This is a genomic window from Halomonas sp. NPDC076908, from assembly GCF_050269715.1.
Lineage (GTDB): Bacteria > Pseudomonadota > Gammaproteobacteria > Pseudomonadales > Halomonadaceae > Vreelandella.
Genome location: NZ_JBNNIW010000030.1, coordinates 1 through 51,590, shown reverse-complemented (window position 1 = coordinate 51,590; position 51,590 = coordinate 1). Strand labels below are relative to the sequence as shown.

Genomic DNA, 51,590 nt, shown 5'->3' with positions numbered 1-51,590 from the left:
GGGCTTGCGAAAGCCAACTTGCACGGGGCGAATGATCAAAAAGTGCTCGCTGGCGGTGATAGGGAAAGTGTCGGCGCCGGCTTCACGGATTCAGGATTAACGTAGCTCCTCTTTTCCCAGGTCTTTGTCTGAGGTAAGCGCTGAGGTTATCTGTTCTCGTAGCAGCGCTTCTTCGACGGTTTGTACGGCTTCCCCGGCGGCTCGGTCAGCTTCATTAATCCTTGGGGAGAGCTGTGTACGGAAATACATCTGGTTACCTTCCATCACCCATATCTGACTGCCCCAACGTGCATCAGGCCGTTCATGAATAGTGATAGTGGCGTTACCAATAATCAGGTTGTCCATCGCCTGTTGGCTAAAGGCGCGGTAAAACGTTTTACCTGCCATAGTGATCGTGCGGTCCACCATGACCCCGGTCAGCTCACTACTTCTGTTAGAACTGCCTAGCACCTCGGGGCCATCAGGACTTGAAAGTTGGTTAATAGCTTCAATTGCCTGTTGTTCGTCTTCTGGCATAGCCTCGGCTGGGGGGGCGGGCTCGTTAGCCATTACTATTGATGTGCATACCCACATCAACAGTGCAAAAGCGGTTCTGGATAATCGGTTTAAACACAACATAGCGAGCTACCTTGCGCGTAAGCGCTACCGATGGCGCTGCAAACTGCGCGCGGTTTCAATATTGGGTAAAATGGGGCCAAGATTTTGGTGGATCCAGTTAAGCGCCTGAATACGGTTATGCACGTTGATTTTGCGAAAGATGTTGTAAAGGTGGGACTTAACGGTGTGTTCACTTACAAATAGCTTTTCAGCAATTGTTGGTTAGAGGAGCCGGCACTTAACAGAGAAATAATTTCCATTTCCCGGTTGGTTAATCCACAAGCGGGACGGAAAGCATTGCTTTGATATTTGCGATAAAACAGGATTAGCCGGGCCATTAAGTCCCGCGACATCCATAACTCTCCTTCTAGTAAAGCGTGTATCCCCTTACAAATAACTTCGAGGCTTTCATTGCGGTAAAAAACCCCTTTTAACTGGGCACAAGAAAGTGCCTCTAGCGCGTGATCCATATCGTGGATATTGAATGCTGCCAAGGGTGTTTTAGCCAATGCCTCGGGTAACTTATCTTGCCACTCTGGCAGAGCTTCAATGCCGATATGATCACTATCAATCAGAATCAACACATTCCCCGAACCAGTGATAGGAAGTGCTGCGTGGGGAGCATGGATAGTGATTTGACAACCAGTGTGCTGATTCAAGTATTCAGCGAATAACTGCGCCTGGGGACTTTTCTCGGTCACGATATACACCGAACCGGTAGATTTTTCCTGTGACATTGGGTAGCCCTCGTGGAAAGAAAGAGTGAGCAGGTAACCTCTGAAGTGTTATCCATAAGATATGTTTCGTAAAGTTTTGTTATTAAATATTTGATGAAAATAAATGGTATAAAAAACTTGGTTTTTGTTATATGTTTTATAAACAATAACTTAATTTGTTTTTTTGATAAATTAGTTGTTGTTAAAGCAACTGTTTTATAGATACGTTTAGTAACATTTTGCTGGTTTTTGATACGTCTCATCAGAGCGTAAACTGTGGTTCTACTGTTTGGAGTGTGTGTCATGGCATCAGTTAATACGCTTGTTCTTGCTAGCGGAAATGCTGGAAAGTTAAGAGAATTCAATCAATTACTTTCACCTTTAGGGTTTGATGTCCGTCCCCAGGCAGATTTCGGCGTTAAAGATGTTGAAGAAACAGGCTTAACCTTCGTTGAAAACGCTCTGTTAAAAGCGCGTGAAGCCAGTCTTATCAGTGGATTACCGGCACTGGCGGATGACTCAGGTCTTGAAGTCGATGCACTGCACGGGGCACCAGGTATTTATTCGGCCCGTTATGGTGGCGAACCCAAAAGCGATGAAAAAAATAATGAAAAATTATTAGAGGCGTTAAGTGAATGCGCTGAGGGTCAGCGGAGTGGGCGCTACTGGTGTGTGCTGGTGTACTTACGCCACCCAAAAGACCCAGTCCCCATCATTGTGCAGTGCAGTTGGGAAGGTGAGATCCTTGCCCACCCAAGGGGGAAAGAAGGGTTTGGTTATGATCCGCTTTTCTGGTTACCGGACCAAGGGATGAGTGTTGCTGAGCTTCCCAGCGAAACCAAAAATCGCTTGAGTCATCGAGGACGCGCTTTGCAAGGCTTGGTAGACTTTCTGAAGGTGGCGCATGGCTGATAAGCTGCCACCGTTATCACTTTATATCCACACACCTTGGTGTGTACGTAAATGCCCCTATTGTGATTTCAACTCTCACGAACCGGGTACACATGGCTTCACGCCTCGGGACTTGCCTGAGGCAGCTTATCTTAACGCGTTGCTACAAGATCTGGACGGGGATCTTGCTTTAGCAGCGGGTCGGGAAATACAGACTATTTTTATCGGTGGCGGAACACCAAGCCTGCTATCACCAGCGTTCTATCAGCGTTTATTGAGCGAAATTGAAGCGCGTTTACCGTTTGCTGTTAATGCCGAAATTACCCTTGAAGCAAATCCGGGTACGACTGAGCAGTCGCGCTTTATAGGTTACCGTGAAGCTGGCATTAATCGGCTTTCTTTGGGTATCCAGAGTTTTCAGGAGGCTCAGTTAGAGGCACTTGGTCGTATCCATAGCGGTCACGAAGCTGTCACGGCGGTTGAGCAAGCGCGCCAAGCTGGCTTTATCAATATCAATATTGATCTTATGCATGGTTTGCCCCAGCAGACGCCCCAACTGGCGTTGGATGACATTGAGCAAGCGTTAGCATTGGCGCCAAATCATCTCTCCTGGTATCAACTTACTCTGGAACCCAATACCGCTTTTCATTCCCAGCCACCGAGTCTGCCTGAAGAAGAAGCGCTTTGGGATATCCAGGATAGTGGCCACACTCTGTTAGAAAGTGCAGGTTTTGAGCGGTACGAAATTTCGGCGTATGCAAAAATCGGCCATCAGAGTCGTCATAACCTTAACTATTGGCAGTTTGGTGACTATTTAGGCATTGGTGCCGGTGCACATGGCAAGCTCAGTGTTATTGATCCGCTGGGGAATTGGCACATAGAGCGCCGCTGGAAAACGCGCCAACCTGATGCTTACTTAAGGCGAATGAATGACCCGCGTGGGTTTATAGCGGGTAAGCAGTTGATTGAAATAGAAGAGTTGCCGTTAGAATTCGCCATGAATGCGCTCCGTCTGACGGAAGGCGTTGCGCTGGATAGATGGATGGCGAATACAGGCCAGCCTAGTGGATTGTTACTGGCACGGTTACAAACCGCCGATAAAAAAGGACTTTTGATGGAAATGCCGGAAAAACTGCGTGCATCACCTCAAGGTCTATTATTCTTGAATGAGTTGCTGGCTTCGATTAGCAATGATTAAGCTGCGATTTAAAAAAAGCGTGAACACAAAAGCTTGAAGACAAACAAGGAGTGAGTGATGCGAATTTCTCGACTACTGACACCGTTAGCAGCCGCTATTTTAGTAGCGGGTTGCGCCACATCGGATCCTTATGGTGGCCAAACGCAGCGCTCTAGCACCGCGATGGGGTCTGGTATTGGTGCAGCCGTCGGTGCTGCCGCAGGTGCACTGTCAGGCGATGGCAGTACCAGCCGTCGTGACCGTGCTTTAATTGGCGCCGCCGTTGGTGCTGCCGCAGGCGCAGGTATTGGTGTTTATATGGATCGCCAAGAGCAGCAGCTGCGTGAAAATCTGCAGGGGTCGCGCATTGAGATTGATCGTCAGGGCGACGACATCGTGCTTAATATGCCCAGTGGTGTGACGTTCGGCTTTGATTCAGCAGATCTCACCAGCGAAGCGCGTAATGCGCTTAATGAAGTGGCTAACGTTCTAACCCAGTATCAAGACACACGGGTTAACGTCGCAGGCCATACTGATAGCGTGGGCGACGCCAGCTACAACCAGCGTCTTTCTGAGCGTCGCGCTCAAGCGGTAGGCAGCTACTTAACACAGAACGGTGTTTCGTCCATGCGTCTTAACACATCGGGCTACGGTGCTACTCGACCAGTGGCCAGCAATGACAATGAGCAAGGCCGTGCGCAGAATCGTCGCGTAGAAATTACCTTAACACCCACAGGTAACGGTCAAGGTTAATACCCTTAAGGTTAAAATCTGGCTATTGCCGCTTAAAGCCCGCTATGCTCCCATAGCGGGTTTTTTTATTCTCTAGCTGATGAGTTGCCATGCTGTCCTACCAACATGCCTACCATGCCGGTAATTTCGCCGATGTTCATAAGCATCTTACGCTTTATGCGGTAGCTGAATATTTATTACGTAAAAAAACAGCCATTACATATGTCGATACGCACGCGGGTCGAGGACTCTATCCACTTAGTGGCCTAGAGACCCAGCGCTTGCAAGAGTACCGCGAGGGAATATGGCCACTGTGGCAGGCGAGTACGGTCTTTATTGACCCGTTACTAAGTGCGTGGAAAGCGGCATTGGCATGCGCGCAGCCTGACACAAACACATTAACCCACTACCCAGGTTCTCCATGGTGGTTGAGCCTTGGGTTACGCGATCAGGATCAGCTGCGGCTGTTTGAACTGCATCCTGGTGAACACAAGCAACTTAATACTCAAGGGCTAGCCCCCCAGGCACAGCGTGTGTTTGGTGATGGATTAGCGGGCCTTACGGCCATGCTCCCTGTTATTACGCCAAGGTTATGCGTGCTTATTGACCCTAGTTACGAGCGTAAAGTGGAGTATCATGAGGTTGCTGAGACGGTGGCGTATACGTTAGAAAAAGCGCGCCATGGGGTGGTATTAATTTGGTACCCGCTGCTGCCAGCAGGCCATCATCACACCCTATTAAGCAGTCTCAAGGAGAGCGGTATACGAAACATCTGGCGTAGCGAGCTGCTGTTGCGTGAGCCCACTGAGCAGACGCACGGTATGTTTGGCAGCGGCATGTTGGTGATTAACCCGCCCTGGGGGCTAGATCAACGCCTAGCTGCTGCGATGGCAGAGATTACACCGCTGTTGGGTGCCACCAGCCGCTATCAGGCTGACTGGTGGGTGGGTGAGTAGCCGTTGTAGATAGATAATCGCTATCGATTATTTGCCGATACAGAAGCTACCAAAAATTTCACCCAATAAATCATCAGCGCTGAACTCGCCGGTGATTTCCCCCAATGCCTGCTGGGCATCGCGGAGATCTTCTGCCAGTAGCTCGCCAGCACCGTAACCGTCGAGTTGGGCGCGCCCTGTTTCCAGTGCGGCCATGGCACGATCAAGGGCATCTAAATGGCGTCGGCGAGCAGAGAACCGCCCTTCAGTGGTGGCAGCAAAGCCCATGACGTCTTTCAAGTGAGCTCTTAAGTTATCCACACCCTCACCTGTTTTTGCCGAAAGACGTACCGTAGGCGTGGCTGTGGACAAATCTAAGCCTGCGGGTTCCTCGCTGGTATCAATCTTATTTCGTACCAGGGTCAGGCGCTGCTGGTCGGGGAGCCTGGCTACGAACTCGGGCCAGATGGTCATAGGGTCGGTTGAGGCAGTACTGCTGGCATCCACCAGTAATAGCACCCGGTCGGCTTTTTCTATTTCGGCCCAAGCACGTGCGACACCTATTTGCTCTACCGCGTCTGGCGTATCACGCAGCCCGGCGGTATCGATAATATGTAGCGGCATACCATCGATATGGATATGTTCGCGCAGTACATCCCGCGTGGTGCCAGCGATATCCGTCACAATCGCGGTATCCTGCTCAGTGAGGGCGTTAAGCAGGCTGGATTTGCCCGCATTGGGGCGCCCGGCAATGACCACGCTCATGCCTTCGCGCAGCAGTGCGCCTTGGCCTGCTGCCTGGCGTACGGCGCTTAATGCTTGCTGCACATCGCTTAAATGCTGAGCTACATGGCCATCGGCAAGAAAATCAATTTCCTCTTCAGGGAAGTCGATGGCTGCCTCTACATAAACACGTAGCTCAATCAGCCGCGTTACTAGCGCAGCAACACGCTTTGAAAATTCACCTTGCAGCGACCGCACCGCGTTTTCAGCGGCTGAGCGGGAGGTGGCATCAATTAAGTCGGCAATCGCTTCGGCCTGTGCCAAGTCGAGCTTATCATTTAAAAATGCCCGCTCAGAAAATTCTCCAGGGCGCGCTAACCGGGCACCCAAGGCTACGCAGTGTTCCAACAGCATGTCCATAATGATAGGGCCGCCATGGCCCTGCAGTTCCAGTACGTCCTCGCCGGTAAACGAGTGAGGGCCGTTAAACAGTAGAGCGATACCTTCATCGATAGTGCCGTCAGCGCCCTGGAAAGGGCCATAGTGGGCGTAACGAGGCGCGGGACAATGCCCGATCATCGCTTGGGCTATCTTGCGGCAGGCGGGGCCGGAGACGCGGATAATACCTACGCCACCGCGGCCGGGAGGCGTTGCCAGTGCTGCAATGGTGTCAGGCGTGTAGAGGCGTTCGGCCATGGTAAATCTCTTTTAAATTGGCAAGTCACTGAGAGGGACGATTCAATATTGATAGGCATAGTGTGAATTTGTCGGCTTCAAAACGCCAGACCCCCGCACAGGGCGGGGGTCTGGAGATGTTACTCAAACGGCGGACTTATTTGGTTCTCATGCCTTTGCCGACATTTGGATCGTTCTCGATTTTGCGCGTGATGTAGTACTGCTGTGCCACCGAAATGATGTTGTTGACTACCCAGTAGATAACCAGACCCGCCGGGAACCACAGGAAGAAGAAGGTGAAGATAATGGGCAGCATCTTCATGATCTTCGCCTGCATGGGATCCGGAGGCGTTGGGTTCAACATCTGCTGAACAAACATCGAAATGCCCATCAGAATCGGCAGGATGAAGTAGGGATCCTTCACCGATAGATCCTGAATCCAGAACATAAACGGTGCATGACGCAGTTCAACGGATTCCAGCAGCATCCAGTAGAGGGCGATGAAGACGGGCATCTGGATCAAAATCGGCAGACAGCCCCCCAGCGGATTAATCTTCTCCTTCTGGTAAAACTTCATCATCTCTTGGGACATTTTTTGGCGGTCGTCGCCATACATCTCTTTCAGCCGCTGCATTTCTGGGCCGAGTTTACGCATTCGAGCCATCGACTTATAAGCCTTGGCCGAGAGCGGGAACAGGATGGTCTTAACCAGTACGGTTAATAGCACAATCGACCAACCCCAGTTACCCACGATGTCGTGAATCTTATCCAGTAGCCAGAACAGCGGGTTAGCAATAAACCAAAGCCAGCCGTAATCGACTGTTAAGCGTAGGTTGGGGGCAACTTGCTCTAAGTTGTCCTGAACCTTTGGGCCCATGTAGAGCGTGGCGCCCAAGGTGGCTTCACTCTCTGCCGCAATACTGCTGGTCGGGCCAGCAAATGCCACTACGTTACGATTGCTGGAGTCAGTCGTTACGTAGTAAAGGTTCTGCTGATCCTGCTGAGGCGCCCATGCTGAGACGAAATAGTGCTGAATGATCGCAATCCAGCCACCCTGAGCTTCGCGGTTTTCAAAGCTACGGCTTTGAATATCACCAAAATCGATCTTCTCGTAGCGAGCGTCCGGCGTTGAGTAAGCTGCACCCAAGTAGGAGCTCATACCCATCGCAACACCGCTTGACGGGTCAGGGGTGTTATCACGTGCCAACTGACCAATAAAGCGCGCGCTAACAGGTGCATCAGTATTATTGGCAAGGTAGTAATTAACGTTTACCGCGTAACTGCCACGCTCAAAGGTAAGGCGCTTAATGACATCAACACCATTCACCTCGGCGGTTAAGTCTACGTTCAACTGATCATCGTTATCGCCTAAACGGTACTCTGAATTCTCAGGTGTGAACGCAATACGGTTCGCCTGACCATCGAGCTGCAAACCTGAGCGTGCCACGTAGCTACGATTGTCGTTATCTGACAGCAGTACGTAGTTACGGTCTGAGTCGAGCGTTAGCTTATGCTGCGGTAAAGCAGCGTAAACGATATCACCGCCGTGGGGATCGATGCGTACATCAAGGACATCGGTGGTAACTGCAATAAAGTCACGGCTCGCGGTTTCGCTTTCGGTGTCCCCAGAAATACCTTCGCTCACTGCACTTTGCTGCGGAGAGCTACTAGGAACCGCTAAGCCATTGCCGTCATCAATATCGCTGGAAGGCACCGCATTGCTGCGTTGCGTCATTTCAGGTGTCGAATCGTAATTCGGCTGCCCGTAATCCTGATTCCACTGGACGACGAGCAAGTAGGCAAGTACGGCTAGTGGAATCAGTAATAAAAGTCGTTTTACGTCCATGAGGGTTCTGCCCGCTGGGTGGTGAACATGCTAATGGCGCAGTGTCATTTACTCGACCCTTGACACACGAAAGCCTGCCAGGCGGCAGGCCGAGGTCGAGCGGTGAAGAGTGCACCAAATGTCACGTGTTACGCGTTAACGGAGATGCTGAAGGCACCGCCTGTGCGTCACGCTGAAGTCGCTTCCACATGCCATGTAGCTGGCGATGTAAGGTTTCGTTATCGATATCCTGAACGCCGCGCCGAGCAAGAACCACAATATCCACAGAGGGTAGGTGATCTTGGCGGAGACGGATGGATTCTCTCACGAGACGCTTAAAACGGTTGCGATCTACGGCGCGTTTGACGTTTTTCTTGCTGACCACCAGTCCAAGGCGAGGATAACCTCGAGTAGTTAAGCGAACTAACGCCATCATACCTTTGCCATGCACTTTCAAGTCGGCTTGCTCAAACACGTGACTGAAATCCCCAGCATTTAGTAACCGTAATTGCCGGGGAAAGCCTTGCTGCGGCACACGCAATCCGAGATCAGGCGCTCAGACGCTTGCGGCCTTTAGCACGGCGGCGTGCGAGGACGGCGCGACCATTTTTGGTTGCCATACGAGCACGGAAGCCATGCGCGCGCTTGCGCTTGAGAACGCTAGGTTGAAAAGTGCGTTTCATAACTCGTTATTCCCACGTGGTTTAGGACGGAAAGTGAATTCCAAAAAGCCCGGTCCAGTGGAGAACTAGCCGGGGAGATTCAATTCAAGACCGGAAATTGTAGAGACTTCCTCCGCTCGGTGCAATTTTTCCTTGCACAAAAAGCTTCAAAGCCGCAATGCACATTTGTTTAAAAGACCTGAATGCAGATTTAACAGGACTACTACTATTACTAGTTAGTAGTTCTAAACCTGTTGTTATTAATAGTGGGGATACTATTTGTGGATAAGTACTTTAAGTTGTTTTTTATTAATAGCTTATAGATATAAAAAAACTGTGTGTAAGTCGCGCATAAGCAGGCTATAAGCTGTTGGTTTGATGTGATTAACGTCAGTGTAAGTACCCTTTTTAGAATTTATCCCCGCTCCTCCACAGGCTTGTCCCGTGGGCTTACTCTAAGTTGTCCACAGGCGGATATTGAAGGATAAACCCATGTGGATAACCAGCGCTTTGAGCGCTACAATGGTCGGCCGTTTTCAACCGATGGTGAGATGAGTGTCACTCACGCTTTGGCAACAGTGCCTGGACAACCTGCAGGATGAGCTGAATTCTCAGCAGTTCAACACCTGGATACGCCCACTGCAGGCAGAGGAAGGAGAGTCCAACGAGCTGCGCTTATTAGCGCCGAATCGCTTTGTGCGCGATTGGGTGAGTGATAAGTATGCCAAGCGGATTAGTGAGCTGATGCGTGAACTCGCGCCAGCTAAACCGCCTAAGGTCAGCTTGACGGTAGGTAGCCGCCGCCCAGCAGCACAGGCGCCGCAGCACCGTGATTTAGGTCATCCTGTCTCTGCTTCTCCTACGCGGCCTTCAGCGCCTGCAGTCCATACGTCGCAACGTGGCGATATTGCTGATGAGCGCGAAATTGATAAGATGCGTGAAGAAGCCCCTAGGCGTGGTAACGAACGCCAAGTACAGGTAGAAGGCAGCCTTAAGCACGGCAGTGGACTGAATCCAAATTTTACCTTTGATACGTTTGTAGAAGGTAAATCTAACCAATTAGCGCGTGCGGCATCACGGCAAGTATCAGAAAACCCAGGGGGAGCTTATAACCCCTTGTTTTTATACGGCGGCGTGGGGCTTGGTAAAACCCACTTAATGCATGCGGTGGGAAATGCGTTAGCAACACGGCGTGAAAACGCCCGGGTCGTTTATTTACATTCAGAACGCTTTGTTGCCGACATGGTGAAGGCGTTGCAGCTCAATGCGATTAACGATTTCAAGCGCTTTTATCGCAGCGTCGATGCGTTACTTATTGATGATATTCAGTTTTTTGCCGGAAAAGAGCGTTCTCAAGAAGAGTTTTTTCATACCTTCAATGCGCTTTTAGAAGGTGGTCAGCAGATGATCCTGACCTCTGATCGCTATCCTAAAGAGATTAGCGGTGTTGAAGAGCGTCTTAAATCGCGTTTTGGTTGGGGCCTTACGGTAGCGATTGAACCGCCGGAGCTTGAAACCCGCGTGGCCATCTTGATGAAAAAGGCCGACCAAGCTAAGGTCGATTTGCCCCACGATGCGGCTTTCTTTATTGCTCAGAAGATTCGTTCTAACGTGCGCGAATTGGAAGGAGCATTGAAAAAAGTCATCGCTGATTCGCACTTTATGGGTAAAACGATTACCCAAGATTTTATTCGTGAGTCGCTTAAAGACCTGTTGGCCCTTCAAGATAAGCAGGTAGGGGTAGATAATATCCAGCGCACGGTAGCCGAGTACTACAAGATAAAAGTAGCGGATTTACTATCCAAGCGTCGTTCGCGTTCCGTTGCACGCCCACGCCAAGTGGCAATGGCGCTCGCTAAAGAGCTCACCAATCACAGTTTGCCGGAGATTGGGGATGCGTTTGGCGGTCGCGACCACACAACGGTGTTGCATGCCTGTCGCAAGGTTAAATCCTTACAGGAAGAGAGCGCTGATATTCGCGAAGACTATAAGAATTTGCTGCGCCTTTTGACCAGTTAATCATCCCATAGGACGGGCCTGTCACAGGCAGGTCTTTCAGGATATAGAACCGGAGTATTGATGAAATTTTCGATTTCCCGAGAGGCGCTGCTACGTCCGCTGACGCTGGTCGCAGGCGTTGTTGAAAGGCGTCAAACGCTTCCAGTACTTTCTAACGTGTTGATTCAAGTAGAGGGTGACCAAGTGTCGCTCACCGGCACGGATTTAGAGGTGGAGCTTATTGGTCGTACTGTGGCTAGCCAAGTTGATCAGGAAGGGTCAGCTACCGTTCCTGCTCGTAAGCTGATGGATATTTGTAAATCGCTGCCTGATCAGTCAGATATTCAACTAGCTGTTGAAGAGGGACGCGCCGTACTGCGTAGTGGCCGCTCGCGTTTTACACTGTCGACACTGCCAGTTGCTGAATTTCCCAATATCGAAGATGCGGACGGTAGTCAGGAAATTAGCGTGCCCCGTGGCACCTTAAAGCACCTGATTGAAGCCACTTCATTTGCTATGGCCCAGCAGGATGTACGTTATTACCTCAATGGCATGCTGCTGGAAATTCAAAGCAATTTGCTGCGTACGGTAGCAACTGATGGCCACCGTTTAGCCATGTGTTCGCGTCCGGTTGAGGTTTCCGTTAGCCAGTCTCAAAAGCTGATCGTACCGCGTAAAGGCATTTTAGAGCTTTCACGCTTGCTAGATGATAGCGATGAACCGGTGAGCCTCACGCTGGGTTCAAGCCATGTACGCGCGCATACCGGCGACTTCACCTTTACCTCAAAGCTAATTGACGGCAAATTTCCTGATTATGAACGTGTAGTGCCGCGCAACGGCGATAAAGTGTTGATTGCTGAGCGTGCAGAGCTGCGCCAAGTACTTTCTCGCACGGCGATCTTGTCTAATGAAAAATACCGCGGTGTACGCCTCTATCTTGAGGAAAATAACTTAAAGGTAATGGCAAATAACCCGGAGCAGGAAGAAGCTGAGGAGAACATCGCCATTGAGTATAACGGTGGGGCGATGGAGGTTGGTTTTAATGTTGGCTACCTTGTAGATGTATTGACGGTGTTAAATGAGGAGCGGGTGCAAATTACCCTAGCTGATCCGAATAGCAGCGCACTGCTTGAAGAGCCAGGTGGTGGCGACGCTCTGTATGTTGTCATGCCGATGCGCTTGTAAGCGGCTTACGTTTGCACTATAGGCAAGCTAATTTTTTAGCGGCGCTTCTGATCTCAGAAGCGCCGCTTCCTCGTTGGGTTCAGTGCCTTCTTTTTTCGATGATCTTTAAGTGGTGATGATGCCATGAGCCTGACACTGCTTAATTTTAATGGGCTGCGCAATTTACAGCCGATTGAGATGTCCCCATCCTCACGTATTAATATTATTAGCGGCTCGAATAGCAGTGGTAAAACTAGTCTATTGGAAGGAATACATATTCTTGGTATGGGGCGTTCGTTTCGTACCCGACAATTGAAGAATGCGATTCAATCCGACCAGCCCTATATGACCCTATATGGGCGATTGGCGGGCGAGCCGGAGGTTACCCTTGGGGTCCGTCGCCTACGCGCCCAGAGAGAGCTAGAGCTGCGTCTTAAAGGTGATAAAAATACTCGGTTGGCACAGCTCGTCGAAGCGATGCCATTACAGTTGATTAACCCTGACGCCTTTCGATTGCTTGAAGGTTCGCCAGCAGGGCGCCGTGAATTTCTCGATTGGGGAGTGTTTCACGTGAAACATGACTTTTTGGGAATATGGAAGCGAACCCGACGCGCGTTGAAACATCGGAATGCGCTTCTTAGGCGTGGTAGAATACAACCTCAGGAAATGGCAGTGTGGGAGCAAGAGCTTGCTAGTTGGGGCGAGCAAATGGATACATTGCGACGCGCGTGGTTTAGTGAGTTTCTCCCTGTATTTGAGGAAACATTGAAGGTGCTGCTGCCTTCATCAGAACTCTCTTTGCACTATGCTCGTGGCTGGGATAAACAGCGCTCATTGTCGTCCGTGCTACACGATAGTCGTGCGACGGACCAGCAGATGGGGTTTACTCAGCAAGGGCCGCAGCGCGCCGATTTACGCATAAGAGTCAATAAGCAGCCTGCTGTAGAAGTGCTTTCCAGAGGCCAGCAAAAATTAGTGGTCAGCGCTTTGAAGCTTGCCCAGGGGCGGTTTCTGGAAAGAACAGCACAGCGTCACTGTATTTATCTTATCGACGATTTACCTGCAGAACTTGACGAGCAAAATCGTCACCAGTTTTGCCAATTGCTTGAAGATATGCAGTGCCAAGCATTTATTACCAGCGTCGAATCTTCTGCATTAAGTAGCACTTGGCGCACTAATACCTCTGTAAAAATGTTTCACGTGAAACATAGTGATCAGGGGCTAAGTCAATTAGTGCAGGTCAGTTAGTGCAAGCCAGTCAGAGTGGCAGCTAATGCAAAGGTAGGCGATACGGAACGAGACAGACTTCACGACGGAGTGGTCAATGAGCGAGCAGGCTTACGATTCATCAAGCATCAAGGTGCTCAAGGGATTGGACGCGGTACGTAAGCGTCCAGGTATGTATATTGGTGACACCGACGACGGTACCGGGCTGCACCACATGGTCTTCGAGTTGGTGGATAATTCCATCGACGAGGCCTTGGCAGGGCACTGCAGCGAAATTCGTGTTGTCATTCACCCGGATGAGTCGGTGACTGTTAGTGATAACGGTCGTGGCGTCCCTACTGAACTGCACGAAGGCGAAGGTGTTTCAGCAGCTGAAGTCATCATGACCGTACTACACGCGGGCGGTAAATTTGATGACAACTCTTATAAGGTTTCCGGCGGCCTACACGGCGTTGGTGTTTCCGTTGTTAACGCCCTCTCGGCAGAGTTACGCTTAACCATCTGGCGCCAGGGTGAAGTGTTTGAACAAATGTATCGCCACGGTGTGCCTCAAGCGCCGCTCAGTGTAGTGGGTAAAACAGAAAAGAGTGGAACCAAGGTACATTTCCGCCCCTCTCCTGAAACCTTTGGGAATATTGAATTTCATTTCGATATTCTAGCGAAGCGTTTACGCGAACTCTCCTTTTTGAACTCTGGCGTAGCCATTCGCCTGCTGGATGAGCGTAGCGGTAAAGAGGAGCTGTTCCATTACGAGGGCGGTTTAAAAGCTTTTGTTGATCACCTGAACACCAATAAAAGCGTGATTAACCCGGTTTTCCACTTTAATGCTGAGCGAGATGATGGCGTTGAAGTTGAAGTGGCCATGCAGTGGAGCGAGGCCTTCACGGAAAACATTTTCTGCTATACCAATAATATTCCTCAACGGGATGGTGGTGCGCACTTAGCGGGCTTCCGAGCGGGTCTTACTCGTACGTTGAACAACTATATTGAAGCGGAAAATCTGCTTAAAAAAGCCAAGGTTAATACGACGGGTGATGATGCCCGTGAAGGCTTGACTGCAATTATTTCTGTAAAAGTGCCTGATCCAAAGTTCTCATCACAAACTAAAGACAAGCTTGTTTCTAGTGAAGTGAAAACGGCAGTTGAGCAGGAAATGAGTCGTCTGTTTTCAGAATATCTCATTGAAAAACCGAATGAAGCCAAAGCTATCGTTAATAAGATGCTTGATGCTGCCCGGGCTCGTGAAGCGGCCCGTAAAGCCCGCGATATGACACGCCGTAAAGGTGCATTAGATATTGCCGGTTTACCCGGAAAATTAGCCGATTGCCAAGAAAAAGACCCTAGCCGTTCTGAGCTTTACTTGGTAGAGGGTGATTCAGCCGGTGGTAGCGCCAAGCAGGGGCGCGATCGCCGCACTCAGGCTATTTTGCCACTCAAAGGTAAAATTTTGAACGTTGAGAAGGCACGCTTCGATAAGATGCTTTCTTCAGCTGAAGTAGGTACGTTGATTACCGCGCTGGGCTGTGGCATTGGCCGCGAAGAGTTCAATCCCGATAAGCTTCGCTACCACTCCGTTATTATCATGACGGATGCGGACGTGGATGGTTCGCATATTCGCACTCTGCTATTAACGTTCTTCTTCCGCCAAATGCCGGAGCTTATTGAGCGTGGGCATATCTTTATCGCCCAGCCCCCGCTTTATAAAATCAAGCGTGGTAAGCAAGAGCTCTATCTTAAAGATGAGCAGGCAATGGTTGATTACTTAACCACCACGGCTCTTGATGGCGCAGGCCTGCATGTTAATGCGAATGCGCCCGGTATTTCAGGGGCTCCGCTGGAAGCGTTGGTAAATCAGTACCGCAATGTGATGAAACGTATTGATCGCTTGTCGCGAGTTTATCCTAATGAAGTACTTAAGCAAATTATCCATACCTCTGCATTAAAAGGAGAGGCGAGTCTTAAAGATCGCGTCACCATGCAGAACTGGATTGATGAGCTGCAGAAGACCATGGACGACATGGTGGCGTATGAAGGTGGGCCGCGCTACCACTTCCATCTTCAGGAAGATACTGAGCGGGCTTTATTCTTACCCACGGTGTCATTAATCGCCCATGGCGTGACGACTGAATATGTATGGGGTCTCGACTTCTTTGAAAGCACTGACTATCGGGGAATCGCTGAATTAGGTGAAACCTTAAATGGCTTCCTGGAAGAGGGCGCCTACATCGCCCGTGGAGAACGTCAAAAGCCTGTGGAGCATTTTTCAGAAGTGTTGGTATGGCTAATGCAGGAAGGCCAGCGTGGTCTATCCTTCCAGCGTTATAAGGGTCTAGGCGAAATGAACCCAGACCAGCTATGGGATACTACGATGGATCCTGAAACACGGCGCATGCTGAGAGTTACCATCGAAGATGCAGTGGGTGCGGATATGATGTTTAACACGCTGATGGGGGATGATGTTGAGCCTCGTCGCGAGTTCATTGAGACCAATGCTCTGGTAGCTAATCTGGACGTTTAAGAATCTAATGTTTTAAGAGTGTTTCACGTGAAACACTCTTCGATTAAGCATTAATTTCTTTAAAAAACTTTCAGTAAAAAGAAGCGCCGCTAGGGCTAAGATAGCGGCGCTTCTTTTATTTTAAAACGGTTATTCGTTACCTGTAGCAGCTACACGAAACAGTAGCTATACGAAACAGTAGCTATACGAAACAGCTAATTAATCACCTGCTGCATAACCAATCAGTGAATTCCGCCAAATCATTAAAAATACGTGACTTTTCAAGGCCAATGCTTTTCATCTCAGTTTTCGCACCTTTCCCCGTCCTGACGAGTACTGTACTGCAGCCCATCGCTTCGCCCGCCTGAAGGTCGCGTAAACTGTCGCCCACCATCCAGCTGCCTTCCAGGGTATTGATGCCCAACTGTTGCTTAATTTCTAGCAGTAGCCCTGGCAGTGGTTTACGGCAATCACAATGATCTTCCGGTCCATGGGGGCAGTAAGCAATATGGGCAATATGTCCGCCCTGCGCTTCAACAAGCGCGACTAAGCGCTCATGCATGGTGTTAAGGGTTGCCACATCATAATAGCCCCGGCTAATACCTGATTGGTTAGTCGCAACTGCGACGGTATAACCTGAGTGGGTTAGCCTCGCGATGGCGCTGATAGCGGCAGGGTAGGGTATCCACTCTTCTAACGATTTAATGTAAGCGTCTGAGTCGTGATTGATGACACCATCACGATCTAGTATGACGAGTTTATCTGGGGCCAGCGCTGCTTCATGGGAATTTGAAATGGGGGGCATTCAATGGCTCTATTTTTTGCGTAACTGATTATCCAACACTGACAGCGCCTGAAGCGTGATAGCAATTTTTTTGCCATCACTGCCAAACAGCTGAAAGGGGAATCGCTTTAAACGTTTAAGGCGCGGTAATGTGGAGAGAAAGCGTTCTCGAACGGCGGGCTGCGCTTGGCGTAAGCCGTTGAGCAGCGCAGGTGCTAGGCGCTCTCGGTGGAGCTGGCGTTTACTGAGTTTGCCATACAGTGAAAATATAAAGCAGTGCCAGTCTCGTACCATACAATTGGTTAGCTCATGAACCTCACCTGGGTCCGTTTCAAAATCGATAAAGACGACACCCTCTTTATTGACCAGAATATTACGCGCGAAAGCTTCACTTAAATAGCACTGCCGAGCGTGAACGTCATTCAGCGCCTGAGTACCCATCAATAAGAAATGATCTATCTCCTCTGCGCTGTGTACAGAAAGTAATTTATGCAGCAGCGTTTCAGACGGTTGGTCCTGATTACCTGCATCTGCAAGTAGCAAACCTTCAGATGTCTCGGCTAATATAAGAGGAACCGCTATTCCTGCCTCTGAAAGCGCTTTAATTCTCGCTGCCTCCTTAGCAATGCTATGTTCCCCTCCTAAATTTGGCACCGGCTTGAGCGCATCAATTCCCAACCATCGGGCTAATAAAGTGAGTGGTAAATAGGCAAACCGAGAGTTACGTTTAGCGGCTTTTTTTAGCCACACTTTTTGGCCATTGATGATATGGGGTTCCATCGACGCTTGCTGACGGTGGAGGGTATCAAAAAGGAAGGTATCGTACATAACCACTCCTTAGAGGAAGCATATATCACCGCCTTTTCCTAAGACGGAGCCATTTTAATAAAGGTTTCATTAATTTTACATTGATGTTTCACGTGAAACAAAAAAATCGTCAGGAACGATTTTTAACGTCGCGCAGCGACGGCCCATTGGGTAGCTGCCATGGATGGCAGCTATCAAAAAATCGTCAGGAACGATTTTTAACGTCGCCCCGCGACGGCCCAAAGAGTAGCTGCCAAGATGGCAGCTATAAAAAAAATGGTGAAATAAAAAAAACGGCAGCGATGAGCTGCCGGTTTCTTGACTACCTATTATTGTTTATTGAGGGAGCAAGGAAATATCGGCTATGCCAAGGAACAGCGCTTGAAGACTTGCTAGCAGCGCTAATCGATTACGCTGAATAGCAGGGTCTTCGACCATTACCATCACTTGATCAAAGAAGGCATCGACAGGCTCACGCAAAGTGGCTAAGGCGTCCAGCGCCTGCTGATAATTGCCTTCAGTAAATAGCGGTTCAACTTTTTGTTGGCTGGCCGTAATTGCCTTAAATAGCGTTAGCTCAGCCTCTTCCTGTAGTAGCGCTTGATCGACCTGGATGTTTCCATCATGGGCTTGCTTCGCCAAAATATTCGATACCCGCTTATTCGCTGAAGCCAGCGCCGCGGCTTCATCACGCTGGGCAAATGCTTTAACTGCCCGCAAGCGTCGTGCGAAATCGAGAGGCTTGGTAACGGGGCGTGCGCGTACCGCGAGGTACATCTCGGCGCTAATGCCCTCATCCTGGCCCCAGGCGCGGAAGCGGTCCAGCATGTAGGTCATTACGTCATCAACTAAACCGTCGGCCTTAGGAAGGTCTTGATGCTGTTCAGCGGCAACGGTGAGTAGCTTGCGCAGATCAAGATTAAGCTCGCCTTTCACCAGAATGTTGAGCACACCAATCGAAGCACGACGCAGAGCGAAGGGGTCTTTTGCGCCAGTGGGGCGCTGACCAATGCCAAAAATACCTACCAGAGTATCCAGGCGATCGGCTAACGCCAGCGCTTGGCCGGTTAAGGTTTGCGGGATAACGTCGGTAGCAAAGCGTGGCAGGTACTGCTCTTCAATTGCCTGGGCAACCTCTGTCGGCTCCCCATCTTGCACCGCATAGTAGCGCCCCATAATCCCTTGTAGCTCTGGGAATTCAAGCACCATCTCGGTGACAAGATCGCACTTGGCCAGCGCTACAGCGCGCTGGGCCTGAGCGACATCACCGTTGATCTGTTGAGCGATAAACGTCGCAATAGCGGTACTGCGCCGGGCTTTATCGGCCAAGGTGCCTAGTTGCTGCTGAAAAACGACGCTTTCTAGCTGAGGAACGCGTGAGGCTAGGGTGCGCTTACGGTCAGTCTCATAGAAAAATGCCGCATCGGCCAGGCGTGGGCGAATGACTTTCTCGTTACCGGAAATCACCTGTTCAGGGTCAGCACTGTCGATATTGGCAATGGTGATAAACAACGGTTTCAGCTTGCCAGCGTCGTCGAGCAGGTGAAAATATTTCTGGTTAGCCTTCATTGACGAGATTAAGCACTCTGCAGGTACCGCTAAGAAGCGCTCGTCAAAACTGCCCGTGAGGGCGACCGGCCATTCCACCAGACCGCTAACTTCTACTAATAAATCGTCATCGATAACCGCGGTGGCTTCTTGGACCTCGGCTTCTGAGAGCACCTGCTCGCGAATACGCTCACGCCGCTTTAAGCGATCAACCAATACATAGGCGTTTTCCAAACTCTCAACATACTCATCGGCATGGGCTAGCTGGATGGCATCTGGAGCGTGGAAGCGGTGGCCAAACGTGGTACGGCTAGCCTGTAAGCCCAGCGCTTCGGCAGCGACTACTTCGCTACCGTAGAGTGCGACAAGCCAATGAACGGGCCGCGAGAACTCCACTCGTGAAGCACCCCAGCGCATATTTTTAGGCACGGGCAGAGTGCTAACCGCCTTATGCAGGATCTCTGGCAGGAGCGCTTGAATGGATTCGCCTTGCTGTTGTTCACGGAACGCCAGCCAAGTGCCTTTATCGGTTTCCAGGTGAATCAGCTCATCTACGCTGACACCGCAGGAGCGGGCAAAACCTTCCGCTGCCTTGGTTGCAACGCCATCTTTAAAAGCGGCAGCCAGTGCTGGTCCCCGGCGCTCCACTTCACGATCAGGCTGTTTGTCGGCAAGCTCTGCCACCTGTACCGCTAAACGACGTGGTGTTGCAAAAGCGGTCACGCTGCTAAAAGGAACATCCGTTTCTTGCAGCCCTTTTTGGATACCAGCAGCGAAAGCATCGGATAGTGCATCCAGGGCTGTGGGCGGAAGCTCTTCAGCACCAAGCTCTAATAAAAGCGTATTAACAGCCATTTATGCGTCTCCCTGTTCGGCAGGTAGCTCTTGTAACAGTTCACGGCGAAGTGTTTCTGGCGCCATAGGGAAACCTTCGGCCTTACGTGACTCAAAGTAGGCGGTGGCGACATCACGGGCCATCGTGCGAACGCGGAGAATAAAGCGCTGCCGCTCGGTGACCGAAATAGCGTGGCGGGCGTCTAACAAGTTAAACGTGTGAGATGCCTTGAGAACCTGCTCATAGGCAGGCAGTGGCAGGCTTGCTGCTAGCAGCTTTCCGCACTCTTTCTCTTGATGATCGAAAGCGCTAAATAGCTGATCGACATCGGCGTGCTCGAAATTGTAGGCCGACTGTTCACGTTCATTTTGCAGGTACACGTCGCCATAGGTGACCTTGCTGCCATCGGGCGCTATTGCCCAGATAAGGTCATAAACACTATCGACGTTTTGCAAGTACATCGCGATGCGCTCAAGGCCGTAGGTCAGCTCGCCGGTCACGGGGTAACATTCAATGCCCCCGGCCTGCTGGAAATAGGTAAACTGGGTAACTTCCATACCGTTTAGCCAGATTTCCCAGCCCAGGCCCCAGGCGCCAAGGGTGGGGGATTCCCAGTTATCTTCAACAAAGCGCACATCGTGAACCAGCGGATCAAGACCCAGGCGCTTAAGGGAGCCTAGATAAAGATCTTGCAGGTTACTCGGTGATGGCTTCATCACTACCTGAAACTGGTAGTAGTGCTGAAGACGGTTTGGGTTCTCGCCATAGCGGCCATCAGTAGGACGGCGGGAAGGCTGTACATAGGCAGCGTTCCAGGTTTCGGGGCCAATGGCCCGCAGAAACGTTGCCGGGTGGAAGGTGCCCGCACCGACTTCCATATCTAGTGGCTGAAGGATGACACAGCCCTGTTCTGCCCAGTACTGTTGCAGAGCCAGGATCAAGCCCTGAAAGGTCGACACATCGGGTGTCGATTGGTTTGTCGAGACACTCATCGCGGAAAGCACCGTTGGCCATGAATTCATTAGGCGTCAAGTATACAATCCTAGGCAGATGGGTTATAGGCACGTATGCCAACTGAGCCGCTTTTGGTAAGGAGAACGAGATGATCGTTGTAACAGGCGGTGCCGGTTTTATCGGCGCCAACATCGTCAAAGCGCTTAATGTCCGTGGTCGAAATGACGTAATGGTCGTTGATGACCTGCGCGATGGCACTAAATTCGTTAACTTAGCCGACTGCACGTTAGCGGATTATCTGGATAAAGATGATTTTCTTGCCAGGGTAAAAGCTGCCCTGCGGGGCGAAAGCGTTGACCTGCCTAAGATTGAAGCCATTTTCCATGAAGGCGCCTGCTCGGATACCACCGAGTGGGACGGCCACTATATGATGGAAAATAACTTCGAGTACTCCAAGGTACTGCTGAATTACTGTGAGCAGCAGGGTATTGCGTTTTTATACGCCTCTTCAGCGGCCACTTATGGCGGCAGCGAAGTGTTTAAAGAAGTGCCCGAGTGTGAAAAGCCGTTAAACGTGTACGGGTATTCGAAGCTACTGTTTGATCAGCACGTGCGTTCGCGTTGGAGCGAGTTAACCACCCAAGTCGTTGGTTTTCGCTATTTCAATGTTTACGGCCCGCGGGAGCAGCACAAAGGCAAGATGGCTAGTGTGGCGTATCACAACCATCTGCAAATCCGTAACGGCGAAACCTTAAAGTTGTTTGGAGCCTACGGCGGCTATGAAGCAGGTATGCAGAGCCGCGACTTTGTGTATGTCGGCGATGTGGTGGATGTGAATCTTTGGTTTTTGGATCATCCTGATCAGTCAGGAATTTTCAATCTGGGCACTGGCCGCGCAGAGCCATTCAAAGCCATTGGCGAAGCGGTGATCGATTTCTACGCTAAAGGTGAGATTGATTACATTGCTTTCCCGGAAGAGCTAAAAGGGCGCTATCAAAGCTATACCCGTGCCGACATTAGTAACCTACGCGCAAGCGGCTGCGACATTGAGTTTAAAACCGTAGCGCAAGGGGTTAGCGCTTACTTGGAGTGGTTGAATGGCTAACTCAGCCCCACGGCTGCTGGTGATTGGCCCTTCATGGGTGGGCGATATGGTTATGGCACAGAGTCTGTTCATGACCTTAAAAGCCCGTCAGCCCGGCGCCACCATAGGCGTGGTGGCGCCCGCATGGTCACAGCCTATTCTTGAGCGGATGCCTGAAGTGGATGAAGTGTTGCCACTGGCGGTAGGTCATGGCGAGTTTGGCTTGGCTAGCCGCCGTGAACTCGCTAGCCGCCTGCGGGGGCGGTTCGATCGCGCTATTGTGCTGCCTCGCTCTTGGAAGGCGGCCCTAGTGCCGTTCATGGCGCGTATTCCCGAGCGTGTTGGCTTTTTAGGGGAACACCGCTACGGCCTACTTAAAGAGCGCCGCAAGCTTGATAAGAAGGTGCTTGATCAAACGGTAAAACGTTTTGTGTCGCTGGGTTTGCCGTTAAAAGAAGCCACTAGCGGCAATTTCGAACTGCCCAAGCCGCGGCTGCAAATTGACCGCGATAATCTGGTTAATTTGCGCTTAACGCACTCGCTGTCATCGCGACCTGCGATTGGGCTGATGCCTGGCGCCGAGTATGGGCCTGCCAAGCAGTGGCCAGTCGAATATTTTCACGGGTTAGCAAAACGGCTAGTGCTCGATGGCTTTGAGGTGCGGGTGTTAGGCGGGCCAAAAGATCACGCAGACGGCGAGCGTATTGTGCAAGGGCTGTCACATGCGCATAACTTGTGCGGTAAAACCCAGCTAGCCGATGCGGTTGATCTGCTGGCAGATTGCCGCCAGGTGGTGACTAATGACTCCGGTTTAATGCATGTCGCCGCTGCCGTCGGCGTGCGCATCCATGCCTTATATGGCTCGTCGTCACCCGCCTATACGCCACCGCTGACTGATAATGCAGTTATTCACTACTTGGCACTGTCGTGCTCGCCCTGTTTCCAACGCACCTGTCCGCTGGGACACACTAACTGCCTCAATCATTTAAGCGTTGACCAGGTTTATCAGTCGCTTCGCGCGAATGTTAAGCGCGAAACGTGACCGTTAGCGCATAAGCTCTACTTCATTGGCCCGATCAGCCGGGGTCTCATAAATCTGCTCTTGAACGTGCTCTTCTTCATCGCGACGTTGTGGGGAGATTCCGTCCCACAAGCGGTGCTGAAGGGCCGTCTCTTCCCTTAAGCGTTCATTGAGCACATTGATGCCATGCACCTCGACCAGAGTAGGTTTGTCGCTGAGTAATGACGCGCCAAGTCCAGCACGATTTTCTTCTAAGTCAAAACCCAGCGCATCCAATAAGGTAGGGAAAACATCCAGCATGCTGGCATCACGGCGAATGCGCTGCGGTGTCAGGCCCTCGCCCAACATAATAAGGGTGTTGTCACGGTCTAATGCAGTCAATTGGTCCCACACCGAAACGCGCATCGTCAAATGATCACTCAGCACGACCACTAATGTATTGTCGAGCAGACCCTCGCTCTCAAGACGCTCAATCAAGTCACGGGCAAGCCACGCAGAGCATTCCACTGAGTAGAGAATGTCCTGACCATCGAACTCACCCTGCCGATCTAAACACGTTTGGGAGGGAAAACCACTTGGTGCGTGGCCAGCGAGAGAAAGATTTACCACTCCCCAGGGGCCATCATCCTCCCGGTCTAAGCGGCGTATTTCTGCTGCCGTTATATCGTAAAGCGTATCGTCATACAGGCCCCAGCTGTTCACGTATTCAGGGTCGTCTAGTTGGGGTTCTAGATCCTCACGCCCTTTAACGGTATTGAAATGATGACCGCGGTAAAAAAGTCCCTTACCGGCAAACTGTGTACTGGCACCGCCTAAGTAGCTCAGCCGATAGCCTTGCGCGGCTAATATATCACCCAGGCAATCTACCCCAGGCACGACGGCAGAAAGCGGCTCAAACTGGCTGTCATGGAGCAAACCCGCGGGCATTAATGGTACACCGCACTGGCTAGCAATCATGCCTGCCATGGTCCATCCGGTATTATCCATCTGGCGAACGCCTTCAAAAACGACGCCTCGTTCACCAAGCGCTTCCAGGTCTGCATAAGCATCTTCGAACAGATCGTGGGAGTAGGTACGCTCAATACTCTCTAAGTACATGACTAATAAGTTAGGGGCATCTTTGAGCTCGTCTGTAGGGGGCGCCATATAGCGCCGGTCCAGCCAGGCTCCATCATCGGTAACAATCGCCGCACTGCGCTGACCAAGGCCAAAAAGCAGCGGATTGGTCGCCAGTAAAATAAGTGCAAAAAAACGTTCGGCTAGCCGCCAGCGTTGATCATGTCGTGAAAGCCAAGTAACCGATGCCAGCACACCGATCATGACCACGGTGTAAAGGACGGCAACAAACATTTTGCCCGCACCACCATGGTCGGCCATACCTGCCTGTAAATGGAAGAATACCGCGCCGAGATCGACAATTCCGAAACTGTCCGCCAAGTAGACGTAGATGCCCCAGATGCTGAGCGGTACGAGCGACCAAGGCCACACTTTACGGTATCGGGCGTTAAGGGGTTGGCCCCAGCGTAGCTTAAGCCCCAGCCCAATCCACACCGAGGCAACAAAAAATAGCGTCCACCAAGGCAGGCGCGTCAGAACGGTGACCGCATAACCCAGGCAGAGACCTATAATCATTATCGCTATTTTTTGAATAGCATGAGGATGCATATATAACCTATTTCATTTAACGAATCAGTCAATAATTTTTGAGTGTGGCTTATCATTAACTGCAAACTATATTTTTTATCAAAAAAACAGTATTAAGAGCAATTAATGTTTTTTTGTTTCGATATATTATTTGTCTTTACGCCTAAATTGAAAATTATCGCACGTGTTTAAGCGAAATAAACGCTTCAAATTATCAGTCAGTATTTAAATGTTTTTTCATATATTTCCAAAATACACCATTGGCATTTGATACAGCAATTACCAATCCTCTCCAGCCATCGAGCCAGCCGTTCTGGAATAAATAAGTACGCAGAAAAGCGAATATCGCTTTTAGGAAAATGACCGGAACGGGATAAGTCTTAAGCTTCCCGGAATCAGCCCGTAGGCTTGAATAGCGATTAACTTTTTCAAGAAACTGCGATAAATCCGTCACAGCAGCATGTTCGATCGTGCCCGTTAAGCGCTGTGGGCGACTAGCGCTGGTGAGGGCTATCGACTCGTGAACCATCGCTTCGTTGAAGTTATGGCTGCGGCGATTAAACAGACGAATGAGCCAGTCGTTGCCCCACCCGGAGTGGCGTACAGGACGACCCATCATCCAGTTTTCGCGGCGTATTTCCCCAAGGTCGTTGGCGGATGCGTGAGGGACCCAGGTTGAGATCGAGTCAATCAGAGGCTGGGAGGGCGCTTCATCTGCATCAAGCGATAATATCCAGTCATGTTTAGCTAAGGAGACGGCAAAACGCTTTGTTGGGCCGAAACCAAGAAACTCACCTTCATGAAGCGAGACATTTGGATAACTTGAGGCAATACGTGTGGTGTCATCCCTTGAGCCGTTATCATAAACCACAACGTCATTGAAGCATTGAACGGCATCCAGGGTACGCCGTAGCGTTGAGGCCGCATTTCGGGTAATGATAACAACGCTAACACCAGCGGGCATGTATGTCTGTCCTGTCAGAAAATGGGCATCGGATGTTAGTATATCGGCTTTTATAGCCACAATATCCCCAGTGAGGCGCTTTTGCACATTATTCATGTCAATCTGGCCAAAGGCTTTCGCGGTGGGGAGCGTCAAACAGTCCTGCTAATACAAGCAATAGCAGGACTTGGTGGCGGCACTCGACAAACGTTGGTCTGCCAACCTTCATCGCCGCTACGCAGGGAGCTAGCTGACACCCCTGGGGTCGTGTTTATTAACGCTAGGCATCAGCTAGAGGGTCACTGGAAGGCAGGTACTGCTGATAGTGTGCACGCCCATGAAGCTAAGGCGGTTCACTGGGCATGGCTGCATCAAAGGCTTTATCGCACGCCCTATATCATCACCCGGCGAGTTGATACGCCGATTAAGCGTAAATGGAGCAATACGGTTTTTTATCGGAATGCCTGTTACTGTGTGGCGATTTCAAACGCTATTGCTGAGCAGCTCAAAAGCTTCACCACCTCTACTATCCCTATTATACCTAGCGCCTATTCTGGTTCTCAGGTAAACCCAGAGATAGCCGCTGAATTTAGAAAGCAATATGCCGGTAAAACGATTGTCGGCCACGTTGGGGCGCTTGTAGACCGCCACAAGGGGCAGCGCGTGCTCATCGAGGCGGCAAAGCGCCTAGAGCATAAGTGCCCAACGTGTCTTTTTGTATTTTTCGGACGGGGAGAAGATGAGGCGGTTTTAAAAAAAGAGAGTGCGAGTATCAGCAATATTATATGGGCAGGGTTTAAAGACAACATAAATGACTATTTGCCAGGGTTGGATATTTTTGCATTCCCTTCAAGAAATGAAGGACTAGGCTCTGTTTTATTAGATGTAATGCAGGCTGGTGTACCTATCATAGCAAGTAATGTAGGCGGTATTCCGGATATTATAAAACATGGTGAAAACGGCTTTCTTATAGCTGTTGATAGCGACAGTGAGATAGAACACTGGATTTTAGAGCTGAAGGATAATGTTAGTTTGAGGGCTAGTGTTGTTAATCAGGCACGATCCTCACTCAGTTTTTATAGTAAAGATATGATGGCTAATAGATATATGGCTCTTTATGTTGATATGGTTGAAAAACAAACATGTCGTTAGAAAATCAATGCATTGTCGTTTTCTTGCACAATAGGCCCTACTTCGGCGCCCAACTGGTTCATATACCTTTTCTAGTGATGCTCCGGCAGCAGCATCCCAATGCTACGTTAGTCGGCGTGTCAAAAAATAATAGCGCCAAGCTTTTAGCTGATGCTGGTTTTTTAGATACCTTGGAAGTCGTCGAAGGAAAAGAGCAGCTTTTATCGCTTAAGAAATACAGGTTTGATGTTGGCTTTAATTTAAGGCCCTCAAGCATTGGCGTCGCTATGCAAATGCTGCTTTTAAAGATTCCACGCCGCATTGGGTTTAGAAAGATGGGCGCGCTCTATAATGAGAGTGCTACCCTGGATCTCGCTATTTATAGAGCTAGCCTTTTCTTGAAGTTGCTGAATGAAAACAGCTCCTTGTCAGCCGTGCCCTATCTAAAAGAGAACGTCATTCATGATGATGTTGAGGATAGTATTTTATTAGTGCCTGGCGCCGGTGGAGAAGAAAAAAAATGGCCTCTCGAAAAATACATATCATTAGCGAATCAGTTTGTCGAAAACGGGGAGACTAAGGTCTGTTTTATCACAGGGCCACAGGAGATAAAAGAGCAGGAGTTTCTTGAAAGTAAAGGATTTAAAGTATTTCATAGCCCTGATTTAAAGCTTTTGTTTAGTTTAGTTGCTAGCTGTAAAGTATTTATCAGTAACGATTGTGGACCTTCTCACGTTGCACATGTTTTAGGGGTTAATCAGGTTGTTATATTTAAAGAATTTCTTCCTGAGTGGTTTCTGAAAAGGGAAAATAGCGCCTATTTAGCTTCCCCCACAGGCGTCACTACAATCACTGTTGATAAGGTGATGAAAAAAGCCATAGCCGTTATAGATAACCATTGACTATATGCAGCAATGTTAACGGGATATACTAATGAGTATAGCCCCGCAGTATTGAGAGATATTGATCTTGTGACTTGAATTTAATCAGTGATCGCTCTAGGCGAGCTAAATTTTTATTCTGCCACTTGTTGCCGGGTTGACGCAGCCGACAACGATCTAGATCGATTAGCCAGGGCTCACCACTGGGGGCGATTAAAATATTACGCGCATTCAGGTCAACATGATCTAAGCCTGCATCATGGAAACGTTTAATCATTGCGCCTACTCGTTGCAATAACGCATCATCTGCAGCGTGGTTAACCACCCGTTCAGCCAGTGCTGTGGCGCCAGGGACTCTAACCGTTATTAGTGCGGCTTCGTAGGTCAGCCCGAAACGTACCACACGGCAGGCAACCGGTTTGGGCACGGGTAACCCCTGCTCAAAAAGCGTGGCGGTTAAGCGCAATTCACGGAATGCCCGGGTACGCTCAACCCCCGTCCATACGTAGCGTTTTTCACTCATTTTCGCGATTAGGCCGCCACGACGATAGGGCCTTAGCACCCACTGCTCGGTAGGCGTTGCCTGTAAAAAAAGGCTGCTACCTCGGCCAGGGGCTTCACCTACAATTAAGCCACGCTCACGCCAATAATCGGCAGTGAATAGGTCAGGATGAATTTGGTGTGTGCCGGGCGCGTCACATAAACTGTCTGCATCATGTAAAATCAGACTATTTCTCTGCCGGAGTGCCGCTAAGCGCATGAAGCCCTCTCTGCCTGTTCAGCCCAACCACATTGCCATTTTGCGCCTCTCCGCCTTAGGAGATGTGTGCAATCTCGTGCCCACGGTGCGGGCGTTGCAGCGCCAATGGCCCGACGCGCGCATTACCTGGATTATCGGTAAGGGGGAGCACAGTCTACTGGCCGGGCTTTCCGGGGTCGAGTTTGTTGTTTACGACAAGTCCACCGGGATTGCGGGTATGCGTGCGCTGTGGCGCCAGCTTGCCGGTACACGTTTTGATGTGTTGCTGCATATGCAGCAGGCAATTCGCGCAAGCTTACTGTCGCTCGGTTTAAAAGCAAACGTGCGGGTAGGTTACGACAAAGCGCGCGCCAAAGACGCCCAACATTGGTTCACCCAGCATCAGATAGCACCGCACTCGAATGCCCATGTGCTTGAATCTTTCATGGATTTTGCACGAGTGCTGGGGGTAAAAGATGATCGCTTAGAGTGGAATTTACCCGTAACAGAGACGGCACGAAATGAAGCGCGGGTGATCAGCGGGGAGTCGCCGTACCTTGTTATTAACCCCTGCAGCAACGTGCGGCTGCGTAATTTTCGCAACTGGTCGGTTGAGGGCTACGCCAGCGTTATTGAACATGCTTGGGTTCAGCACGGTCTTAAAAGTGTGTTAACGGGTGGTGGGACCGCACAAGAGCGTGAAATTGGCGACCAAATTGAGGCGCTTTGCCAGTCAGGCAGCATCACTAACGCCATTGGTGGCACATCCTTGAAAGGCGTGCTGGCGCTGATTGATCAAGCGCGCGTCGTTATCGCGCCTGATACGGGGCCTATTCATATGGCTAATGCCATGGGTACCCCCGCACTGGGTCTCTATGCCTCTACTAACCCACAGCGAGCCGCCCCCTATTGTTGGCGAGAGTTTGCGGTTAACGCTTATCCAGAAGCTGTCCGCACTTATCTGCATAAGTCGGTTGAAGACGTTAACTGGGGGCAGCGAGTGCGCCATCCTGATGCCATGATGCTCATTAAAGCAGACGATGTTATTGCTAAGCTGGATGCACTGTTGGCACACACCGCACTAACCACCAGCGCAGGAAGCCCCCATGAAAATTGATTTAACCGCTTTAGAACATGCCCGCGTACTTGTGGTGGGGGATGTGATGCTAGACCGCTATTGGCATGGTGGAACCTCACGTATTTCGCCAGAGGCACCCGTGCCGGTGGTGCGCGTGGAAGATGCCGAAGACCGACCAGGTGGGGCGGCGAATGTGGCGTTGAATATTACCTCCTTGGGCGGCCATGCAGTGCTGGCAGGCGTAGTGGGGGAGGATGATAACGCTAATCTACTTGAAGCCAGCTTGGCAGCTTCAGGGGTAAGCACTTACTTTCAGCGAAGTGCCGATATCCCAACGATCACGAAGCTCCGTGTGATGAGTCGCAATCAGCAGCTGCTGCGTTTGGATTTCGAGCAGCGCTTGGACAGCGTTGATACAACGGCGCTGTTAGCCCAGGTAGAACAGGCGCTGCCTCAGTGCGATGTGGTCATTCTTTCTGACTACGGTAAAGGCACGCTGAACCAAGTAGAAAACCTAATAGCCAACGCGCGTGCGCATGGCAAGCGTGTACTGATTGACCCCAAAGGGCAGGATTTCAGCAAATATCGCGGGGCAAGTTTAATTACTCCCAATCTTGTCGAGTTTGAAGCGGTGGTTGGGCATTGTGCCACCGATGCTGAACTATCCCGCCGGGGCGAAGCGCTGCGTGCCGAGCTTGAGCTGGAAGCACTACTGATTACGCGCAGTGAAAAAGGCATGACGCTGATCCGTGAAGGTCAATCACCGCTGCATTTACCTACTCGTGCCCAGGAAGTCTTCGATGTGACTGGGGCTGGCGATACTGTCATCGGCTTGATGGGATTGGCGTTGGCGGCGGGTCACGAGTTTCCTGAAGCGATGATGTTGGCAAACCTGGGGGCAGGGCTAGTTGTCGCCAAGCCGGGCACGGCCACACTGTCGATTGCAGAGCTGTATACCGCCCTGCATGGCGATAAATTGGCCGAATTTGGCGTGATTGAGCCTACGGTGCTGGTTGAAGCAGTACGTGCGGCTCAACTGCGTGGTGAGCAAGTGGTCATGACCAACGGCTGCTTCGATATTCTGCATGCGGGACATGTTGCCTACTTAGAGCAAGCCAAGCGCTTGGGCGACCGCTTAGTGGTTGCGGTTAACGATGACGCTTCCATTGGCCGCCTAAAAGGGCCTAAGCGTCCGATTAATCCGCTCAGTCGACGTATGCAGGTACTGGCCGGGCTAGGCGCCGTAGATTGGGTAGTGCCGTTTAGTGAGGATACTCCTCAAGCATTAATTGAGGCTGTGCTGCCCGATATTCTGGTCAAAGGGGGCGACTACCGCCCGGAGGATATTGCCGGTGGAGCGGCGGTGATGGCTAATGGCGGCGAGGTTAAAGTGTTGGGCTTTGAAGATGGCGTCTCGACCTCCGCGATGATTAACTCCATTTTAGATCGCGAGCGTTAATGGCTGTTTCTGGTTGGCCAAGGTTTGTCTATTCAGCGGCGCTCTATGCGCTATCACCACTGATAGCCTGGAGGATTTGGCGTGAGCAAGTACTTACTTACTCACGCCTGCAGCGGCTTGGAATGCGCCTTGGTACGCTACCTTCCGCGCCGCGCATATGGCTGCACTGTGCCTCGGTAGGTGAGCTACGCGCCGCTCGACCGCTAATAGAAGGGCTGTTAGACCGCTACCCCACCCATAGCCTGCTACTGACTACCATGACCGCCACAGGAGCCGCGCAGGCCCATACATTAATTGGCGAGCAGAGTGCCACCTTTCAGGCAAGGCTTGCCCACCGCTTTTTACCGCTGGACTTTCCTGGTGCTGCCAAGCGCTTTGTACGCACTGTTCAACCTGACCTTGCCATCATGTTCGAAACCGAGCTGTGGCCCAATCTACTCCACGCCTGCTATCAGCAACAGGTGCCCGTGGCTGTCGTCAATGGGCGTTTATCGCCTCGCGCCTTTAAGCGTTACCAAACATTGCGCCCCTTAATGGCTAGCACCTTAGCGAATGTTAATTGGCTGGGAGCTAAGTCGTTAGAAGATGCCGAGCGCTTTAATGTACTTGGTTGCTCGGCTGCTAAAACAACGGTTGTGGGCTCGTTAAAATTTGAAATGCCCAGTCAACATAAGGCCCTTAAAGAGGGTGAACACTTACATCTCCAGTGGGGTTCCCGTCCGGTGTGGGTGGCAGGCTCCACGCGTGAAGGTGAAGAAGCGCTATTGCTTAATGCGCATCGCCAACTGCTTAAACATTACCCTAACGCGCTGCTAGTGCTGGTACCCCGCCACCCCCAGCGGTTTGATGAGGTGGCTAAGCTTTGCGAAACAAAAGATTGGCAATTTAGCCGCCGCAGCCAACAGCAGCCTGTGACGGCACAAACACAGGTCTACCTGGGGGATACGTTAGGTGAGTTGGGCACGTTGTATGCAGCAGGCAGTGTGGCCTTTGTAGGGGGCAGTCTAGTGCCGCTGGGCGGCCACAATATACTTGAGCCAGCGGCACTGGGTCGGCCAGTACTCAGTGGGCCTTATATTGATAATTTTGCCGACGTGGCTGAGCCGCTGCAAAGCGTTGGTGCGCTAACCTTGGTCGAAAGCCCCGAAGTGTTGGCGAAGGCTCTAGCGGGCTACCTTGCCGACCCGGCGCTTGCGCACCAAGTAGGCGAAGCAGGTCGCGAAGCGGTGGATTCCCACAAAGGCGCGTTAGCGCGAACCTTTGTGGGCTTAGGGCAGTTATTGAGCCGTTAATGTAGCCACATTATTTGCGGGTTATGCGTTCTACGCCTTCCGCTTTGCCAAGCAGCAGAACGTCGGCGCCCCGGGCGGCAAACAGTCCGTTAGTCACCACGCCCACAATGGCGTTAATGCGCGCTTCCATGGCGACGGGATCTTCGATCATAAAATTAAAGCAGTCGATAATCTGGTTGCCGTTGTCGGTTACCACCCCTTGGCGGTAAACCGGTTCAGCGCCTAGCGCCACAAGCTCACGGGCGACATAAGAGCGCGCCATGGGGATGACTTCTACTGGCAGCGGAAAGTTACCCAACTGAGATACGTACTTAGAGCCATCAGCAATACAGATAAAGCGCTTGGCACAAGCAGCCACTATTTTTTCTCTAGTAAGCGCCGCACCACCGCCTTTTATCATATGTAAGTTGGCGTTTACTTCGTCTGCACCGTCGATATAAAAAGGTACTGTCCCAACGCTGTTGAGTTCAAAAACCTCAATGCCAAGCTTCTCAAGGCGTTCGGCGCTAGCGTCTGAGCTGGCTACCGCGCCTTTAAATCGATCCCTCAGCGGGCCTAATCGGTCAATAAACAGATTGGCCGTTGAGCCGGTGCCAATGCCGAGAATGGTTTTTTTGTCTAGCTGGGGTTCAATCTCTTTGATGGCGGCATCCGCCACGGCGGCCTTTAATTGATCTTGGTTCATAACAAGCCTTATCAGTCAGGAGAGGAGGAATCGCGCTAGTATAACGATCTAAACGTTGCCTGCCGATGGAAACGCGGCTAGACGCCGCTAGTCGTAATCTGCTACCAATAAACGCTTTTCCGCTCACGTTCTTTCCTTGGGATACCCGCATGCTAGAAGCAACCGTCAAAAAGATTCTCCAAGCCCGCGTTTACGAAGCCGCTTGTGAGACCCCGATTTCCCCAGCACCCTTTTTGTCGCGTCGCTTCAACAACCAGATTTTGATTAAGCGTGAAGATTTACAACCGGTATTTTCGTTCAAGATTCGCGGTGCCTATAACAAAATGGCCCAGCTTACCCAAGCGCAAAAAGACAAAGGTGTGATTGCCGCCTCCGCGGGTAACCACGCCCAAGGGCTTGCCATGGCTGCAAAGCTGATGGGCGTCAAGGCGGTCATTGTTATGCCGCGTATCACGCCAGACATCAAAGTGCAGGCCGTTCGCGCTCGGGGCGCCAAGGTGATTCTTAAAGGTGACGCTTTCGCCGCGGCGGCAGAGCATGCGCAAGAGCTAATCAAGGAGCATGGCTACACCTATATCCCGCCGTTTGATGATATTGATGTGGTGGCTGGCCAAGGCACCATTGGTGTTGAGATTCTGCGCCAGCACGCAGGTCGCTTGGACGCCATTTTCATACCGGTAGGCGGGGGTGGCTTGATTGCAGGCGTGGCGGCGTATGTGAAATATCTGCGTCCGGATATCAAAATTATTGGTGTCGAAGCCGAAGACAGCGCCTGCCTTAAAGCCGCGCTTGAGGCGGGAGAGCGGGTGGTGCTTGATCAAGTGGGCGTATTTGCAGAAGGCGTCGCCGTGGCACAAATTGGCGAGGTGCCATTTTCGCTGGTGAAGGATTTAATCGACGGTGTGATTACCGTTAATACCGATGAAATGTGTGCTGCGGTAAAGGATATTTTTGAAGATACCCGCGCGGTGGCGGAAACCTCCGGCGCATTATCACTGGCGGGGCTGAAGAAATATATTCAGCAAACCGGAGCCGAAGGCCAGACGCTGTTATGCATTAACTCCGGCGCCAATACCAATTTTGATCGCCTGCAGCATATTGCCGAACGTACGGAGCTTGGCGAACAGCGTGAAGCGATTCTTGCCGTTACTATTGCTGAAAAGCCGGGCAGCTTTAAAAAATTCTGCCGCACGCTAGGTAAACGCATGGTGACTGAGTTCAGTTACCGCTATGCCGACAGCAACGAAGCGCATATTTACGTTGGCATCCAGGTTAAGCCAGGTGGTGAAGATCGCCAAGCCGTCATCGACAAGTTGCGTGAAGGTGGTTATCAGGTGGAAGACCTAACGGATAACGAGCTGGCGAAGCTGCATATTCGCCACCTCAGCGGCGGGCGCCCTAGCGAGCGCTTTGAGGAGGAAGTGTATCGCTTTGAGTTCCCAGAGCGCCCGGGTGCACTGATGAATTTCTTAACGCAACTGCCTCATGATTGGAATATCTCGCTGTTTCACTATCGCAATCATGGCGCTGCCTATGGCCGTGTTCTGGTGGGTATGCAGGTACCCAATGAAGACCGTACTCATGTGACCGAGTACCTGGATGCTATTGGCTACCGCTATTGGAACGAGAGTGACAACCCAGCCTATCGGTTATTTATGGCTTAGACATACAACCATGTTTGTAAGTGGTTGCTAACCTTAAACGCTAGCGCTGCTAGCAACATTTAGTTACGGTAGCGTTTAAAATGAGGTTAAAAAATGTTGGTTAAGCAGTTGTCATTGATGCCCTTAAAGCCCTATAGTCGTGCCCGAAATTGATGAAATTCGTCATCCCTCTTAGATCAAGCGATGAAGGGCGAATTTAAGCATATTTGGCAACTGTTAAAGGTGTTGGAGAAGCAAAATGCGGCGGAAGAAGCCTGACATGGTAATGGCGTTGATGGTGGTATTTGCGTTGGGGGTGCTTGCCACCGGTTATGCGCAGGCGTTATCGGGGAGTTAATTCCACGCGCAAGCAGTAGCCACGCTATTAACCCGCAAGGTGATAGTCAGTATTTAATTAGCTGTGTGTAGCAGATGACATGGGCTGATCTTATTTCAAGATCGGCCCTTTTTATTAGACAAGCTTTTATTAGTGAAGATGTTATTAGGATAGTTTTATTAGCGGCGAACAATACCCTGGTCACTAACCACCGCTTGCAATGGTATATCCCAGGGCTCAATAGGCAGTGAAGCCACCTGTTGGCAGGCGTGTGCAACGCCAATTAGGGTCGGTGTTGGGCCTGAACGGTGCATAAACGCTAGACTGCGATCATAAAAACCACCGCCCATGCCCATCCGATTAGCTTTTGCATCGAACCCCACGAGCGGCACAATCAGCGTGTCTAATGCCCAGGCCGGTAACCGATTGCGTCGTTGAGCGCTAAAGCGCAAATCAGGCTCGTCAATACCAAAGCGGTTTTTCACCATCGGCGTGTCGGCATGGTAAGCGACAAACCATAAGATATTATCGCTAAATGGCCGTAATACGGGTAAATAGAGTTTAACGTTACGCTTATGCAGCCAGGGGAGTAGCAGCGTCGGATCAATTTCACCGTTGACTGGCAAGTAGAGGCTTAAGCGTCGTGCACGGCGGATTTCAGGCAGTGTTTTAAGCTGAGCGCAGAGACGTTGTGCGGCAAGGTGTTGCTCATGGGCAGAAAGGGCTTGGCGGTTACGACGTAGCAGGCGGCGTAGTGCAGCCTTGTCTAGCGTTTGCGGGGGGCTGCCTTGCTGACTAGTGATGTGCTGGAGGTTTTCCATAGAAACGTTATCTCCTCCATCTCTCAATCCTGTTAGAAAGGTTGTTTCCCTTTCTAAACTAGGTGTTCTCCAAAGTGCCGCTGCCGTTCTGGCCCTGAACCTACTGGTTCAGGTGGGTGGCCGCAGCCAGACCGTCAGGCTTTCCGACGCACGGACATGCACACGGGCCTGGCTAGCATTTGGCCCCCTGGGTACTGCGCATAGGCTCGAGGGACTATAACGACTGGCGTACACCCCAGAGAACTCCGCCATCCTAACAGAGCGCTCGCTAATGCCAAAGTGTTGGGTTAAACGTTGGCCATGCTTTCCTTAAGCTGAGCGTTCACTGGGCTGAGGATTGGCGTGTTTTGGCCAGCGCCTTTTCAAGTCGATCATTTAGCCGATTGAGATTAGCTTCACCGGCACGGTGTTCGTCCAGCGCTTCGAGAAGCTCATGGGTAATATTGAGGGCCGCCATGATGGCCACACGCTCGCTGCCCAGAACACTGCTTTGGGCATTAATACCTTGCATGGCGCGGTCTAGGTAGCGTGCGGCGCGATCAAGTTTGGCTTCTTCGCCCGTGTCACAGGCAATGATATAACCACGCCCTAACAGGGTTATCTCTTTAGTTGGCCGCTTGGCGTTACTCATCAAAGACTCCAGCACGGGCCAGCAAGGGGCCCAATGCGTTAACATCACTACATAGGAAGATAGACGTTACTCACTATAAGAGAGCCGCTTGTGTGCGGTCAACGCGCACACAAGCGGCACGAGTGAATACGGTGCCATTAAATACGAGGTCATTAAATACTATGTCATTGATTGATGAACGTCAGGACTTCTCTAATGTGGCGGATGTTTTTTTACTGCACGGCAGTATGCAGTCGCCGGCTTTTTTAGATGGCCGCTTATGTGCCCTGCTCGCGCTACGGGATGTAAGCGCTGAAGCTTGGCTGGATGAAGTTTGCCAAAGCCTGGGTGTTGAACAGCCTCGAGACCAGGCAAGCGCTGAGCGCTTATTAGGCTGGCGTCGGCAAACCGTCGAAGCGCTGAGCGCAAGCGACCTGGATTATACGCCGCTGCTTCCTGATGAGCTTTTTTCATTGGGCGAGCAGGCCCAGGGCTTAAAAGAGTGGACGCTGGGCTTTATCGAAGTCGTCGATGAAGTGGCTGATAACGACCTTCGCGAACGCTGGTCGCAAGCGCTAAGAGAGGCGATCAGTGACCTAGAAGGGATTGGGCGAATTGATACGGATATTGATGATAGCCCCGAAAACGAGAACGATCTTTTTGCATTGACTGAGCATGCGCGCATGGCCGCTATGCTGCTTTACACCGAGCAGCACCCAGGTATGCCGCAAGTAGAACAAACCGACGCGCCCGTTCATTAATCCGCTTTTGTCTAAATCGCTGAGGAATTTCTATGTTGTCTGCCCCCGCGTTGCCTGCCTTGCTATCTCGCCCCTTAGCTATCGGCGTAGCGGAATATCGCCAACGGCGTGATGTCTTGATGAGCCAACTGCCGAGCAATAGTGCGGTGGTGCTGCCTGGCGCAGGTCTGATGACCCGTTCGCGTGATAGCGAATTCGCCTTCCGCCAGAATAGCGATTTTTATTACCTGACCGGCATTAAAGAGCCGGATGCGCTATTAGTGCTGCTGCCAGGTCGTACTGAAGGCGAAAGCGTGGTGTTCTGCCTGGATCGTGACCCTACGATGGAGGTATGGACTGGGCGGCGCTTAGGTGCTGCGGGGGTAGTGGCTGAACACGGTATTGACCAGGCGTTTGAAAATGCTGAGCGAGACGAGCGGTTGAGTGGGTTGCTCGCAGGGCGCGAGCTGCTTTATTTGCCGCTAGACAGCGCTGAGGCAGTCAGCATTGCTGAAGATGCCTTACATGCGGCTCACGCAGGGCTTCGGCACGGTCGGCCACCGCTCAAAGGTTGGCTGGACATCAACCCGCTGATACATGAGATGCGGTTAGTCAAAAGTGATGCTGAAATCGCACTACTGCGCCACGCCGCAGCGATATCGGCAGGTGCTCATCGGCGCGCTATGCAGGTCTCACGCCCAGGACTTAGTGAATTCCAACTACAGGCTGAACTGGAGCATGAGTTTGTTTGGCAAGGCGCCAGTGGGCCTGCCTACAGCACCATCGTTGGCAGCGGTGCCAACGCCTGCGTACTGCACTATATTGAGAACAGCGCACCGCTGTGTGAAGGCGACTTGGTATTGATTGACGCTGGCGCTGAGTTTGATCTTTATGCGGGTGATATTACCCGTACATTTCCGGTTGCAGGACGGTTTAGCGACGCCCAGCGAGCGCTCTACCAAGTGGTGCTAGAGGCCCAGGAGCACGCCGTTGACGCTATAAAGCCGGGTGCCACGCTGGCCGATATTCATCAAGGCGTCGTGCGTGACTTAACCGCTGGCCTTATTGAGCTTGGCTTACTGGAAGGTGATGTTCAGGCGCGCATTGATGACGATAGCTACCGACGCTTCTACCTGCACTCCACGTCTCACTGGTTGGGGTTGGATGTGCATGATGTTGGCACCTACCGGCTGGATGAGAAAACACCACGGTCCTTAGTCGCAGGCATGGTGCTGACTGTGGAGCCTGGCCTCTATATTCCCTGTGATGACGATATTCCTGTTACCTATCAAGGTATTGGCATTCGTATTGAAGACAATGTGGTGGTTACTCATGACAGTCATGAGGTACTTACTGCCGATGCGCCTAAGCAGATAGCAGAAATTGAAGCGTTAATGGCTAAAAAGTAACCAGGCTAAAGTGTCAGAAGTGTCCTTTATGTAATTTACATTACGAAATAATAATCACCTCTTTGGTAGAGAGAGGCGAGTGGGAGAAGCCAATGCAGCGTGCTAATCAAACGGCTGGGCAAGCGCTGACACATGACATTGTCATTGTGGGCGGTGGGCTAGTAGGTGCCAGTTTAGGTTGCGCCTTAGCACCGCTGATTAAGCGTTATGGTTGGCGTGTAGCGGTTATTGAATCGTCTCCCTTAGCTTCGCAGACGCTTAAGAGCGCTTGGCAACCAAGCTTTGATGCCCGGGCAAGTGCCATTGCGGAAGGCTCGGCTCAGCGCTTTCAACAGTTGGGCGTATGGGATGCTATGCGCTTAGAGGCAACGCCTATCAAGCGTATTCATATTAGCGAGCGTGGTCGTTTAGGGGCGACCAGGTTAACTGCTGAAGAACTTGGCGTAGCCGCGCTTGGCCACGTGATACCCAATGCGTGGATGGGCCTTGTGCTACATCAACACTTAGCCAGTCTGCCGCTTGAATGGCACTGCCCGGCGAAGGTTGAGCAGCTCACGCCCATCGCCGGTGGGCATCAACTGCAGCTTTCCGATGGCAGTCAGCTTACCGCAGGCTTAACGGTACTCGCAGATGGAGGGCGGTCGGGGCTTAAAGAGCAGTTAGGCATTGGCAGTCGCCGTGAGCCCTATGAGCAAACCGCGCTGATCGCTCATGTCGGGGTAAGCCAACCCCATCACGGTATTGCTTACGAGCGATTTACTGCTCATGGGCCCATGGCACTGTTACCACTGCCGGGTCAAGCTATGGAACTGGTGTGGACCCATCCAAGTGGCAGTGAGCGCGCGCGTATGGCGCTTTCTGACCGCGAATTTCTACTTCAGCTGCAGCGCGCATTTGGCGATCGCGTTGGCCGGTTTACTCGCGTGGGTACCCGCTATACCTATCCGCTATCACTGGTCACCGCTGAAGAGCCCGTGCGTCCTGGGCTTGCGGTACTAGGCAATGCCGCTCACGCGCTTCACCCAGTCGCTGGCCAGGGCTTTAATCTTGCCCTGCGCGGGGTGATGGATCTTGTCGAAGCGTTGGAGCAGGGGGTGCTGGCTAATCGCCAGTTAGGTGACATGACCACACTGCAAGCATTTGAGAAACAGCGCTCCCAAGATCGCGCCAACGTCATTCGTTTCAGTGACGGCCTGGTGCGCTTGTTTGGCCTATCTTTTCCGCTACTGCCCCATGCCCGAGCTGCAGGATTAATTGGCTTGAATCTTATTGGGCCGCTGCGCCGTGGTCTAGCCAGGCGCGCCATGGGATTAGAACGCTAAAACGCTAATGCTACTGAAAAGGATTGCTATGCATAAGGGCTCACCATCAACGTACAGCTTTGAGGCGATCATTGTCGGCGGTGGTATGGTCGGAACGGCACTTTGCGCGTTATTGGCCCAGGCAGGTATGCAGGTAGCGCTTGTTGAAGCCCAGCCTGCTCCACTGCGCCTGAACAATGCTGTCGGCCATTTGCCTGCCGCGCGGGTAAGCGCACTGACACCGGTTTCCCAGCGATTACTGACCCATTTAGCTGTCTGGCCCACCATGCAGCAGACCCGGGTTACGCCATACCGGGGTATGCAGGTATGGGATGCCGAGGGCAGCGGCGAGATTGCCTTTTCCGCTGATGAAGCGGGGGTGGCCGTGTTAGGGCATATCGTAGAGAACGCGATCACGCTCGCGGCACTCAATAATCAGGTGATCGACCATCCCAATGTCGCCACGTTTTTTGGCGTGCGAGTGGAGGCGCTCCAACGTGCTAACGATATGAGTTGTTCATCAAAGGGCGACTGGCTGGTGCTGGACGATGGACGCAAGCTACATGCACCGTTAATCGTGGCGGCCGATGGTGCCCAATCCATGCTGCGTGAAATGGCGGGTATTGAAGTCGACAGTGACGATATGCAGCAAGATGCCGTGGTGACCACGGTGACGTGCTCAAAACCGCATGGTGGCGTTGCGCGGCAGGCGTTTATAGAGGGTCGTCCGCTCGCGTTTCTACCGTTAACCGTGGAGGGAAACGATCGTTACTGCTCTATTGTATGGTCGACAACAGCCACGCATGCCGCCGAGCTTAGCGGGCTTTCCCAAGAAGCGCTGGGCGAGGCTTTAGGAGAGGCATTTGGCCACCGCTTAGGGCAAGTGACCGCCTGCGATAAGGCCCACCGGTTTCCGTTAGTCCAGCGCCATGCCCGTCACTATGTACAGCCGCATTTCGCGCTGATCGGCGACGCTGCTCACAGTATCCATCCGCTGGCAGGCCAGGGGGTTAATTTAGGGCTAATGGATGCGGCGGTATTAGCTGAAGAGGTAGTCAACGCCTGGCAGCGCGGCGCACCTTGGGGGGAAATGAGCACGTTAAGACGCTACGAGCGCCGTCGGCGCTTTGATAACAGCGCCATGTTAGGGCTAATGAAAGGCTTTAAAGTGCTGTTTGGCACCCACGATCCCGCCCTAACGCTGGCGCGAAATCTAGGCATGAGCGGGATGAATCAGTTGGTGCCATTGAAGCGCGTGCTAATGCGGCAGGCGACCGGTGAGCGCGGTCGCCTGCCTCTCAGTTGTCGTTAAACCAGGTTGTCGTTAAACCAGGTTGTCGTTAAACCGGGTTGCCGTTATAACAGTGCCGTTAGCGGCGGCGGCGATCAACGACGTTCAGTGCCTTGAGCAGGTTGAGGGCTTCGCTAAGCTGATAATCATCGCGTAGGCGCTCGGCCATCTGTTGGCGATCACGGGGCGCCTGTTGTCCGCTTAAGTGGCCATCCAGATCTGCTTCGCGAATCTCGCGGCGGCTCTCGGCAACCTCCAGCCGTCCGCGTACCACTTCTACATCAGGCTCAATACCTTGAGCCTGAATGGAGCGGCCATTGGGTGTGTAGTAGAGCGCCGTGGTGAGCTTGAGACCTTCCCCATTACCGAGCGGCATAATCTGTTGTACCGAGCCTTTGCCGAAGCTATCCGTACCCATAATGACACCGCGCCGCTGATCCTGAAGCGCTCCCGCTACGATTTCAGCCGCAGAGGCACTGCCGCCGTTGATCAGTACGATGAGTGGCACATCACCAGCGGGCGTTGTGCGGGTGGCGGAGAAAGACATCTCGGTATCTGCCAGTCGCCCTTCGGTATACACAATCAGCCCTTCATCCAAGAACAGGTCGGCAATACCTACGGCGGCTTGCAGAACGCCACCGGGGTTATTACGTAAATCGAGTATCAAACCTTCCAGTGGCTGTTCGCGTGCCATGCGCTCAAGTGAATCGCGGGCTTGATCTGGCGTGCGCGACTGGAATTGGCTAATGCGTAGATAGCCGTAGCCCGGTTCAAGCAGCTCATGCTTGACGCTTTCGCTACGAATAATCTCCCGGGTCAGGGTGAATTCACGCGGGGTGTCTTCACCTGTGCGCAGGATGCTGATGCGCAGCTGGGTATTGGGTTCGCCGCGCATCAGGGTGACGGCTTCTTGCAAAGACATGCTATCGGTGGGCGTGCCGTCGATCGCGACGATAACATCGCGAGACAGTAACCCTGCTCGGGAAGCAGGCGTATCATCAATGGGGGTAATAACCATTAATTGGCCATTCTCCATACCCACTTCGATACCGATGCCGCCAAATTCGCCTTGAGTAGACTCACGCAGGCTTTGGTACTCCTCCTCATCAAGATAGGCGGAGTGGGGATCTAGCTCGCTGAGCATACCGCGCATGGCGTTACGTAATAGAGTGCTGTCATCCACTTCTTCAACATAGGCACGCTTGATGCGTTCAAATACCTCTGCGAAAGTTTGAATCTCTTCTAAGGGCAGCGCAACGCTAGCATTTTGGTTTGCTCCGTTAGCGCTGGATTGGGCGAGCAACGGTAGCGGAGCCGACAGTAAAACAATCGGAAGCAGGGTAGCCAAGAAGCGCTTGGTCGGGGCTGATACCTCGGTAACAAATAGCGTCATGCAGACTCCGCAAGGCGATAGATAACGCTAAAACGCGTTATCTTGTAGTAGTAATAGCTAAACTATAAAAACATTCATTATTGTGCAGCTTATCCCGTCAGCGGCGCGCAATCCAACGCTGTGGATTAATTGGTGCGCCGCCGCGGCGAACTTCAAAGTAAAGCGCTGCCCGTGTTTGGCCGCCGCTATCGCCAACACGACCAATTTCATCGCCGCGATTAACTTGCTGACCTGGCCTGACGCTAAACTGCTGCAGGTGAGCATGCAGCGTCATTATCTGATCGCCGTGATCGATAATGAGCAAATTTCCAAACCCACGCATCCAGTCGGCAAATACCACGCGGCCGGTGTGTACCGCGGTGACGGGGGTGCCTGCGCTGGCTTGAATCACAATACCGTTATAATGCACGCCATCGCGATGGTTAAAGTTGCTGCTAATAGCGCCTTGAACCGGCCAAGGCAAATCGCCTTGGGTGCTTACAATATGCGTAGTAGGAGTGGGTTCGGCAAGCTTTGCCATCTCTGCTTGAATATTACGCAGCACGCGCTCGGCTTCTTCACGGCTCTGGTTGAGGTCGGCCAATCGCTCCTCTTCGCTGCCATAGCGGTCATCTAGGTTAGACACAACGCTGCGGCGCTCGGTGGTGCGCTGGGCAAGTAGCGCGCTCTGCTCCTCCAGCTCGCCAGCTAATATGTCCAGACGGGCTTGTCGCTCACTTAGCTCGTTTTGGGTATCGGCCAGGGCGGTATCGAGACGAGCAATATCGCTTAAACGGCGATTACGCGCCTCAGTGAGTCGATTTAGGTACGCCTGCATACGATCAAGCTCAGCCGGGTCGCCCTGGTTAAGCAGCAGCTTGAGCTGTGGCGTTGGTCCAAGGCGGTAAAGCGCTGAGAGCTGTTGCCCCAAAGCGGCGTATTGATTGGCACGCTCGCTCTCTAGGCGGTCACGGTGCTGACGTAGCTGGGTCGTCTCTTCGTCTAGCTGGCGGCGCTCTGCCTGGAGGGTATCTAAGCGCTGGTGGGTAGCGGCAAGCTCTGTTTCCACCTCGCGAAGCTCGCGCTCAGCGTTATCGCGTGCTTGTCCCGTAGATGAAAGGCGTTGGCCTAGGGATTCAATCTCCTGGCCAATCGCATCCAATTGCTGGCGCGCGGCCCCTTCATCTTGTTGGGCAAAGGCGGCTGGCGCATACCCTAGCGCCAACACGACCGCGAATGCTAACCACCACCGCATAAGCATTATGTAAAATGAATCAGCGGCTTCCCGGTCATTGCCTCGGGCTGCGCCTGGTTCATCATGGTCAGTAGCGTGGGGGCCAGGTCGCATAAGCGACCCTCTTCTAATGTGGCAGGACGTTCGCCTACATAGATGAGAGGCACTAAAAAGGTAGTATGGGCGGTTTGTGGCTCACCGGTCACGGGGTGCACCATCTGCTCGGCATTGCCGTGGTCGGCGGTAATCAAGCAGGCGCCACCAGCGCGCTCAATGGCTTCCACCACGCGACCCACGCAGGTATCGACTGTTTCAATGGCTTTAACTGCGGCATCGAAGTCACCGGTATGGCCGACCATATCGCCATTGGCGTAGTTGCAAACAATAAGGTCAAAGCTTCCGCCATCAATTGCCTCAACGAGCTTGTCAGTAATTTCAAAGGCGCTCATTTCAGGCTTTTCGTCGTAAGTGCGAACGTCTTGTGGCGATGGCAGTAGAATCCGCGTTTCGCCTTCAAACTCAGTTTCATTGCCTCCAGAGAAGAAGAAGGTAACGTGAGGGTACTTCTCGGTTTCGGCGATGCGCAGTTGCTTCAAGCCGCGCTTAGCCACCACTTCGCCCAAAGTGTCGTTAAGATCCGACGGGGGGAAGGCGGCAGGTGCGGGAATGTCGGCCGCGTATTGCGTCATCATGACTAGCCCTTGGCCGGCTAGCTTAGGGCACCCATGGCGCTCGAAACCTTTAAAGTCTGGCTCGGCAAAAGCACGGGTTAGCTCCCGGGCGCGGTCAGAGCGGAAGTTAAGGAAGATCGCGGCGTCACCATCTTGCAGTGTAATCGAACCGTCTTTAAGCAGTATGCTGCTGGCGGCAACAAATTCATCGGTTTCTCCACGTTGATAAGCCTCACGCAGGGCTGTTTCTGCACTGGAGACGTAATGTTCGGCGTGGCCTTCGGTCAATAAGCGGTACGCTTGCTCCACGCGCTCCCAGCGGTTGTCACGATCCATGGCGTAAAAGCGACCAATAACCGAGGCAACAAAGCCATTATCAGCACCCACCAGTTCTGCCAGGCGGGCATTGGCACGCTCAATAGACGCCAGAGCGCTTTGCGGCGGCATATCTCGGCCATCGAGAAAGGCGTGAATAAAAATACGCTGGGCACCGCGGCGCGCGGCAAGTTCGGCCATGGCAATAAAATGGTCTTCATGGCTGTGGACGCCACCGGGGGAGAGCAGGCCAAGTAAGTGGACTGGTCGTCCGTTAGCGACGGCTTCGTCAATCGGCTGGGTGAGGTTTTCATTCACATCCAGGTCGCCATCTTTAATTGCTTTGCTGATACGCGTGAAATCCTGGTAAACAATACGTCCCGCACCAATATTCATATGCCCGACTTCGGAGTTGCCCATTTGCCCTTCGGGCAAGCCAACATGCAGGCCATCGGTATGAACAAAGGCATGGGGACGGCTCGCCCAAAGCTTGTCCATCACCGGCTTGTTGGCCGTGGCCACCGCATTATGGTCGCTCTCAGGGTTGTGACCGTAGCCGTCGAGAATGATCAGCGCCACCGGGCGTGGGGTGCGAGAAGTATCCATAATAAAACCTCGTTAAGATTGGCAAGCCGAACGACTCGGTAATTCGGGGTCGCGACGGGCGCACGCTTGGGGCATCATAACGCAGGCAACTGCCAGGCGTCATGATTTAGGAGCCTGTCCGGCTGAGCATTGATCTACTGCGAATTTGTACTTCTCGCGACGATCGGCCAAGCCGGACAGCCTCCTAGGCCTGCGCGGGAAGCTATCGGACGTGTATACTTGTCGCGTTTTGGCAGCGGTTAGGCCGCTTTTTTCTGCATAGACCAAGAGATTGTGTTCGCGATGATCGATCAGGTGTTCGAATTCGTACAGAACCACCCCCTGCTGGTTGGGGCATTTTTGCTGGTACTAATAGCGTGGCTTATTTACGAGACGCGCAGTGCCTCCACCAATGCATTGACCGCCACTGAGGCCACTCAGCTTATCAACCGCGAAGATGCGGTGGTGCTGGACATCCGTGAAAGCAAAGACTTCAAGGCTGGCCACATTGCGGGTGCGCGTAATATTCCGCAAAGCAACCTCGATAGCCGCATGACCGAACTGGACAAAGTAAAAGCCCAGCCGATCATTGTGGTTTGCAAGCACGGACAGAGCTCTGGCGCAGCCCAAGCTAAGCTTGCGAAAGCAGGCTTCGAGCGCGCTTACAAGTTGAGAGGCGGTATGGCGCAGTGGCAAGGCGATGGTCTTCCGGTGGTTAAAAAGTAACCATCGCTATATTTATTTAATGAACAATTAGGAGTTTTCTCATGGCGGAAGATAACAACACACCGCAGGCGGGTGCCGCAGCAGATGAAAAGCCGCAGCTTAAGTTTTCGCTGCAGCGTATTTATGTAAAAGATATTTCGTTTGAAGCGCCTAACTCACCCACGGTGTTTAAGCAGTCGTTCAAACCGAAGGTCAATCTGGACCTGAATACCACCAGCACCCAAATTGCTGATGACCAGTATGAAGTGGTGGTGAAAGTGACCGCTCAGGTTAATGACAGCGAAAGCGGCACGACCTCTTTCCTGGCAGAAGTTGAGCAGGCGGGCCTGTTCCGTATTTCGGGTATTGAAGGTGCGCAGTTGGAACAGACACTGGGTGCATTCTGCCCTAACTTGCTGTTCCCCTACGCCCGTGAGTGCGTGGATAACTTAGTCAACCGTGGTGGTTTCCCGCCGCTGATGCTGGCGCCGGTAAACTTCGAAGCGATGTACGCTCAGCGTAAGCAGCGCGAAGCCAAGCAAGCCGCCGAAAATACCCATTAAGCGATGCCTGAAACACTGCAAGCCGCTGATTGGTATGCTCAGCATGGCAAAATGCCACGCGTTTATGTGCCCGCTGCCTTCGTAGCGGGCGATGTATTAGCGTTGCCTGAAGGCCCGGCCCGACATATCACGCGGGTATTACGCATGGGTGAAGGTTCGCCGCTAGTGCTGTTTGACGGCGAAGGCCTTGAGGCAGGTGTATGCTTGGCAGAGGTAAACCGCAAGCAAGCACTGGCGCGTGTTGAGGCGGTATGGACGGGCAGCGGTGAGTCGCCACTGTCAGTTCATTTAGGCCAAGCGATCTCCAAAGGCGACCGAATGGATTACGCCATTCAGAAAGCTGTGGAACTGGGGGTTGCCGCTATTACTCCGCTTTATACCGAGCGCGGTGATGTACGCTTAAAAGGTGACCGTGAAGACAAAAAGCTGGCCCATTGGCAGGCAGTTGCAGCCAGCGCCTGTGAGCAGAGCGGGCGTGCGGTGGTGCCGGTGGTTTATCCGCCTATGTCGCTTCAAGCATGGCTTGAAGAACGACAAGAGCCACTGCGCTTGATGCTGCATCTGGCGACAGGCAATGCCTTTGATCGACAAGGTCGTCCTACTTCGGTGGCGCTGCTTATTGGCCCGGAAGGCGGGTTGAGCGGAAGTGATATTGTGGCCGCCCAACATGCTGCCTTTACACCGCTCACACTCGGCCCACGTGTTCTACGTACCGAAACAGCACCGATCGTGGCACTCTCCTTACTTCAGCACTATTTTGGCGATTTGTAAGTACTTACTATCAGTGAGGGCATTGTTTATCAAATGCAGCTTCCCTCTCACCCCACCGTACGTTGCCTTACGCCCTGAACACACCATAATGGTTATCTATTCTTCTTGAAGGACGTCACCCATGGTCCGTGAGTCTCACTCATCCCCTCGATCCGCCAGCGATGCAGCCGCCCAGTTGGGTGAAGTGGCTTACTTAACGGTCACGGCCGTCAATAATATTGGCGCGTTTTTGCAGTGGGGGCAGCCAAAAGATGTATTGCTACCGTTTAGCGAACAGAATTTTCGCCCTGATGCTGGAAAGCGTGTATTGGTGATGTTGTATAGCGATGAACAGGGACGCCCGGTGGCCACAATGAAGCTGGATCGCTTTCTAACCGATGATGCCTGGGCGTTGGAAAAAGGCGATGAAGTGGCCGTGGTAGTGGCTGACCGTACTGATTTAGGTATGAAAGTCGTAGTCAATCATCGCTACTGGGGACTTATTTACCAGGATGACGTTACACAGCCACTGCGCCGTGGCCAGACAGTTAAAGGGTATGTAAAGCAGCGCCGTGAAGATGGCCGACTCAATATTTCACTGCTACCGCCCGGTGCCGCTCGTTTAGATGTGGTTGGCGACAAAATCATGCAGGCACTGCGAGAAAGCGGCGGCTATTTGGCTCTGGGTGATAAAAGTGCTGCGCATGAAATTAAAGCGCGTTTAGGCGTCAGTAAAAGTGCTTATAAACAGGCGATTGGGCGGCTTTATAAGCAGCAGTTGATCACCCTTGAGCCCGACGCCATTCGCATCGTGCCCGGCGCACTGAGTGAGTAGTTAGCGGGGGCAGTTGGAGCCAGGCGAGCAGTGCGGCATACTGAGCGCCAATTGTTCATGTTTGGATAGTGCCCCGATGAGCCAATCAAATCTGCATCTCGGCGTTGTGATGGATCCCATCAGCGACATCGCTTACAAGAAAGATACCACCATGGCCATGCTATGGGCTGCTCAGGAGCGTGGTTATACCCTGCACTATATGGAGCAGGAAGATCTTTTCTTAAATGCGGGCCAAGCTTATGCGCGCATGCGGCCCTTGACAGTGCACCGTGATCCTAAGCATTGGTACGACTTAGGCGAAGCGTCCGCCCGCCCCCTGGTCGAGCTTGATGTAGTGCTGATGCGCAAAGACCCGCCCGTCGATACTGAGTTCACCAACGCTGTGCATCTGTTGGGTTTTGCCGAACGTGAAGGCGTGCTGGTGGTTAACCCTACGGCGGCGCTTTTACAATGCAATGAAAAGCTGTTTGCCCAGCAGTTTCCCCAGTGCTGTGCGCCTACCATCGTCGCAAGCCGCGACGACGTACTGCGTGCCTTCCACGCGGAACATGGTGATGTGATCTTCAAGCCGCTAGACGGCATGGGGGGCACCGGCATTTTTCATATTGGCCCCGAAGGTCGCAATATCGGCGCGGTGATTGAGCAGCTTACCTTGCGCGGTCAGCGGCAGATTATGGCCCAGCGCTATCTGCCCGAAATCAAAGACGGCGACACGCGTATTCTGCTGGTCGATGGTGAACCTGTCCCTTATGGGCTGGCGCGTATTCCCTCGGCGGGTGAAACCCGTGGAAACTTGGCTGCCGGTGGACGAGGCGTAAGCCGTGAACTGACCGAACGCGACTACTGGCTTATTCAGCAAGTACAACCGATGATTCGTGAAAAGGGCTTAATGTTCGTGGGGCTTGATGTCATCGGTGACTATATTACTGAAATCAACGTCACTAGCCCTACTTGCGTGCGTGAGATTGATGATCAGCGAGGCACTAATATTGCCGGTCTGTTGCTGGATGCTATTGAGCGACGCTTAGCCTAAGCACGGCGTCGCTTATAATTACACTCATTACGCTACGCCTACTGGGTACCAGTAGGCAGTGGGAGACGCATGCAAAGTTTGAAACATCACTTTCTAATGGCGATGCCACATCTAGAAGACGCTAATTTCTCCGGTACGCTTATCTATCTTTGCGATCATGATAACAATGGCTGCATGGGGGTGATTGCTAACCGACCGTTAGAGATCACCCTTGAAGCGCTGTTTGATCAACTGGAATTGGGTGGGGAATCAAGCCCGCACCGCAATGCGCCGGTTTATTACGGTGGCCCGATGCACAAGGATCGCGGCTTTATTCTCCATGTTGGTGATAGCCAGCAGTGGGACTCAAGTATCCAAGTAGAAGATGGCATTGCGCTCACCACGTCTTTGGATATTCTGCAGGCCTTTGCTGCTGGTGAGGGACCCGAACAGTTTCTAGTCTGTTTGGGGTGCGCTGGCTGGGAAGTAGGACAGCTGGAAGAAGAGCTTAAGGAGAACAGCTGGCTAACGGTAGAAGCCCAGGGGAGCGTGTTATTTAACACTCCTCCTGTTGAACGTCTAAGCGCGGCGGCTGGCTTACTCGGTATTGACCTTAACCTAATGACCCGAGATGCGGGGCACGCTTGATGGCAGAGGCGGGGCAGCGCTTAATTCTGGCTTTTGATTACGGCACCCGGCGTATCGGTGTGGCGGTGGGCAATGAGCTGCTGCGCAGTGCACGAGAGCTTAACCCTCTGACAGCGCGAGATGGGATTCCCGATTGGAATGTCGTATCGCGGCTACTTAACGAGTGGCAGCCGGATCTGTTAGTAGTGGGATTACCGCTGAATATGGACGGTAGCGAATCAGATATGAGTATTCGCGCGCGCAAGTTTGGTAATCGTCTGCATGGCCGTTTTGGCAAGCCGTGTGAAATGGTCGACGAGCGCGGCACCACGCGGGAGGCTAAGCTAATCGCTCGCGAGGCGGGTCATAAAGGTAACTATCGACAAGATAGTGTCGATGGCATCGCGGCTATTCTTATTCTAGAGGGCTGGTTTGCCCACCAGGAAGGCTTACCTGGCGGGCGCTTGTCTCTATAATGCTTATCTTTAACCCTAGTTTTTAATCATCTCTCCGCTTTAGCGATCTAACGTGCCTGTTTGAGCGGGTACATACCAACGCACTGGTCGCAGATCTTGTTCGATCAGTTCATCGACGTTTAGCAACGTTGCGAAAATTGCCATCCGCATAGGAATACCGTTATCCGTTTGGCGGAAAATCGCCAACCGAGGGTCGCCGTTAAGGTCTACGTTTAAATCATTCGCACCTGGGCGGCTATCTCTGGGCAATGGGTGCATCACAATGGTGCTTTGGCTGCAGCGGTGGTCGAGAAAATCACGATTAACCATGAAGTCATCAGAAAGGCCTTGAAAGCTCTCATTCATCTCATCGGTAAAACGCTCTTTCTGAATGCGCGTGGTGTACACCACGTCTAAATCAGCAAAATCACTCGCTAATGATTCGCGCTGCTCAATGCGGTGGCCGCGGGACGCCACTAAGTCGATCAGTTTGGAGGGCATTTCAAGTCCTGGTGGTGACACCAGGGTGATGCGTAACGGGTCATAAAGTGACAATAGCTTAATCAGGGAATGCACGGTTCGACCGTACTTTAAATCACCAGTAAGCAGAATATGTGCGCCACTAAGCGATTTTCCTAATCGCTGAAACTCTTTATCAATCGTATAAAGGTCAAGCAGTGCTTGGCTGGGATGCTCGCCAGGGCCATCACCGCCATTAATGACCGGCACATTGGTTGCCGCAGCAAACTCAGCCACCGAGCCCTGGTCAGGGTGGCGCATGACAATCGCATCGCAGTAGCCACTCATTACCCGGCTGGTGTCATATAGCGACTCCCCCTTTGCCATAGAAGAGAAGGTAAAGCCTGTGGTGTCACACACACTGCCGCCCAACCGGCAAAAGGCAGCATTGAAGCTGACGCGTGTACGGGTGCTGGCTTCAAAAAACAGATTACCGAGTACGGCCCCTTCTAATACTCGCGTTACCTGGCGTCGCTGAGCAATCGGCTCCATACGCGCAGCTACACGCAGTAAGTGGTCTACGCTTTCGCGGTTTAATGAGTCGACAGTTAGCAAATGGTGGCTCATAGCGATCCTCGGCACAGTGGTGGAAAGAGCGGTAGATAGCGGTAGTGTAACCGTCAATCATGCTGGTGCCGAAGGGGTTTCATGCTGTTAAATCTGGCAATGTGTAATTTTTCTACAAAAGCGCTTGCCAACCCGGCTTTGAATCCGTAAAGTACGCATCCGCTGCCGGGGACGCCAAGCGTTACCAGCGGTGAAAGAGGTTGAAAACCTCTGGTTTGTCAGGAAGTTAGCGCCGTCTTGTTATAGATTGGATCGCTCGCTTCACTCGCTAAAAACAGCGGTTGACAACCACCCGGAAGTGCGTAGAATACGCCTTCCTCGCTGAGGCAACACGGTTCAGGTCATTCAGCCAGCACAGCGAAAACAGCTCTTTAACAATTTGATCAGGTAATTCATGTGGGCGCTTGCTGATGCGGTGACAAATCACCAAATATCAAGGCAAGCGGTCATGGCAATGTAAATTGAAATGAATTCGTTTGAACCTTGAGCCAAGTTTGATCCGCTTTTGCTGTCTTCGGCGAGTC

General features: G+C 52.0%; 46 protein-coding genes, 1 other RNA gene and 1 pseudogene. 27 read left to right on the top strand and 21 right to left on the bottom strand.

The features are described 5' to 3' along the window. Positions 1 to 96 precede the first annotated feature (96 nt). Together ACQKE4_RS15760 and ACQKE4_RS15755 are read right to left on the bottom strand one after the other, a co-directional pair. Positions 97 to 549 carry a CsgE family curli-type amyloid fiber assembly protein gene (locus ACQKE4_RS15760; protein ID WP_427389305.1) on the bottom strand — a complete coding sequence of 151 codons (453 nt, stop codon included), beginning with the start codon at positions 547 to 549 and terminating at the stop codon, positions 97 to 99. 93 nt (positions 550 to 642) lie between these two features. Next, positions 643 to 1,334, bottom strand: a pseudogene (locus tag ACQKE4_RS15755) (LuxR C-terminal-related transcriptional regulator). Positions 1,335 to 1,616: 282 nt separating this feature from the next. Here ACQKE4_RS15755 and rdgB point away from each other — a divergent pair. The 4 genes from rdgB to ACQKE4_RS15735 all read left to right on the top strand — a co-directional run bounded on the left by rdgB (position 1,617) and on the right by ACQKE4_RS15735 (position 5,069). Further along, positions 1,617 to 2,225 carry an RdgB/HAM1 family non-canonical purine NTP pyrophosphatase gene (gene rdgB, locus ACQKE4_RS15750; RefSeq protein WP_427389304.1) on the top strand — a complete coding sequence of 203 codons (609 nt, stop codon included), beginning with the start codon at positions 1,617 to 1,619 and terminating at the stop codon, positions 2,223 to 2,225. After that, on the top strand, positions 2,218 to 3,402 hold the full coding sequence (gene hemW / locus ACQKE4_RS15745) for a radical SAM family heme chaperone HemW (RefSeq protein WP_427389303.1): 1,185 nt from the start codon (positions 2,218 to 2,220) through the stop codon (positions 3,400 to 3,402). The genes rdgB and hemW overlap by 8 nt, the downstream gene beginning before the upstream one ends. 57 nt (positions 3,403 to 3,459) lie before the next feature. Further along, positions 3,460 to 4,134: an OmpA family protein gene (locus ACQKE4_RS15740; RefSeq protein ID WP_427389302.1), complete on the top strand. Its 675-nt coding sequence runs from the start codon at positions 3,460 to 3,462 to the stop codon at positions 4,132 to 4,134. 89 nt (positions 4,135 to 4,223) lie between these two features. Beyond that, complete coding sequence (locus ACQKE4_RS15735) at positions 4,224 to 5,069, top strand: 23S rRNA (adenine(2030)-N(6))-methyltransferase RlmJ (RefSeq protein ID WP_427389301.1); 846 nt, start codon at positions 4,224 to 4,226, stop codon at positions 5,067 to 5,069. 27 nt (positions 5,070 to 5,096) lie between these two features. Here ACQKE4_RS15735 and mnmE read toward each other — a convergent pair whose 3' ends face one another. The 4 genes from mnmE to rpmH all read right to left on the bottom strand — a co-directional run bounded on the left by mnmE (position 5,097) and on the right by rpmH (position 8,954). Then, positions 5,097 to 6,467: a tRNA uridine-5-carboxymethylaminomethyl(34) synthesis GTPase MnmE gene (mnmE, locus tag ACQKE4_RS15730; protein ID WP_427389300.1), complete on the bottom strand. Its 1,371-nt coding sequence runs from the start codon at positions 6,465 to 6,467 to the stop codon at positions 5,097 to 5,099. Positions 6,468 to 6,603: 136 nt separating this feature from the next. Then, positions 6,604 to 8,292 (bottom strand): membrane protein insertase YidC, encoded by a 1,689-nt coding sequence (yidC, locus tag ACQKE4_RS15725; RefSeq protein ID WP_427389299.1) that lies wholly within the window; start codon positions 8,290 to 8,292, stop codon positions 6,604 to 6,606. Between the two features lie 121 nt (positions 8,293 to 8,413). After that, the gene (gene rnpA / locus ACQKE4_RS15720; protein WP_427389298.1) at positions 8,414 to 8,806 is read right to left on the bottom strand and encodes a ribonuclease P protein component; all 393 of its coding nucleotides are present in this window, start codon (positions 8,804 to 8,806) and stop codon (positions 8,414 to 8,416) included. A 13-nt stretch (positions 8,807 to 8,819) separates the two neighbouring features. Further along, entirely contained in the window at positions 8,820 to 8,954 is a 135-nt protein-coding gene (rpmH, locus tag ACQKE4_RS15715) for a 50S ribosomal protein L34 (protein WP_008959105.1), read from the bottom strand. 534 nt (positions 8,955 to 9,488) lie between these two features. Here rpmH and dnaA point away from each other — a divergent pair. The 4 genes from dnaA to gyrB all read left to right on the top strand — a co-directional run bounded on the left by dnaA (position 9,489) and on the right by gyrB (position 15,840). Beyond that, entirely contained in the window at positions 9,489 to 10,952 is a 1,464-nt protein-coding gene (gene dnaA, locus ACQKE4_RS15710; protein ID WP_427389297.1) for a chromosomal replication initiator protein DnaA, read from the top strand. 60 nt (positions 10,953 to 11,012) lie between these two features. After that, positions 11,013 to 12,116, top strand: coding sequence for a DNA polymerase III subunit beta (gene dnaN / locus ACQKE4_RS15705; protein WP_427389296.1), 1,104 nt, complete (start codon positions 11,013 to 11,015; stop codon positions 12,114 to 12,116). A 123-nt stretch (positions 12,117 to 12,239) separates the two neighbouring features. Further along, positions 12,240 to 13,343, top strand: coding sequence for a DNA replication/repair protein RecF (gene recF, locus ACQKE4_RS15700; RefSeq protein ID WP_427389295.1), 1,104 nt, complete (start codon positions 12,240 to 12,242; stop codon positions 13,341 to 13,343). A 76-nt stretch (positions 13,344 to 13,419) separates the two neighbouring features. After that, complete coding sequence (gene gyrB, locus ACQKE4_RS15695) at positions 13,420 to 15,840, top strand: DNA topoisomerase (ATP-hydrolyzing) subunit B (protein WP_427389294.1); 2,421 nt, start codon at positions 13,420 to 13,422, stop codon at positions 15,838 to 15,840. Between the two features lie 202 nt (positions 15,841 to 16,042). Here the strand turns inward: gyrB and gmhB are convergent, their stop codons facing one another. The 4 genes from gmhB to glyQ form a co-directional block, all read right to left on the bottom strand. After that, the gene (gmhB, locus tag ACQKE4_RS15690; RefSeq protein WP_427389293.1) at positions 16,043 to 16,624 is read right to left on the bottom strand and encodes a D-glycero-beta-D-manno-heptose 1,7-bisphosphate 7-phosphatase; all 582 of its coding nucleotides are present in this window, start codon (positions 16,622 to 16,624) and stop codon (positions 16,043 to 16,045) included. Positions 16,625 to 16,633: 9 nt separating this feature from the next. Then, entirely contained in the window at positions 16,634 to 17,431 is a 798-nt protein-coding gene (locus ACQKE4_RS15685; protein WP_427389292.1) for a hypothetical protein, read from the bottom strand. 315 nt (positions 17,432 to 17,746) lie between these two features. Next, positions 17,747 to 19,813, bottom strand: a complete 2,067-nt coding sequence (glyS, locus tag ACQKE4_RS15680; protein ID WP_427389291.1) for a glycine--tRNA ligase subunit beta — start codon at positions 19,811 to 19,813, stop codon at positions 17,747 to 17,749. After that, on the bottom strand, positions 19,814 to 20,785 hold the full coding sequence (gene glyQ, locus ACQKE4_RS15675; RefSeq protein WP_427389290.1) for a glycine--tRNA ligase subunit alpha: 972 nt from the start codon (positions 20,783 to 20,785) through the stop codon (positions 19,814 to 19,816). It abuts the gene before it with no gap. Positions 20,786 to 20,895: 110 nt separating this feature from the next. On the opposite strand from glyQ, the gene rfaD reads away from it, so the two are divergent. Both rfaD and waaF read left to right on the top strand, forming a co-directional pair. Continuing rightward, positions 20,896 to 21,852 carry an ADP-glyceromanno-heptose 6-epimerase gene (gene rfaD, locus ACQKE4_RS15670; RefSeq protein WP_427389289.1) on the top strand — a complete coding sequence of 319 codons (957 nt, stop codon included), beginning with the start codon at positions 20,896 to 20,898 and terminating at the stop codon, positions 21,850 to 21,852. Next, the gene (gene waaF / locus ACQKE4_RS15665) at positions 21,845 to 22,873 is read left to right on the top strand and encodes a lipopolysaccharide heptosyltransferase II (RefSeq protein WP_427389288.1); all 1,029 of its coding nucleotides are present in this window, start codon (positions 21,845 to 21,847) and stop codon (positions 22,871 to 22,873) included. The genes rfaD and waaF overlap by 8 nt, the downstream gene beginning before the upstream one ends. A 3-nt stretch (positions 22,874 to 22,876) precedes the next feature. On the opposite strand, the gene ACQKE4_RS15660 is transcribed toward waaF, so the two are convergent. Both ACQKE4_RS15660 and ACQKE4_RS15655 read right to left on the bottom strand, forming a co-directional pair. Further along, positions 22,877 to 24,517: a sulfatase-like hydrolase/transferase gene (locus tag ACQKE4_RS15660; protein ID WP_427389287.1), complete on the bottom strand. Its 1,641-nt coding sequence runs from the start codon at positions 24,515 to 24,517 to the stop codon at positions 22,877 to 22,879. Positions 24,518 to 24,710: 193 nt separating this feature from the next. Beyond that, entirely contained in the window at positions 24,711 to 25,556 is an 846-nt protein-coding gene (locus ACQKE4_RS15655; protein ID WP_427389286.1) for a glycosyltransferase family 2 protein, read from the bottom strand. Here ACQKE4_RS15655 and ACQKE4_RS15650 point away from each other — a divergent pair. Both ACQKE4_RS15650 and ACQKE4_RS15645 read left to right on the top strand, forming a co-directional pair. Next, on the top strand, positions 25,542 to 26,591 hold the full coding sequence (locus ACQKE4_RS15650) for a glycosyltransferase family 4 protein (protein ID WP_427389285.1): 1,050 nt from the start codon (positions 25,542 to 25,544) through the stop codon (positions 26,589 to 26,591). The genes ACQKE4_RS15655 and ACQKE4_RS15650 overlap by 15 nt on opposite strands. Continuing rightward, entirely contained in the window at positions 26,582 to 27,472 is an 891-nt protein-coding gene (locus tag ACQKE4_RS15645) for a glycosyltransferase family 9 protein (protein ID WP_427389284.1), read from the top strand. The genes ACQKE4_RS15650 and ACQKE4_RS15645 overlap by 10 nt, the downstream gene beginning before the upstream one ends. A 28-nt stretch (positions 27,473 to 27,500) precedes the next feature. Here ACQKE4_RS15645 and ACQKE4_RS15640 read toward each other — a convergent pair whose 3' ends face one another. Further along, positions 27,501 to 28,211 carry a 3-deoxy-D-manno-octulosonic acid kinase gene (locus tag ACQKE4_RS15640; protein ID WP_427389283.1) on the bottom strand — a complete coding sequence of 237 codons (711 nt, stop codon included), beginning with the start codon at positions 28,209 to 28,211 and terminating at the stop codon, positions 27,501 to 27,503. Between ACQKE4_RS15640 and ACQKE4_RS15635 the strand changes: the two genes are divergently transcribed. From ACQKE4_RS15635 to waaA, 3 genes are read left to right on the top strand one after another with little or no spacing between them, the layout of a single operon-like run. Further along, positions 28,210 to 29,307: a glycosyltransferase family 9 protein gene (locus ACQKE4_RS15635; RefSeq protein WP_427389282.1), complete on the top strand. Its 1,098-nt coding sequence runs from the start codon at positions 28,210 to 28,212 to the stop codon at positions 29,305 to 29,307. The two genes, ACQKE4_RS15640 and ACQKE4_RS15635, sit on opposite strands and share 2 nt — an antisense overlap. After that, positions 29,297 to 30,727, top strand: a complete 1,431-nt coding sequence (gene hldE, locus ACQKE4_RS15630) for a bifunctional D-glycero-beta-D-manno-heptose-7-phosphate kinase/D-glycero-beta-D-manno-heptose 1-phosphate adenylyltransferase HldE (RefSeq protein WP_427389281.1) — start codon at positions 29,297 to 29,299, stop codon at positions 30,725 to 30,727. The genes ACQKE4_RS15635 and hldE overlap by 11 nt, the downstream gene beginning before the upstream one ends. Further along, entirely contained in the window at positions 30,727 to 32,019 is a 1,293-nt protein-coding gene (gene waaA / locus ACQKE4_RS15625; RefSeq protein ID WP_427389280.1) for a lipid IV(A) 3-deoxy-D-manno-octulosonic acid transferase, read from the top strand. Before hldE ends, waaA begins: the two co-directional genes overlap by 1 nt. Positions 32,020 to 32,029: 10 nt before the next feature. On the opposite strand, the gene rpiA is transcribed toward waaA, so the two are convergent. Continuing rightward, on the bottom strand, positions 32,030 to 32,704 hold the full coding sequence (rpiA, locus tag ACQKE4_RS15620; protein ID WP_427389279.1) for a ribose-5-phosphate isomerase RpiA: 675 nt from the start codon (positions 32,702 to 32,704) through the stop codon (positions 32,030 to 32,032). A 149-nt stretch (positions 32,705 to 32,853) separates the two neighbouring features. Between rpiA and ilvA the strand changes: the two genes are divergently transcribed. Beyond that, the gene (gene ilvA, locus ACQKE4_RS15615) at positions 32,854 to 34,368 is read left to right on the top strand and encodes a threonine ammonia-lyase, biosynthetic (protein WP_427389278.1); all 1,515 of its coding nucleotides are present in this window, start codon (positions 32,854 to 32,856) and stop codon (positions 34,366 to 34,368) included. Positions 34,369 to 34,863: 495 nt separating this feature from the next. On the opposite strand, the gene ACQKE4_RS15610 is transcribed toward ilvA, so the two are convergent. From ACQKE4_RS15610 to ACQKE4_RS15600, 3 genes are all read right to left on the bottom strand, one after another. After that, entirely contained in the window at positions 34,864 to 35,505 is a 642-nt protein-coding gene (locus ACQKE4_RS15610) for a 5-formyltetrahydrofolate cyclo-ligase (protein ID WP_427389277.1), read from the bottom strand. 62 nt (positions 35,506 to 35,567) lie between these two features. Continuing rightward, a non-coding RNA gene (gene ssrS / locus ACQKE4_RS15605) (6S RNA) lies at positions 35,568 to 35,750 on the bottom strand. A 77-nt stretch (positions 35,751 to 35,827) separates the two neighbouring features. After that, entirely contained in the window at positions 35,828 to 36,136 is a 309-nt protein-coding gene (locus ACQKE4_RS15600; protein WP_290836988.1) for a cell division protein ZapA, read from the bottom strand. Positions 36,137 to 36,297: 161 nt separating this feature from the next. On the opposite strand from ACQKE4_RS15600, the gene ACQKE4_RS15595 reads away from it, so the two are divergent. The 4 genes from ACQKE4_RS15595 to ACQKE4_RS15580 all read left to right on the top strand — a co-directional run bounded on the left by ACQKE4_RS15595 (position 36,298) and on the right by ACQKE4_RS15580 (position 40,877). Then, the gene (locus ACQKE4_RS15595; RefSeq protein WP_427389276.1) at positions 36,298 to 36,876 is read left to right on the top strand and encodes a UPF0149 family protein; all 579 of its coding nucleotides are present in this window, start codon (positions 36,298 to 36,300) and stop codon (positions 36,874 to 36,876) included. 32 nt (positions 36,877 to 36,908) lie between these two features. Continuing rightward, positions 36,909 to 38,264: a Xaa-Pro aminopeptidase gene (pepP, locus tag ACQKE4_RS15590; protein ID WP_427389275.1), complete on the top strand. Its 1,356-nt coding sequence runs from the start codon at positions 36,909 to 36,911 to the stop codon at positions 38,262 to 38,264. Between the two features lie 92 nt (positions 38,265 to 38,356). Next, positions 38,357 to 39,586: a 2-octaprenyl-6-methoxyphenyl hydroxylase gene (gene ubiH, locus ACQKE4_RS15585; protein WP_427389274.1), complete on the top strand. Its 1,230-nt coding sequence runs from the start codon at positions 38,357 to 38,359 to the stop codon at positions 39,584 to 39,586. A 28-nt stretch (positions 39,587 to 39,614) separates the two neighbouring features. Then, a complete protein-coding gene (locus tag ACQKE4_RS15580) occupies positions 39,615 to 40,877 on the top strand; it encodes a UbiH/UbiF/VisC/COQ6 family ubiquinone biosynthesis hydroxylase (RefSeq protein WP_427389273.1) in 1,263 nt (420 codons plus the stop codon). Positions 40,878 to 40,935: 58 nt separating this feature from the next. On the opposite strand, the gene ACQKE4_RS15575 is transcribed toward ACQKE4_RS15580, so the two are convergent. From ACQKE4_RS15575 to gpmI, 3 genes are all read right to left on the bottom strand, one after another. After that, entirely contained in the window at positions 40,936 to 42,249 is a 1,314-nt protein-coding gene (locus ACQKE4_RS15575; protein WP_427389272.1) for a S41 family peptidase, read from the bottom strand. Between the two features lie 97 nt (positions 42,250 to 42,346). Beyond that, positions 42,347 to 43,489: a murein hydrolase activator EnvC family protein gene (locus ACQKE4_RS15570; RefSeq protein WP_427389306.1), complete on the bottom strand. Its 1,143-nt coding sequence runs from the start codon at positions 43,487 to 43,489 to the stop codon at positions 42,347 to 42,349. Beyond that, a complete protein-coding gene (gene gpmI, locus ACQKE4_RS15565) occupies positions 43,489 to 45,054 on the bottom strand; it encodes a 2,3-bisphosphoglycerate-independent phosphoglycerate mutase (RefSeq protein WP_427389271.1) in 1,566 nt (521 codons plus the stop codon). Before gpmI ends, ACQKE4_RS15570 begins: the two co-directional genes overlap by 1 nt. A 282-nt stretch (positions 45,055 to 45,336) precedes the next feature. Here gpmI and ACQKE4_RS15560 point away from each other — a divergent pair, with 282 nt between their 5' ends. The 7 genes from ACQKE4_RS15560 to ruvX all read left to right on the top strand — a co-directional run bounded on the left by ACQKE4_RS15560 (position 45,337) and on the right by ruvX (position 50,001). Next, positions 45,337 to 45,759 carry a rhodanese-like domain-containing protein gene (locus ACQKE4_RS15560; protein WP_427389270.1) on the top strand — a complete coding sequence of 141 codons (423 nt, stop codon included), beginning with the start codon at positions 45,337 to 45,339 and terminating at the stop codon, positions 45,757 to 45,759. Between the two features lie 41 nt (positions 45,760 to 45,800). After that, positions 45,801 to 46,301: a protein-export chaperone SecB gene (secB, locus tag ACQKE4_RS15555; protein WP_290837006.1), complete on the top strand. Its 501-nt coding sequence runs from the start codon at positions 45,801 to 45,803 to the stop codon at positions 46,299 to 46,301. A gap of 3 nt (positions 46,302 to 46,304) precedes the next feature. Next, a complete protein-coding gene (locus tag ACQKE4_RS15550; protein WP_427389269.1) occupies positions 46,305 to 47,072 on the top strand; it encodes a 16S rRNA (uracil(1498)-N(3))-methyltransferase in 768 nt (255 codons plus the stop codon). Positions 47,073 to 47,193: 121 nt separating this feature from the next. After that, positions 47,194 to 47,886: a CvfB family protein gene (locus ACQKE4_RS15545; RefSeq protein WP_427389268.1), complete on the top strand. Its 693-nt coding sequence runs from the start codon at positions 47,194 to 47,196 to the stop codon at positions 47,884 to 47,886. A gap of 76 nt (positions 47,887 to 47,962) precedes the next feature. Next, positions 47,963 to 48,919, top strand: a complete 957-nt coding sequence (gene gshB / locus ACQKE4_RS15540) for a glutathione synthase (RefSeq protein WP_427389267.1) — start codon at positions 47,963 to 47,965, stop codon at positions 48,917 to 48,919. A gap of 69 nt (positions 48,920 to 48,988) precedes the next feature. Continuing rightward, a complete protein-coding gene (locus tag ACQKE4_RS15535) occupies positions 48,989 to 49,546 on the top strand; it encodes a YqgE/AlgH family protein (protein WP_427389266.1) in 558 nt (185 codons plus the stop codon). Continuing rightward, positions 49,546 to 50,001 carry a Holliday junction resolvase RuvX gene (gene ruvX, locus ACQKE4_RS15530; protein WP_427389265.1) on the top strand — a complete coding sequence of 152 codons (456 nt, stop codon included), beginning with the start codon at positions 49,546 to 49,548 and terminating at the stop codon, positions 49,999 to 50,001. Before ACQKE4_RS15535 ends, ruvX begins: the two co-directional genes overlap by 1 nt. A gap of 39 nt (positions 50,002 to 50,040) precedes the next feature. Here the strand turns inward: ruvX and ACQKE4_RS15525 are convergent, their stop codons facing one another. Next, positions 50,041 to 51,066, bottom strand: coding sequence for an aspartate carbamoyltransferase (locus ACQKE4_RS15525; protein WP_427389264.1), 1,026 nt, complete (start codon positions 51,064 to 51,066; stop codon positions 50,041 to 50,043). Positions 51,067 to 51,590 lie beyond the last annotated feature (524 nt).

Coding starts and splice junctions, on each gene's coding strand:
- ACQKE4_RS15550 (WP_427389269.1), top strand. CDS start 46,305: ATGCCTGAAACACTGCAAGCCGCTGATTGGTATGCTCAGCATGGCAAA.
- ACQKE4_RS15685 (WP_427389292.1), bottom strand. CDS start 17,431: ATGTACGATACCTTCCTTTTTGATACCCTCCACCGTCAGCAAGCGTCG.
- ACQKE4_RS15660 (WP_427389287.1), bottom strand. CDS start 24,517: ATGCATCCTCATGCTATTCAAAAAATAGCGATAATGATTATAGGTCTC.
- ACQKE4_RS15735 (WP_427389301.1), top strand. CDS start 4,224: ATGCTGTCCTACCAACATGCCTACCATGCCGGTAATTTCGCCGATGTT.
- ACQKE4_RS15645 (WP_427389284.1), top strand. CDS start 26,582: ATGTCGTTAGAAAATCAATGCATTGTCGTTTTCTTGCACAATAGGCCC.
- ACQKE4_RS15610 (WP_427389277.1), bottom strand. CDS start 35,505: ATGGAAAACCTCCAGCACATCACTAGTCAGCAAGGCAGCCCCCCGCAA.
- hemW (WP_427389303.1), top strand. CDS start 2,218: ATGGCTGATAAGCTGCCACCGTTATCACTTTATATCCACACACCTTGG.
- hldE (WP_427389281.1), top strand. CDS start 29,297: ATGAAAATTGATTTAACCGCTTTAGAACATGCCCGCGTACTTGTGGTG.
- dnaN (WP_427389296.1), top strand. CDS start 11,013: ATGAAATTTTCGATTTCCCGAGAGGCGCTGCTACGTCCGCTGACGCTG.
- ACQKE4_RS15535 (WP_427389266.1), top strand. CDS start 48,989: ATGCAAAGTTTGAAACATCACTTTCTAATGGCGATGCCACATCTAGAA.
- mnmE (WP_427389300.1), bottom strand. CDS start 6,467: ATGGCCGAACGCCTCTACACGCCTGACACCATTGCAGCACTGGCAACG.
- pepP (WP_427389275.1), top strand. CDS start 36,909: ATGTTGTCTGCCCCCGCGTTGCCTGCCTTGCTATCTCGCCCCTTAGCT.
- ACQKE4_RS15580 (WP_427389273.1), top strand. CDS start 39,615: ATGCATAAGGGCTCACCATCAACGTACAGCTTTGAGGCGATCATTGTC.
- ACQKE4_RS15560 (WP_427389270.1), top strand. CDS start 45,337: ATGATCGATCAGGTGTTCGAATTCGTACAGAACCACCCCCTGCTGGTT.
- ruvX (WP_427389265.1), top strand. CDS start 49,546: ATGGCAGAGGCGGGGCAGCGCTTAATTCTGGCTTTTGATTACGGCACC.
- gyrB (WP_427389294.1), top strand. CDS start 13,420: ATGAGCGAGCAGGCTTACGATTCATCAAGCATCAAGGTGCTCAAGGGA.
- waaA (WP_427389280.1), top strand. CDS start 30,727: ATGGCTGTTTCTGGTTGGCCAAGGTTTGTCTATTCAGCGGCGCTCTAT.
- yidC (WP_427389299.1), bottom strand. CDS start 8,292: ATGGACGTAAAACGACTTTTATTACTGATTCCACTAGCCGTACTTGCC.
- gshB (WP_427389267.1), top strand. CDS start 47,963: ATGAGCCAATCAAATCTGCATCTCGGCGTTGTGATGGATCCCATCAGC.
- secB (WP_290837006.1), top strand. CDS start 45,801: ATGGCGGAAGATAACAACACACCGCAGGCGGGTGCCGCAGCAGATGAA.
- rfaD (WP_427389289.1), top strand. CDS start 20,896: ATGATCGTTGTAACAGGCGGTGCCGGTTTTATCGGCGCCAACATCGTC.
- ACQKE4_RS15595 (WP_427389276.1), top strand. CDS start 36,298: ATGTCATTGATTGATGAACGTCAGGACTTCTCTAATGTGGCGGATGTT.
- ubiH (WP_427389274.1), top strand. CDS start 38,357: ATGCAGCGTGCTAATCAAACGGCTGGGCAAGCGCTGACACATGACATT.
- ACQKE4_RS15600 (WP_290836988.1), bottom strand. CDS start 36,136: ATGAGTAACGCCAAGCGGCCAACTAAAGAGATAACCCTGTTAGGGCGT.
- ilvA (WP_427389278.1), top strand. CDS start 32,854: ATGCTAGAAGCAACCGTCAAAAAGATTCTCCAAGCCCGCGTTTACGAA.
- rpiA (WP_427389279.1), bottom strand. CDS start 32,704: ATGAACCAAGATCAATTAAAGGCCGCCGTGGCGGATGCCGCCATCAAA.
- ACQKE4_RS15525 (WP_427389264.1), bottom strand. CDS start 51,066: ATGAGCCACCATTTGCTAACTGTCGACTCATTAAACCGCGAAAGCGTA.
- gpmI (WP_427389271.1), bottom strand. CDS start 45,054: ATGGATACTTCTCGCACCCCACGCCCGGTGGCGCTGATCATTCTCGAC.
- ACQKE4_RS15635 (WP_427389282.1), top strand. CDS start 28,210: ATGAAGCCCTCTCTGCCTGTTCAGCCCAACCACATTGCCATTTTGCGC.
- ACQKE4_RS15570 (WP_427389306.1), bottom strand. CDS start 43,489: ATGCTTATGCGGTGGTGGTTAGCATTCGCGGTCGTGTTGGCGCTAGGG.
- recF (WP_427389295.1), top strand. CDS start 12,240: ATGAGCCTGACACTGCTTAATTTTAATGGGCTGCGCAATTTACAGCCG.
- ACQKE4_RS15545 (WP_427389268.1), top strand. CDS start 47,194: ATGGTCCGTGAGTCTCACTCATCCCCTCGATCCGCCAGCGATGCAGCC.
- ACQKE4_RS15575 (WP_427389272.1), bottom strand. CDS start 42,249: ATGACGCTATTTGTTACCGAGGTATCAGCCCCGACCAAGCGCTTCTTG.
- rpmH (WP_008959105.1), bottom strand. CDS start 8,954: ATGAAACGCACTTTTCAACCTAGCGTTCTCAAGCGCAAGCGCGCGCAT.
- gmhB (WP_427389293.1), bottom strand. CDS start 16,624: ATGCCCCCCATTTCAAATTCCCATGAAGCAGCGCTGGCCCCAGATAAA.
- rdgB (WP_427389304.1), top strand. CDS start 1,617: ATGGCATCAGTTAATACGCTTGTTCTTGCTAGCGGAAATGCTGGAAAG.
- glyQ (WP_427389290.1), bottom strand. CDS start 20,785: ATGAGTGTCTCGACAAACCAATCGACACCCGATGTGTCGACCTTTCAG.
- ACQKE4_RS15760 (WP_427389305.1), bottom strand. CDS start 549: ATGGCTAACGAGCCCGCCCCCCCAGCCGAGGCTATGCCAGAAGACGAA.
- ACQKE4_RS15640 (WP_427389283.1), bottom strand. CDS start 28,211: ATGCGCTTAGCGGCACTCCGGCAGAGAAATAGTCTGATTTTACATGAT.
- ACQKE4_RS15740 (WP_427389302.1), top strand. CDS start 3,460: ATGCGAATTTCTCGACTACTGACACCGTTAGCAGCCGCTATTTTAGTA.
- ACQKE4_RS15655 (WP_427389286.1), bottom strand. CDS start 25,556: ATGAATAATGTGCAAAAGCGCCTCACTGGGGATATTGTGGCTATAAAA.
- glyS (WP_427389291.1), bottom strand. CDS start 19,813: ATGGCTGTTAATACGCTTTTATTAGAGCTTGGTGCTGAAGAGCTTCCG.
- waaF (WP_427389288.1), top strand. CDS start 21,845: ATGGCTAACTCAGCCCCACGGCTGCTGGTGATTGGCCCTTCATGGGTG.